Annotated in this window: 48 protein-coding genes, 1 tRNA gene and 5 pseudogenes (1 of these 54 running past the window's edge); 23 read left to right on the top strand and 31 right to left on the bottom strand. The window is 69.1% G+C overall.

The annotated features are described in order from the left end of the window. Positions 1–24: the beginning of a serine/threonine-protein kinase gene (locus tag GTZ93_RS39535; protein ID WP_139917099.1), read on the bottom strand. 2178 nt of this gene lie to the left of the window's left edge; the window shows 24 of its 2202 coding nt (coding positions 1–24); the start codon lies at positions 22–24; the stop codon falls past the left edge of the window. A 298-nt stretch (positions 25–322) separates the two neighbouring features. Here GTZ93_RS39535 and GTZ93_RS39530 point away from each other — a divergent pair, with 298 nt between their 5' ends. The 3 genes from GTZ93_RS39530 to GTZ93_RS39520 all read left to right on the top strand — a co-directional run bounded on the left by GTZ93_RS39530 (position 323) and on the right by GTZ93_RS39520 (position 3511). Beyond that, on the top strand, positions 323–1603 hold the full coding sequence (locus GTZ93_RS39530) for an amidohydrolase family protein (RefSeq protein WP_139917114.1): 1281 nt from the start codon (positions 323–325) through the stop codon (positions 1601–1603). 64 nt (positions 1604–1667) lie between these two features. Next, the gene (locus tag GTZ93_RS39525) at positions 1668–2228 is read left to right on the top strand and encodes a peroxiredoxin (protein ID WP_120577588.1); all 561 of its coding nucleotides are present in this window, start codon (positions 1668–1670) and stop codon (positions 2226–2228) included. 215 nt (positions 2229–2443) lie between these two features. Beyond that, positions 2444–3511, top strand: a complete 1068-nt coding sequence (locus GTZ93_RS39520; protein ID WP_139917097.1) for a CgeB family protein — start codon at positions 2444–2446, stop codon at positions 3509–3511. Between the two features lie 171 nt (positions 3512–3682). Here GTZ93_RS39520 and GTZ93_RS39515 read toward each other — a convergent pair whose 3' ends face one another. Continuing rightward, complete coding sequence (locus GTZ93_RS39515) at positions 3683–7243, bottom strand: hypothetical protein (RefSeq protein WP_139917096.1); 3561 nt, start codon at positions 7241–7243, stop codon at positions 3683–3685. A 278-nt stretch (positions 7244–7521) separates the two neighbouring features. Here GTZ93_RS39515 and GTZ93_RS39510 point away from each other — a divergent pair, with 278 nt between their 5' ends. Continuing rightward, a complete protein-coding gene (locus tag GTZ93_RS39510; protein ID WP_139917094.1) occupies positions 7522–7749 on the top strand; it encodes a hypothetical protein in 228 nt (75 codons plus the stop codon). Positions 7750–7863: 114 nt separating this feature from the next. Here GTZ93_RS39510 and GTZ93_RS39505 read toward each other — a convergent pair whose 3' ends face one another. Beyond that, entirely contained in the window at positions 7864–9975 is a 2112-nt protein-coding gene (locus tag GTZ93_RS39505) for a chloride channel protein (protein ID WP_257979087.1), read from the bottom strand. Between the two features lie 177 nt (positions 9976–10152). Between GTZ93_RS39505 and GTZ93_RS39500 the strand changes: the two genes are divergently transcribed. Further along, positions 10153–10593, top strand: a complete 441-nt coding sequence (locus GTZ93_RS39500; RefSeq protein ID WP_139917092.1) for a peroxiredoxin — start codon at positions 10153–10155, stop codon at positions 10591–10593. A 15-nt stretch (positions 10594–10608) separates the two neighbouring features. On the opposite strand, the gene GTZ93_RS39495 is transcribed toward GTZ93_RS39500, so the two are convergent. The 3 genes from GTZ93_RS39495 to GTZ93_RS39485 form a co-directional block, all read right to left on the bottom strand. Then, complete coding sequence (locus GTZ93_RS39495; protein ID WP_121781383.1) at positions 10609–11391, bottom strand: NrsF family protein; 783 nt, start codon at positions 11389–11391, stop codon at positions 10609–10611. Further along, the gene (locus tag GTZ93_RS39490) at positions 11388–11960 is read right to left on the bottom strand and encodes an RNA polymerase sigma factor (protein ID WP_167548695.1); all 573 of its coding nucleotides are present in this window, start codon (positions 11958–11960) and stop codon (positions 11388–11390) included. Before GTZ93_RS39490 ends, GTZ93_RS39495 begins: the two co-directional genes overlap by 4 nt. 114 nt (positions 11961–12074) lie before the next feature. After that, entirely contained in the window at positions 12075–13502 is a 1428-nt protein-coding gene (locus tag GTZ93_RS39485) for a site-2 protease family protein (protein ID WP_139917090.1), read from the bottom strand. A 96-nt stretch (positions 13503–13598) separates the two neighbouring features. Here GTZ93_RS39485 and dusB point away from each other — a divergent pair, with 96 nt between their 5' ends. Next, a complete protein-coding gene (dusB, locus tag GTZ93_RS39480; protein ID WP_139917088.1) occupies positions 13599–14612 on the top strand; it encodes a tRNA dihydrouridine synthase DusB in 1014 nt (337 codons plus the stop codon). Here the strand turns inward: dusB and GTZ93_RS39475 are convergent. Beyond that, entirely contained in the window at positions 14591–15907 is a 1317-nt protein-coding gene (locus GTZ93_RS39475) for a glycoside hydrolase family 1 protein (RefSeq protein ID WP_139917110.1), read from the bottom strand. The genes dusB and GTZ93_RS39475 overlap by 22 nt on opposite strands. Before the next feature lie 347 nt (positions 15908–16254). Between GTZ93_RS39475 and GTZ93_RS39470 the strand changes: the two genes are divergently transcribed. From GTZ93_RS39470 to pyk, 4 genes are all read left to right on the top strand, one after another. Continuing rightward, on the top strand, positions 16255–16461 hold the full coding sequence (locus tag GTZ93_RS39470) for an excinuclease ABC subunit A (RefSeq protein WP_120577597.1): 207 nt from the start codon (positions 16255–16257) through the stop codon (positions 16459–16461). A gap of 126 nt (positions 16462–16587) precedes the next feature. Next, on the top strand, positions 16588–18048 hold the full coding sequence (locus tag GTZ93_RS39465; RefSeq protein WP_139917086.1) for an NFACT RNA binding domain-containing protein: 1461 nt from the start codon (positions 16588–16590) through the stop codon (positions 18046–18048). 152 nt (positions 18049–18200) lie between these two features. Next, positions 18201–19016 (top strand): hypothetical protein, encoded by an 816-nt coding sequence (locus GTZ93_RS39460; protein ID WP_120577607.1) that lies wholly within the window; start codon positions 18201–18203, stop codon positions 19014–19016. Between the two features lie 99 nt (positions 19017–19115). Next, the gene (pyk, locus tag GTZ93_RS39455; protein WP_120596074.1) at positions 19116–20546 is read left to right on the top strand and encodes a pyruvate kinase; all 1431 of its coding nucleotides are present in this window, start codon (positions 19116–19118) and stop codon (positions 20544–20546) included. A gap of 9 nt (positions 20547–20555) precedes the next feature. Here pyk and GTZ93_RS39450 read toward each other — a convergent pair whose 3' ends face one another. Further along, positions 20556–22064, bottom strand: a complete 1509-nt coding sequence (locus GTZ93_RS39450; RefSeq protein ID WP_121754114.1) for a GAF and HD-GYP domain-containing protein — start codon at positions 22062–22064, stop codon at positions 20556–20558. Between the two features lie 173 nt (positions 22065–22237). On the opposite strand from GTZ93_RS39450, the gene rpe reads away from it, so the two are divergent. Continuing rightward, positions 22238–22897 carry a ribulose-phosphate 3-epimerase gene (gene rpe, locus GTZ93_RS39445; RefSeq protein WP_139917084.1) on the top strand — a complete coding sequence of 220 codons (660 nt, stop codon included), beginning with the start codon at positions 22238–22240 and terminating at the stop codon, positions 22895–22897. 1 nt (position 22898) lies between these two features. Here the strand turns inward: rpe and GTZ93_RS39440 are convergent, their stop codons facing one another. Further along, positions 22899–23297 (bottom strand): response regulator, encoded by a 399-nt coding sequence (locus GTZ93_RS39440; protein ID WP_120577602.1) that lies wholly within the window; start codon positions 23295–23297, stop codon positions 22899–22901. Positions 23298–23550: 253 nt separating this feature from the next. Here GTZ93_RS39440 and GTZ93_RS39435 point away from each other — a divergent pair. Next, positions 23551–23627, top strand: a tRNA-Pro gene (locus GTZ93_RS39435). A gap of 189 nt (positions 23628–23816) precedes the next feature. Further along, complete coding sequence (locus GTZ93_RS39430) at positions 23817–24056, top strand: DUF2188 domain-containing protein (protein WP_139919194.1); 240 nt, start codon at positions 23817–23819, stop codon at positions 24054–24056. Between the two features lie 234 nt (positions 24057–24290). Here GTZ93_RS39430 and GTZ93_RS39425 read toward each other — a convergent pair whose 3' ends face one another. The 10 genes and pseudogenes from GTZ93_RS39425 to GTZ93_RS42395 form a co-directional block, all read right to left on the bottom strand. Next, entirely contained in the window at positions 24291–25460 is a 1170-nt protein-coding gene (locus tag GTZ93_RS39425) for an IS30 family transposase (RefSeq protein ID WP_257979240.1), read from the bottom strand. Positions 25461–25542: 82 nt separating this feature from the next. Continuing rightward, positions 25543–26139: pseudogene (locus GTZ93_RS39420) on the bottom strand (IS3 family transposase); the annotation flags it as partial. Positions 26140–26510: 371 nt separating this feature from the next. Continuing rightward, positions 26511–26795, bottom strand: a pseudogene (locus GTZ93_RS43125) (IS4 family transposase); the annotation flags it as partial. 646 nt (positions 26796–27441) lie between these two features. After that, on the bottom strand, positions 27442–28176 hold the full coding sequence (locus GTZ93_RS39405) for a glycoside hydrolase family 16 protein (protein WP_120579397.1): 735 nt from the start codon (positions 28174–28176) through the stop codon (positions 27442–27444). Positions 28177–28207: 31 nt separating this feature from the next. Next, positions 28208–28435 carry a DUF3060 domain-containing protein gene (locus GTZ93_RS39400; protein WP_121755269.1) on the bottom strand — a complete coding sequence of 76 codons (228 nt, stop codon included), beginning with the start codon at positions 28433–28435 and terminating at the stop codon, positions 28208–28210. A 9-nt stretch (positions 28436–28444) separates the two neighbouring features. After that, on the bottom strand, positions 28445–29329 hold the full coding sequence (locus GTZ93_RS39395; RefSeq protein WP_126935443.1) for a hypothetical protein: 885 nt from the start codon (positions 29327–29329) through the stop codon (positions 28445–28447). A 74-nt stretch (positions 29330–29403) separates the two neighbouring features. Continuing rightward, a complete protein-coding gene (locus tag GTZ93_RS39390) occupies positions 29404–32109 on the bottom strand; it encodes a WD40 repeat domain-containing serine/threonine protein kinase (RefSeq protein WP_139919192.1) in 2706 nt (901 codons plus the stop codon). 345 nt (positions 32110–32454) lie between these two features. After that, positions 32455–32718 (bottom strand): hypothetical protein, encoded by a 264-nt coding sequence (locus tag GTZ93_RS39385; protein ID WP_139919191.1) that lies wholly within the window; start codon positions 32716–32718, stop codon positions 32455–32457. A 478-nt stretch (positions 32719–33196) separates the two neighbouring features. Next, a pseudogene (locus GTZ93_RS43120) lies at positions 33197–34066 on the bottom strand (transposase). Between the two features lie 199 nt (positions 34067–34265). Next, positions 34266–34529, bottom strand: a pseudogene (locus GTZ93_RS42395) (integrase core domain-containing protein); the annotation flags it as partial. A 416-nt stretch (positions 34530–34945) separates the two neighbouring features. Here GTZ93_RS42395 and GTZ93_RS39370 point away from each other — a divergent pair. Beyond that, on the top strand, positions 34946–35950 hold the full coding sequence (locus tag GTZ93_RS39370; RefSeq protein ID WP_257979239.1) for a hypothetical protein: 1005 nt from the start codon (positions 34946–34948) through the stop codon (positions 35948–35950). A 103-nt stretch (positions 35951–36053) separates the two neighbouring features. Here the strand turns inward: GTZ93_RS39370 and GTZ93_RS39365 are convergent, their stop codons facing one another. The 7 genes from GTZ93_RS39365 to GTZ93_RS39335 form a co-directional block, all read right to left on the bottom strand. Beyond that, positions 36054–36188, bottom strand: a complete 135-nt coding sequence (locus GTZ93_RS39365; RefSeq protein ID WP_257979238.1) for a serine hydrolase — start codon at positions 36186–36188, stop codon at positions 36054–36056. An 85-nt stretch (positions 36189–36273) separates the two neighbouring features. Then, the gene (locus GTZ93_RS39360) at positions 36274–37581 is read right to left on the bottom strand and encodes a leucine-rich repeat domain-containing protein (protein WP_139919189.1); all 1308 of its coding nucleotides are present in this window, start codon (positions 37579–37581) and stop codon (positions 36274–36276) included. 26 nt (positions 37582–37607) lie between these two features. Beyond that, positions 37608–37820, bottom strand: coding sequence for a hypothetical protein (locus GTZ93_RS43115; RefSeq protein ID WP_257979236.1), 213 nt, complete (start codon positions 37818–37820; stop codon positions 37608–37610). A 22-nt stretch (positions 37821–37842) separates the two neighbouring features. Further along, a complete protein-coding gene (locus GTZ93_RS39350) occupies positions 37843–39024 on the bottom strand; it encodes a hypothetical protein (RefSeq protein ID WP_139919188.1) in 1182 nt (393 codons plus the stop codon). A gap of 88 nt (positions 39025–39112) precedes the next feature. Continuing rightward, positions 39113–39838, bottom strand: a complete 726-nt coding sequence (locus GTZ93_RS39345; RefSeq protein WP_139919187.1) for a hypothetical protein — start codon at positions 39836–39838, stop codon at positions 39113–39115. A 500-nt stretch (positions 39839–40338) separates the two neighbouring features. Continuing rightward, positions 40339–40752 carry a tetratricopeptide repeat protein gene (locus GTZ93_RS39340; protein WP_257979235.1) on the bottom strand — a complete coding sequence of 138 codons (414 nt, stop codon included), beginning with the start codon at positions 40750–40752 and terminating at the stop codon, positions 40339–40341. Positions 40753–40860: 108 nt separating this feature from the next. After that, positions 40861–42267 carry a M12 family metallopeptidase gene (locus GTZ93_RS39335; protein WP_139919186.1) on the bottom strand — a complete coding sequence of 469 codons (1407 nt, stop codon included), beginning with the start codon at positions 42265–42267 and terminating at the stop codon, positions 40861–40863. Between the two features lie 350 nt (positions 42268–42617). Here GTZ93_RS39335 and GTZ93_RS39330 point away from each other — a divergent pair, with 350 nt between their 5' ends. After that, positions 42618–43343: a TetR/AcrR family transcriptional regulator gene (locus GTZ93_RS39330; RefSeq protein ID WP_161663323.1), complete on the top strand. Its 726-nt coding sequence runs from the start codon at positions 42618–42620 to the stop codon at positions 43341–43343. Between the two features lie 12 nt (positions 43344–43355). Here the strand turns inward: GTZ93_RS39330 and GTZ93_RS39325 are convergent, their stop codons facing one another. Then, positions 43356–44759 carry an amidohydrolase family protein gene (locus GTZ93_RS39325; RefSeq protein WP_139919184.1) on the bottom strand — a complete coding sequence of 468 codons (1404 nt, stop codon included), beginning with the start codon at positions 44757–44759 and terminating at the stop codon, positions 43356–43358. Between the two features lie 101 nt (positions 44760–44860). Further along, positions 44861–45172: an ankyrin repeat domain-containing protein gene (locus tag GTZ93_RS42525; RefSeq protein WP_139919183.1), complete on the bottom strand. Its 312-nt coding sequence runs from the start codon at positions 45170–45172 to the stop codon at positions 44861–44863. Between the two features lie 159 nt (positions 45173–45331). Here GTZ93_RS42525 and GTZ93_RS39315 point away from each other — a divergent pair, with 159 nt between their 5' ends. The 7 genes and pseudogenes from GTZ93_RS39315 to GTZ93_RS39285 all read left to right on the top strand — a co-directional run. Then, a complete protein-coding gene (locus GTZ93_RS39315; protein WP_139919182.1) occupies positions 45332–45823 on the top strand; it encodes a DUF3592 domain-containing protein in 492 nt (163 codons plus the stop codon). A 451-nt stretch (positions 45824–46274) separates the two neighbouring features. Continuing rightward, positions 46275–46763, top strand: coding sequence for a DUF3592 domain-containing protein (locus tag GTZ93_RS39310; RefSeq protein WP_139919181.1), 489 nt, complete (start codon positions 46275–46277; stop codon positions 46761–46763). 29 nt (positions 46764–46792) lie between these two features. Further along, entirely contained in the window at positions 46793–47326 is a 534-nt protein-coding gene (locus tag GTZ93_RS39305) for a DUF3592 domain-containing protein (protein WP_161663322.1), read from the top strand. 30 nt (positions 47327–47356) lie between these two features. Continuing rightward, positions 47357–47518 carry a hypothetical protein gene (locus tag GTZ93_RS39300; RefSeq protein ID WP_161663321.1) on the top strand — a complete coding sequence of 54 codons (162 nt, stop codon included), beginning with the start codon at positions 47357–47359 and terminating at the stop codon, positions 47516–47518. A 237-nt stretch (positions 47519–47755) separates the two neighbouring features. Further along, positions 47756–48499: a hypothetical protein gene (locus tag GTZ93_RS39295; RefSeq protein ID WP_139922789.1), complete on the top strand. Its 744-nt coding sequence runs from the start codon at positions 47756–47758 to the stop codon at positions 48497–48499. A gap of 65 nt (positions 48500–48564) precedes the next feature. After that, positions 48565–49737, top strand: a complete 1173-nt coding sequence (locus tag GTZ93_RS39290) for a hypothetical protein (RefSeq protein ID WP_257979490.1) — start codon at positions 48565–48567, stop codon at positions 49735–49737. Between the two features lie 54 nt (positions 49738–49791). Then, a pseudogene (locus GTZ93_RS39285) lies at positions 49792–49896 on the top strand (hypothetical protein); the annotation flags it as partial. Positions 49897–50099: 203 nt separating this feature from the next. Here the strand turns inward: GTZ93_RS39285 and GTZ93_RS39280 are convergent. The 3 genes from GTZ93_RS39280 to GTZ93_RS39270 all read right to left on the bottom strand — a co-directional run bounded on the left by GTZ93_RS39280 (position 50100) and on the right by GTZ93_RS39270 (position 55239). Continuing rightward, positions 50100–51548, bottom strand: a complete 1449-nt coding sequence (locus GTZ93_RS39280; protein ID WP_139922792.1) for an FAD-dependent oxidoreductase — start codon at positions 51546–51548, stop codon at positions 50100–50102. 215 nt (positions 51549–51763) lie between these two features. Then, positions 51764–53572, bottom strand: coding sequence for an FG-GAP repeat domain-containing protein (locus GTZ93_RS39275; protein WP_139922795.1), 1809 nt, complete (start codon positions 53570–53572; stop codon positions 51764–51766). Positions 53573–53667: 95 nt separating this feature from the next. After that, on the bottom strand, positions 53668–55239 hold the full coding sequence (locus GTZ93_RS39270) for a serine hydrolase (RefSeq protein ID WP_139922798.1): 1572 nt from the start codon (positions 55237–55239) through the stop codon (positions 53668–53670). 425 nt (positions 55240–55664) lie between these two features. Here GTZ93_RS39270 and GTZ93_RS42520 point away from each other — a divergent pair. After that, positions 55665–56606 (top strand): transposase (locus GTZ93_RS42520; protein WP_222595369.1); only part of this gene is annotated, 942 nt, incomplete at its 3' end.

Genomic DNA, 56606 nt, shown 5'->3' with positions numbered 1-56606 from the left:
GCCTGTCGCGATGCGCGCGCTCAAGCGGTAGCGGCCTGCCCATGAAACGCCGGGTTCCGACACCAAGATATCGGCAGTCTACGGGCCCGAGCCCCCGGCGCCCAACGCCATGACGCGCTGCCTGCCTGCCTGGCCTCGGCCAGCCCGGACATGCCCACCGTATTGGACCGGCCGGGACGACGGGTGTGGGTGCAGGGATGTGTGGAGTCGATGACGGAGGACCGGCCGGGAGTGCTAACGTCCCCCGCCTCAAGCGTGACCCCTAAGGGGAGGGGGCCGCCTTCACGAACCTCGCGTACCGTCGCGGATGCAGGGAGGGATGTTGGGCACCGTCCTCAAGGGTGGTTTTGTCGTCGAGCTGGAACCTGCGTCCGTAGAGCGGGTGGACCTGCGCATCGAGGGTGAGCGCATCGTGGCGCGAGGCGAGGACCTCGCGCCCGGCCCCGACGACGAGGTGGTCGCGCTGTCCGGCAAGCTCGTCTTCCCGGGGCTCGTCAACGCCCACCACCGGCTGGCGAGCGTGCTGGCGCGCGGCCTGGTCCGTCCGACGCCCACGTCCTACCAGGCCCTGCTGGAGCAGGTGCGCTGGCCCTTCGAGAACGCGCTGGACCTGGACGCGGTCCAGGTGGCCGCCACGGCGGGCGGCCTGGAGTCCATCCAGTGCGGCACCACCACCCTGTTTGATTTGCACGCCTCGCCCAAGGCGGTGACGGGCTCGCTGCTGCGCTCGGCGCGCGGCCTCCATGAGGTGGGCGTGCGTGGCGTGCTGTCCTACGCGGTGACGGACCGCATGGGCGCGGTGGGCCGCGAAGAGGGGCTGGAAGAGACGGTCAGCTTCGCGCGCAAGGCCCGGGGCCGCTTCCGCGGGCAGGTGGGCGCGGGCCCCTGCTTCACGCTGGGCGACGACGCGCTCCAGGGCCTGGGTGAGGCGCTCAACACCACCGGCACCGGGCTGCACTTCCCGCTCGCGGAGGATCCGCTGGACGAGCGGCTGTCCACCGAGCGTCACGGCAACCCGCCGGTGACGCGGCTGCTCACCAGCAACCTGCTGTCGCCCCGCGCCATGGCGGCGCACGTGGGCCACCTGGCGTGGGCGGACCTGGCGCAGGTGCTGGCCACGGGGACGTGGTTCCTGCACACGCCGCGCTCCAACCAGGGCCAGGAGGTGGGCTACGCACCCGCGCTGAAGTTCGGGGCGCGCGCGTCGCTGGGGACGGACGGCACGTCTCCGGACCTGTTCGCGGAGGCGCAGGCGGCGTACCTGCGCTCGCGTGAGGCGGGGCAGCCCATCGACGTGCTGCGCTACCTGGCCAACGGCCACCGGCTGGCGTCGCAGGTGTTCGAGGCGGCCATCGGCCCCATGCGCGAGGGCGCGCTCGCGGACCTGCTGGTGCTGGACTACCTGTCGCCCACGCCGCTGACCGCGGAGACGCTGGCGTGGCACGTGGTGCACGGACTGGGCAGCCGCCACGTGGAGGCGGTGATGGTGGACGGCGTGTGGCGCGTGTGGGCGCGCAGGCCGCTGTCGGTGAACCCCACGGTGGTGGCCGAGCAGTCGCGCGAGGCCGCCGCCGCCGTGTGGGCCCGCATGTCCTCGTCGTAGAGCCTGGGGGCGCCCGGGGACGCGAGGGCTTGTCGCGGTGTCCGGGGCCCGTTAAGTCCCGGGCATGCTCAACTCCCTGCTCGTCGTCGGATGGCTCAGCGCAGCGATTCCCCAGGTGGGTGAAACCGCCCCGGACTTCACGGTGAAGGACACCGCGGGGGCGACGCACACGCTGTCGGAGATGGTGAAGAAGGGGCCCGTCATCGTGGCCTTCTTCCCCAGGGCGTTCACCGGCGGCTGCACGAAGGAGCTGACCGCGTACCGCGACCGCTACAAGGACATCGAGCAGGCGCAGGGCCAGGTGCTGGCCTTCTCCACGGACGACGCGGAGACGCTGACGCGCTTCAAGACGGAGCTGAAGGCGCCCTTCCTGTTCATCCCGGATCCGGACGGCAAGGTGGTGGGCGCGTACGACGTGAAGATGCCGCTGGTGACGGTGTCCAAGCGCTACACGTTCGTCGTGGGCGATGACCGCAAGGTGCTCAAGGTGAGCGAGGGCCAGGACGCCATCGACGTTTCGGGCGCCATCGCCGCGTGTCCCCTGCGCAAGGGCGGCGCCGCGAAGCCCGCGGCGGCCCCGGCGGGAACCACTCCGCCCACCCAGGCCGCGCCCGCGACGAAGTAGCCAGAGGCGCTCTGGCTTTCGGGGCAGGGGCACGGTCCACTCGCGGACGTCCTCCTGGTCCGCGTGGGCCGGACGCTGGCCGTGCCGTTGAGGAGTTCACGCGGCACGAGGCCTGCTGGCTTGTCCGCCCCAGGCGCGGAGCGATAGCCCTGGGGCATGCCGCGCGCGGGGCGTCCTCCGTCCGCCGGGCTGGGGGCGTGAGGAGGCCCGAGTGGATGGACATCGTCTTCCTGGGCCCCGTGTGCCGGGCCACCGCCGAGGCACAGGCGGCCACGGCCCCGAGACAGCTCGCGCAGGCGCTCCGGCGTCGCGGACACGCGGTCCTCTACCTGGAGCGCACGGCGCCCGGTGCAAGCGGGGAGGAGGACTCCGCCGTCGCGCCGTACGTGGACCTGGCGGACCTCCACGCGCGCTTCCATTCGCAGGTGCGCCGCGCGGACCTGGTGCTGGTGGACGCGGACGCGCCGCAGGTCGCGGACGTGAGCCGCTGGACCGCGAACACGGCGCGGGGGCTCACCGCCTTCTGGGACCGGGACACGCCCCGGACGCTGGCGCGGCACGCCCTGCGAGAGGACCCCGCATGCATGACGCCGGACCTGTTCACGGGCTACCGGCTCTATCTCTGCTCCAGCGGAGGCCCGGTGCCCCGTCAGCTGGAGCGCGAGTGGGGAGTGGCCCGCGCGCGCGTGTTCCTGCCGGGCGTGGACGCGGAGCACTTCGCGCCCGGGAGCGGACGGACGCTCTGGGACCTGGGGTACGCGGGATCGTCGTCGCCAGAGCGGCGGGGGCTCTTGAAGCAATGGCTGCTGGGCGCCGCGCGCGGTTGGTCCGACGGGCGCTTCGTCCTCGCGGGCACGCTGTCGGCGGTGGATGACGCCTGGCCCGCCAACGTGGCGAGGCACGCGGCCCCATCCCTCCAGGAGCACGCGGGTTTCATCGGTGCGCAGCGCTTCACGCTGGTCCTCTCCCAGGCCGAGCACACGCCAGGGGCGAACCTGTTCGAGGCCGCGGCCTGTGGAGCAGCGCTCATCTGTGACCCCTGGCCAGGGCTGGAGGACGTCTTCTCGCTGGGCGAGGAGGTGATGGTCGCCCGCACGGAGCAGGACGTGCTGCGCTACCTGCTCGCGATGCCGGAAGCGGACCGGCGCCAGCTGGGCATGCGAGCCCGGGCCAGGGTCCTGGCCGAACACACCGTGGCCCACCGGGCGCTGCAACTGGAGCAATACGCGAGCGAGGCGGAGCGAGGAGCCGCGTGGATGGCCCCGGTCCGCTCGCTGAACTGAGCCTCATGGGCCCCGGAAGACGGACGTGCCGCCCTGCCGGCGGCGCACCGCACAAACCTGTCCGACAGTCGGACAAGTTTTGGAGCACCGCGACCCGAGGGCCCCCGCACCGGCCAGGCCGCGGAGACTCGTCCGACAGTCGGACAGGTTTTGGAACACCGCGCCGGGGGCCTACGCCTCTTCCGAGTCCTTCACCATCTCCCGGGGCGGGAACACGAACTGCGCGGCCCCGGCCACGAGCGGTGCTGCATCGCGCTGGAACGCGGTGAGTTTCTCCAGCCGCTCCTCCGTCCATCCGCGCCCATCCCCTGCGTCGCGCACCAGGCAGTGCAGGGCCAGGCGCCGAGCCTCCGGGCTGGAGCTCCGAGCCAGACGCCGGCCGACGTCGTCCATCGTCTCCACCGGCAGGTTCGACACCGCCACCTGGGCCGCCATCAGCGCGTCCGCGTGGAGCCAGCCCTCCTGTCCCATCGTGTCCAGGTGGCTCGCGAAGGCCGGAGGCGCCAGGGCCACCGCCGCGCAGCGCACGCGCAGTGTCGCCAGACACGGGTCCTTCGTAAGGAGCCCCGTCACCATTCCCTGCACCGCGTGCAGGGGCACGGGCCGCATCCGATCCCGGGGCTGGAGCAGGGCATCCATCGCCACGCTCAGCGCGCGCCGGTCCCGCACCACCGCCTCCAGCATCCGCTCGAACAGCGTCACATCGCGCTCGTCGGCCCGGTACACCAGCGCGCCCATTGCCGCGCGCACCTCGTCGTCATAGGGCGAAGCCAGCCGCGCGCCACAAGCAGAGAGGAACACGCGCTCCCGGTCCTTCACGGACAGCCAGGCCGCGCGGCGCAGCAGGTCGATGCGCGCATCCGGCTCCGGCCGCGCCAGCACCTTCGCGAGCAGCCCGGACAGCCGCGCATCCAGCGCCTCCGTCAGCCGGTCCGCGGGGATGTCCCCCACGCGCGATGCCATGATGGCGTCCTCGCCGGTGACGGCGCGCTCGAACACCACCCACGTGGGCTCGCGGTCCAGGTGGTCCCACAGCGCGCGCAGGAGCGCGATGCGCACGTCGCGGTGCAGCGGCTTCGCGTCCAGCTCCAGCAGCCGCTCGTAGCCCGCGTCCGAGCGCAGCTCGCCCAACAGGCGCACCACCTCCTTGGCCACCGTGACCTTGGTCAGCGGCACCTCCGCCAGCAGCGACAGCACCCGCGTGACAGGCATGCCGTTGAACGCACGGCGCAGGCCGTAGATGGCGATGCGCGCGCGCGAATCCTCCAGCGCTCCCAGCAGCGTAGGCACGCCCTGGCCCTGGTCGCACCGCGCCATCACCCGCAGGGCCCGCTCCTGCACCGCGGGCCGCTTGTCGTTCGCCAGCGCCAGGAGCGCGTCCATGGGCGCCCAGTCCAGCGCCGCCATCCGCGTCACCGCGGCCAGCACCGAAGGCGTGTCCCGCTCCATGTCCGCGCACAGCCTCTCGAGCGCGCGCGAATACGCCCGGTTCTGCTCCACCGTCCACCGGAAGAACCCCGAGTCGAACGGCAAGATCCAATGCGTCGCCCCCGTGGCGAACTGGCCGGTGATGACCGGCGCGTTCAGGTACGGCCCCAGCAGGTCCTGCCGCCTCCGGTGCAGGAACTCGCGCACCACGGGGATGGCGATGGCGCTCTCGTCCCGCTTGAGCAGCGCGGGCAGCATCCGGTCGAAGTCCTTCACCGCGCGGTAGCGCAGCACCCACAGCGCGTTCCCGGACGGCTTGCCCAGCCGCAGCGCCACCCGCTCCAGTTCCTCCACCAGCTCCCGATGCAGCGGAAGCCCGGGCTTCTCCGCCCCCGCCAGCGCCACCACCTCGTCATCCCAGCCCCGGTCCCGCCAGCGCCGCAAGGTGGCCGCGAGGGTCGACTCGAAGCGCGGCCGGTCCTCCCGCGACAGCCACGCGGTCAGCGCCAGCGCCAGCCGGTTGTCGGGCCCCGTGTCGCGCACGGAGACGAGCCAGTCCGACAGGCCGGGCACCAGCGCCGCGCGCTTGCCCAGGCTCGCCGCGAGCTGGAGCAGGGGACCGCCGCGCTCGCGCTCCGCCCAGCTCTTCGCCAGCGCCAGCAGGTACGGCGCGGCCCGGCGCACCTCGTCGTCCGTCAACCGGTGACCCAGGCCTCCGTCCAGGATGCGCCCGCGCTCCTTGAGGAAGGTGCCCAGCCACTGCGCGGCCCACGCCGGGTCCGCGCTGAAGGCCCGCACCAGCAGCCGCTCCGCCGACTGCGCCGTCCCCATGGACAGGTCCGCGGCGTCCAGCGCGTCGCGCAGCATCCGCCCCAGGGCCTCGGTGTGCTCGGCGCGCCACATCCGGCGGGGCCACTCGACCAGCGCCTGGAGCATCACCCCGCGCACCGGGTCCTGTTCGTTCTTCCGGGCCAGCACCATCGCCAGCGCGGGGGCGACCCACGCGGGCTCGTCCGGGCGCAGGCCGGGCAGCGCCAGCAGCGCGCTCAGCGCCACTCCGCGCATCGCCGCGTCCGGGTGACCCAGCGTGCCCCGGAGCGCGCCCAGCGCTTCATCCCAGGGCAGGAAGCGCGCATAGGAGAACCGCGCCTCGGCGCGAGTGCCCAGCGCCACCACCTCGTCCAGGTGCCGACGCGCCTCCCGCTCACGCAGCGCCACCGGCAGGTGCCGCACGTACTCCGGCGCGATGACGCCATCCCGGGTGCGAGCGCCCACGGTCCAGCGCGCGTAGACGCCCTCGCGCAGGGCCGGGTCCACGATGCGCGCGATGAGCGGCGTGCCCCACGCGGGGGCCCGCTCCACGGACGCGGCCCAGGCCTCGGTGAGCGTCGCGTGCAGCGGCTCCGGCAGCTCCTTCAGCACGTCCTCCGCGCGGCCCAGCAGCGTCGGGTCGCGCTGGACAATCCAGGTCAGGGACTCGGCGTCCAGCGACGCCAGGGACTTCGCGAACAGCAGGTGCGGGAGGAACGCCGGAGAACGTCGGCGCAGGAGCGCCACCATGCGCACGGGGCGATGCTTCACCAGCGTCCGCACGGCGTGCTCGTCCGGCGGGATGCCCCGCTCCAGCAGCAGCGCCAGCAGCGTCTCCGCCACGTCGGGCGTCCGCTCCGCCAGCCACGCCATGCCCCACCCCAGGTGCTGCCGGGTGACGGGGTCGGGCTCGCCCGATACTGCATTCAGCCGCTCCAGCAGCACCTGTCCCAGCACGGACGGCGCATGCCGAGCCAGCCGCGCCCAGAACCGGTAGCTGGGCCGCTCCAGGGCCCGCGCCACATGCCGGCGCAGGGCCGCCTCGGACGCCAGCGGCACCGTGTCCGCGAAGGTGACGTGCTCGCCCCGCTCCGCCAGCCCGTCCAGGAACGCGTCGATGACGGCGTGCCGCTTGCGCTTGCGCAGCTGGTGGATGACGGCCTGCTCGCGGCGCATCCCGTGCGCCATGCGCAGTGCCTCCAGCGCCTGGGCATCGTCACAGGCCAGTGACACCAGCTCGAACGCCAGCGCGCGCACGCGGAAGGACTCGTCCGACGTGGCCTTCAGCACCGCCTCGCCGTCGCGGCGCGTGAACTGGGCCGCCAGGGCCAGTCGCCGCTCGAAGGCGTCCCCCCGAGCCAGCGCGTCCAGCAGCGCCTGCGCCTCCGGGTCTGTCCGGGCCTTGCGCCCCAGGGCCACCATGTGGCGCACCCGGGCATCATGGAAGGTGGAGGACAGCTCTGCGCGCAGGGTGGACAGGGCGGGTTCGGACATGGCGCCCAAGGATGCCTGCTCCCCTGGTTTCCTGACAGACCCGCCCGGGTCGCGGCCTTCCTCCTCCTTGGTCAGACAACTCCGTCAAGAATCGAATTGGGGGTTTTGAGGGTTTAGGATTGCCATTCCAATGATACGTCACCGAGACCTTCCACATCGTCAACGGCACCGGCTCGACTCTCTATAAGTACGGGACTGCCCTGAGCGGACACGTCATCGTGCAGCAGCCAGCGACAATCGCGGGATTGGGCTTTGCTCAGACGGAGGTTCCGCCCGCGATGAACTGGAGTCAGGGCTTCTCCTATACGACGAACCCGGCGGACCCGTGGGGCGCGGCCAAGGCGTGCGTCTTCTCGGTCTTCGTCACCTACTCGGGCGGCGTCTGTTCGGCGTCTGTCGTCACCTATCCCAAGGGGAACCAGGGCGTGGTGTGCACCTACTCTCCGCCGTCGTCCGCCATCGACCCCGTGACGTGCGAGCTTGAGCTGACATTGGGGATTGATTAGCCGTCCGCGACACGTTGGAGGGCGCTCGCACGGCGGGAGTGGGATGCGCTCCCGTCGTGGGTGTCTGCCCTGGCGGCAATCCCCGGAGCCGGCCGGCCCGCCGGTCTCCGATGCTCAGTGCGCCGCCTCGGAGGGGGTGACGGGGTAGTTCCCCGTCGAGTGCTCGCGCGCGTGCTGCGCGAAGAGGAATCGCCGGACGGCGGCGCGGGTGAGGAGTCCGCACGGGGCCAGTCCCAGCACGGGCGCCACCGGCAACGCGTCCACGTCCTCCTGGTCCATCACCTGGAGCGCATGCGCCAGGTCCGAGTCCGGCGCCAGCGCGGGCAGCTTGCGCGCCAGGTCACTGGCCACGAGCAGCGGGTACATGGACTCGTCGCGCCACACCTCGCGCAGCTGCTCCACCTGCACCGTGCCGTAGAGGTTGCCCTCCGTGTCCAGCACCGGCAGCGTGCCGGCCTCGGACGTGAGCAGCTGGTCCGTCAGCGCGCGCAGCGGCGTGCCCGCGGTCACCGCCGGCACCTCCGTCATCAGGGCCCGCACGTGCGTGGCCGCCAGCAGGTCCTCGTCGCTCTGCACCTTGGGGGCCGTGCGCTCCGTGAGGAAGTGGCACACCGCGGACGCGATGGTGCACGTCACCATCAGCGGCAGGATGATTTCGTGGCTGCCGCTCAGCTCGTACAGCATCATCATGCCGGTGAGCGGGCCGCGCGTGAGCGCCGCCACCGCGCCGCCCATGCCCACGATGGCGTACGCGCCGCTGGGCCCGGTGGCATGCGGGAAGAAGTAGTGCACCAGCGTGCCGAACGCGCCGCCCGCCATGGCGCCGATGAGGGCCGCGGGGAAGAACGTGCCGCCGGAGCCGCCTGAACCAATGGTGAGCGCCGTGGCCACGAGCTTCAGCACGCACGCCGTCACCAGGAAGAAGAAGGGCAGCTGTCCGGCCGCCGCCAGGTTGATGTAGTCGTTCCCGCTGCCCCACACCGTGGGGCTCAGGAACACGAGCACGCCCGTGCACAGGCCGCCCAACGCGGCGCGCACCGGCAGCGGCTTCTTCCCCAGCCACGGGGACAGCTTCCCGCCCATGCGGCCGTGGAAGAAGTGCTCCACGCCGTGCAGCATCTTCACGAACGCGAACGAGAGCAGTCCGCACCCGATGCCCAGCGCCGCGTAGGCGAAGACCTCCGAGCCGCTGACCAGCTCGTAGTTCACCCGGTTGAGCAGGGGCGCTTCGTCCAGCACGCCGCGGCTCACCAGCGTGCCCGCCACGCTCGCCAGGATGATGGGGGAGAACACGCGCAGCTCGAACTCGCGCAGGATGATCTCCATCGCGAACACCGCACCCGCGATGGGGGCGTTGAAGGACGCGGAGATGCCCGCGCCCGCGCCGCACGCCAGCAGGATGGACAGCTCCTTGCGGCTGAAGCCCAGCACGCGCCCCACGCTGGACGCGAAGGCCGCGCCTCCGTAGACGATGGGGCCCTCGCGGCCCGCGGAACCGCCGCTGCCAATGGTGATGGCGGACGCGATGAGCTTGAGCAGCCCGCGGTCCGCCGGCACCACGTTGGCGCCGCTCTTCACCGCGCGCACCACCTCCGGAAGGCCGTGGCCGTGCGTCTCCGGCCGGTCACGCAAAAGCCGCCCCACCGCCAGGCCGCCCACCGTGGGCGCGAGCAGCATCAGCCACCAGGGCAGGTGCGGAATCGCCGAGGCCAGGTTGTGCGCGTGGCCGAACACGGCGTTCACGGCCGCCAGGCCCACCAGCGGGTAGTAGAGCGACAGCGCGCCCAGCGTCAGCAGCGCGAGCAGGCGCAGGCGGCGCTTCACCTCATCGCGAGGGCCGCCGGGCTCAATCACCCGCGCCAGCAAGAGCGCGCCCAGCGCCAGCGGCACGCCCACCAGCGCGTATTCCAGGTGCCAGCGCGCGGAGGAGAGTGACTCCATCAACGTGCGCAGCCGCTGCGGCTTCAGCGTCGCCGTCAGCTCCGCGGCGCTGAACGTGATGCCGCTCATCACGCCAATGAGGTTGGAGAAGATGCCCGCGGCCAGTCCGCTGTAGAGCCCTACCACCGCGCCCGCGATGGGCAACACCGAGGGGGTCGGCAGGCGGATGCGGTTGGACGCGCCCAGCAGGAAATAGATGAGGCGTGAGAGGTTCTGTCGCGCCCAGAGCGTGAGCGCGGCCATCCGCTGCATTTCGGCAGGCGGAGGTTCGTCGGAGGTGTTCATTTGGTGCACCTACTAAACGGAGGAGGCCGGTGGGTTTCAAGCCTCTTGATGACGCCCGTGCTCCGACGCCGTCCGCCTGCACTCCACTCCACACATCGCCCGAGCGGTGCCCGGCTCCCTGCCCCCGGGGCGTGTTACGACGCCCCCGGTTTCCACCCCATGAAGGAGGCATCGCACATGCTCAAGCAGGGAGACGTGGCCCCGGAGTTCACCGTGCAGGACTCGACGGGGAAGACGCACCGGCTGTCGGACTACCGGGGCAAGAACGTGGTGCTCTGGTTCTACCCGAAGGCGGACACCCCGGGATGCACCGCGGAGGGCTGCTCCTTCCGCGATCACAAGATCCAGTACGAGGCGAAGGGCACCGCCATCCTGGGCATCAGCTTCGACACGCCGGAGGAGAACCAGGCCTTCGCCCAGAAGTTCGGCTTCAACTTCCCGCTCCTGTGCGACGTGGATCGCAAGGTGGGGCTGGCCTACGGCGCCGCGGATGACGCCTCGGCCCCCAACGCGCGCCGGGTGGGCGTCGTCATCGGGCCGGACGGCCGTATCAAGGAGTGGCACGCCAAGGTGGACGCGCGAGCCTTCCCCCAGGAAGCGCTGTCGCGGCTCCAGTAGGACTCCAAGCTCCTCTCAAGGCGCGAACGAGCGGGACGGCAGGCGCGAGCGGATGAACACCGCCACGCCCGCCAGCACGAACCACGGCAGCACGTGGCCCAGCATCAGGTGGCCCGCGCTGCCGTCCGGGCAGTGCACGTGAAGTATCAGCAGACTCACACCCGCGGAGGACAGGCCCGCCGCCAGCGCCCGCACGGGCTGGAAGGCGGAGCGGCACAGCAGGACGAGCGCCAGGGCCAGCGGCACCACGGACAGCACCACCTCCGCGCCCATGCACCCCAGGGTGCCCGCGAGGAACGGCCGCACCTGGACGCCCGAGCGTCCGCTCAGCTGCGCCAGCGCCACGACGAGCGCGCCCACGGCCACGAGCGTGAAGGGCCAGGCGCGCTGCCTCGGAGCCAGGGCCACCATCGCGCCGCCGCCCACGCCCACGACGATGAGCAGCGCCACGAGCGCCACCGCCAGCGGCGACGCGGAGTTGAGCATCATCCCATGCCGGCCCACCCAGAGCAGCCCCACCGCGCCCACGCCCAGATAGGCGGCGAGCAGCACCGCCACCTCCTTCCACCACGGCGTGGGCTTGGGGTGCGCCGCCAGCTCCGTCAGCGACTGACGCCGCGTCTGTTCGAGCCTCGCATCATTAATAAGCACAGGGGGCGGAGCGGAGGCGGGGGGCGCCAGCACCTGGAAGCCCTCCAGCAGGGCCCGGCAGTCCGCGCACCCGGCCGCGTGCGAAGCCAGGTCCGGAGGCAACGGGCCGTCCAGTTGGTCGAGGACGCGTTCGCACTCGGGCGTCATCGTGAAGTCTCCTGCTGAAGAGGGGCGAGCAGCTCGCGCAGGCGCGCGTAGCCCCGGTGGGCGCGGACCTTCACCGCGCTCTCTGTGAGGCCCAGGGCCTCGGCGATTTCAGCGAAGCCCATGCCCTCGAAGCGGTGCATGAGGATGGGCAGCCGCTGGCCTTCGGGAAGCTGCGCCAGGGCGCGTTGCACCGCGCGCTCCAGACCCGCGTCGCGAGGCTCCGGCGTGTCCGCCACTGCGGTGAGGGGCAATTCCCCCTCTGGAGTGAGGTCCTCCGGGCGGCGGTGGCGGCGCGCATGGTCGCGCGCGGCGTTGGTGGCGATGGCGTACAGCCAGGGCCGGACGCGGGCCCCGGCCTGATAGCGGCCCCGCGCGCGCACCAGGGACAGGAAGGTGAGCTGGGCCAGGTCCTCGGCAGTGGCGGGGCTGCCGGTGAGGCGCGCCAGGTAGCCCTGGACGGGGCGCGCGTAGCGCTGGAAGAGCGCGTCGAACGCCTGCGCGTCCCCCTGGCAGAACCGCTCCATCAACACCTCGTCCGAGTCGCCGGAAGCTCCCGGAGATGCCGGCATGTCTCCGGTACGCACGGGCTCGGCACCAGGTTTCACGGGAGGGGACGGAGGGCTCACGGGACGGGCGCGGACTTTAGGGGCCGGAAGGCGCCGAGCGGGAGAAAGTCGCCCCCGTCAGGACGACGCGGCCGGCCGCAGCCGCGCCAGCCACTCCTCGAAGGCGGGGTGGCCGTGCAGGTGCGCCAGGTCCTCGTCGGAGGAGGCGTAGGCCGCGTCCTTGAAGCCCAGGCCTTCCGCCCGCTGGAGCAACCGCACCGCGTCCGTCACGTTGCCCGCGCGCGCGAAGGCGCAGGCCGCGTCGTACGCGATGCCCGGGTCCGGCACGTGCTTCAGCGCCGCCTCGCCCACCGCCGCGGCCTCCGAATAGGCGCCCCGGATGAACAGCGCCCGCTCCGCGCACCGGAACGCGGCCGCCGGGTCCACGCCGGGCAGTCGCAGTGCCTCGTTCACCTGGCCCAGGCGGATGAGCGCGCCCGCGTACTCGTGCATCACGGTGCGGTCCTGCGACTCACCCCACGCCTGCTTCCAGTAGCCCACCGCCCGAGCGTCATCCCCCACCAGGGAGAACGCCGCCGCCACCGCGTGCATCTCCACCGGCTGGCCCTGCACCTGGGAGAAGTGGTCCAGCGCGGGCCGCCCGTGGCCCTGCTTCAGCGCCACCCAGCCCAGCAGGTAATGGGTCCGGCTGGTGAGCCCCGGGGACAGGCCCTCCGTCTCCAGCACCCGGTTGCCCTGCCGCCACGCGTCGTCCAGCCGGTCCTCGCGCAGCGCCTGCTGCGCCTCGCGCAGGGCCTGGGCGTTGGGGCCCACCTCCTCCTTCGCCTCGTTGCGCACGCGCATCACGTCCGTCAGCACGCGGAACGCCTGGAAGCCGAACATGGCGAAGAGGACGCCCATGAACAGGGCCCCGCTCTTGATGCTCAGCAGCACCAGGCCCACGCACAGGCCCAGCGCCAGCACGTGCGACACGATGAAGCCCCGCCGCCCGAACATCCGCGTCGCCAGCGCCGTGCTGATGTGCCCTCCATCCAAGGGAGGCACCGGCAGCAGGTTCAGCACCGCCCACACCATGTTGGCGAAGAAGAAGTTGCTCAGGAAGAAGTCCGCCACCTCCGAGCGGCCCCGCACCTGCATCAGCACCGCCCAGCACAGGACGCCCAGCGCCAGCCCCGCCAGCGGACCCGCGAAGCTGCTCACCACGTCCTTGTGCCAGGGCAGGGGCGCGTCCGTGTTGGGCCGCGTCACGCCGCCCATGAACACCAGGTCCACGCTCGGCTGGTAACCAAAGAAGCGGAAGGCCACCGCGTGCCCCAGCTCATGGACGAGCACGGACACGAAGACGATGAACATCCACGCCAGCACGTAGGTCACCACCGCGCCCATGTGCCCGGGCGACGCGGCGTCGGCCAGCTGGTCCCCCAGCCACCCGGCACCCGAGTGCCGGCCCGGCAGGGGCAGGGACTGGTAGGCGAACACCGCGGAGAAGAGCAGGTGACTCGTGTGGACGTGGACGGGGACGCTCCCGAGCCGAAAACGGAACATGGAGGGGGACCTTAATCGTTGGGCCCCACTCGCGCAGGGCCGTTCTCATGGCCCGCGCTCTTCTGCTCCCCTCCGGGTTATAGGGTGTCTTCCGCCATGCTGAAGCTGGGTCCCTACACGCTCCCCAACCCCTACATCCTCGCGCCCATGGCCGGCGTGAGCGAGCGCCCCTTCCGCGTCATCGCCTTCCGGCTGGGCGCGGCCCTCTGCCCCACGGAGCTGGTCAGCGCGCAGGGCCTGATGCGCCAGAACCAGCGCACGCTCAAGTACCTGCGCTACGACCCGGACGTGGAGAAGCCCTACTCGCTCCAGATTTTCGGAGGCGAGCCGGAGGCCATGGCCCAGGCCGCGCAGGTGGGCAAGGCCGCGGGCGCGCAGGTCATCGACATCAACATGGGCTGCCCGGTGAAGAAGGTGGTGCGCAACGGCGCCGGCAGCGGCCTCTTGTGCGACGTGCCTCGCGCCGCCGACATCGTCCGCTCCATCCGTGAAGCCACCGGCCTGCCCGTCACCTGTAAAATCCGCTCGGGCTGGGACGCGCGCACGCTCAACTATCTGAAGGTGGCGGAGGCGCTGCAGGAGGCGGGGTGCGCGGGGCTCGCCCTGCACCCTCGCACGCGCGAGCAGGGCTACTCGGGGCAGGCGAACTGGGACCACATCGCGGACCTGAAGCGCCACTTCCCGGAGCTGCCCATCATGGGCAACGGGGACGTGAAGACGGTGGCGGATGCCCACCGCATGCTGGACAGCACCGGCTGCGACTTCGTGATGATTGGCCGGGGCGCCCTGGGCAACCCGTGGCTCTTCCGCGAACTTTCGGGCGGCCCGCCCGCCACGCCGGAGGAGCGCTGTGAGCTGGTGCTGGAGCACGTCCGGGCCCACGCGGAGTTCGTCGGGGAGCCCTTGAGCGCGGTGCGCTCCTTCCGCCGGCACCTGGCCTGGTACGCCCACGGCCTCAAGGGCGCGGCGCACTTCCGCTCGGAGGTGAACGGGCTGGACTCGCCGGAGGCGGTGGAGGACAGCGTGCGCCGCTTCTTCGCGGGCGCGGACACGGACCCCACGGCACCTCTAGAGGAGCCAGAGGTGGACTACCGCGCGGCGCTGGGCTGAGCCGTGCCAGAGCCCGGTGACACCAGCACGCGCCCGGTGGCCACGGCGCGGAAGTAGTCGCAGGCCGGGGTGGGGCGGCGCTCCAGCGTGTCGAAGTCGACGTGGTAGAGGCCGAAGCGCGGGCCCCAACCCTCCAGCCACTCGAAGTTGTCCAGCAGGCTCCAATAAAGGTAGCCCTGCACGTCCACGCCGGCCTCGCGCGCGGCCAGCACCTGGCGCAGGTGCGCGTGGAGGTACTCCGGCCGCACCGTCCCCTTGCGGTCGTCGATGCCGTTCTCCGTGACCCACACCGGCTTGCCGTAGCGCTTCACCTCCTGAAGGAGCTGGAGGAAGCCCTCGGGCCGCTGCTCCCACCCGATGTCGGTGAGCCCGCGCCCGTCCGGGTCGCGGTACTTGAAGTCGATGAAGGGCGGGCGCGGCATGAAGCGCAGGTGCGCGCGCGTGTAGTAGTTGACGCCCACGAACTCCACGGAGTCGCGCGCCCCCTCGATGCGCACGTCCGTGGACGCCACGCCCGGCATGAACACGCGCAGGTGGCCGGACGACAGCGCCTCGTGGAACGCGTGGTTGTAGGCCGGGGCCGCCAGCCTCACCAGCGAGCGGTCCAGGGGATGCCACCAGCGGTCCGGCGCGAACGCGAGCATGTTCTGGGAGATGCCCAGCTCCACCCGGCCCAGGTGCTGGCCCAGCTCTTCCCGAGCGATGACGTGCGCGCGCACCATGTTCCCGAGCGCGGCCATCGTCTTCGCCCCGTCCGCGATGCCCGGCGGCATCAGGCCCTGAAGGTAGCCGCCCAACAAGAGGACCATCGGTTCGTTGAAGGAGATGACGAGCGCGTCCAGCCCCTCCAGCAGGGGCGCGCACCGGCGCACGTACTGGCGGAAGGCCTCCAGGCTCTCCGGAAGGTGCCAGGGCGTGGACGCGTGGAACCACGTGGGGTGGGTGAAGTGATGGAGCGTCACCACCGGCCGCAGGCCCATCGCGCGCAGCTTCAAGAGCCGCTCGCGGTAGCCCTCCAGCACCGCGCCATCGAACCGGCCGCGCTCGGGCTCGATTCGCGCCCACTCCAGCGACAGCCGGAACGCCGTGGCTCCCACCGCCTTCGCCAGGGCGTAGTCCTCCGCGTAGCGGCGCCAGTGGTCCACCGCGATGCCGCATCTCGCATGGGGCTCCTTCAACTTCCCCAGCCGCTCCCACTCGGCCCAGTCGTTCTCGATGCCGCCCTCCACCTGGTACGCGGAAGTGGCGACGCCGAAGGTGAAGGACGAGGGGAAGGTCAGCGCGGCGGAGCTCATTCGGGCGCGCACCGTAGGCCGCCGCCTCCACGACGGGAAGCGATGCGATGCGCGCGCGCCGGATGCACGGCAGCGGACATCCAGCCCCGGAGCGCGGACCCTCGAAGTGCGTCCGGAGCCGGAAATTCGGCCTCGCGCGCGACGCGTCGGACCCCCGAAATGACCGCCACGAACGGTTCGAAGCGCCCGGAGGCCAAAAATCGGCCTCGCCGCGCACTGCAATACATCACCATGCGTTGACACACTGGCATGTCGCCCGTACCATTCATTTCAAGCACTCACGTTCAGTTCGAAGTGGGTGCAGGGCTCGCGTCCTCGCGGGCCTCAACACTGAACGGAGGATTCCGATGGCCGCGAAGAAGAAGACCGCGAAGAAGGCCGCGACGAAGAAGACCGCGACGAAGAAGACCGCCCGCAAGGCCCCTGCCGCCAAGCGCGGTACGGCCAAGAAGGCCGTCGCGAAGAAGCCGGCCGCCAAGAAGGCCGCCAAGAAGAAGACCGCTTCCCGCCGGAAGGCCGCGACCCCCGCGGCCCCGTCGACCCCGGAAGCCTGAAGTAGCGGTGTCATTTCGGGCGTCCGTTGACGTCCGGTGAACGGCTCGGCGAAACCCGCCGGGCCGTTTTTCTTTTGCGGGCCAGGGGTTTACGTCTCCTCGTGTGTCCGCCCGGGAGGGGCCCCCATGTCGCTGCGTCCGGTGGAGTTCGGTGAGGTCGTGGCGGAGGCCGCGGCCCGGCTGGTGGGCGCGGTGGCCCAGAAGGCGTGGTGCCCGCTTCCCCGCCTGGCCTACGTGGAGCTGCGCGTCCCGGGCAGATCGGTCGTGCTGTGCCTCTGCGCCGAAGGCGAGCTGTCCCGCCTGTCCGTCGCGGAGGACCGCTTCCCCACGCCAGGCGAGCCCGCTCCCTTCCAGCGTTGGCTGCGCCAGGAGCTCACCGGCTTCAAGCTCCAGGCCGCGCGCTACCTGGAGGAGAGCCGCGCCATCATCCTGGAGTTCGATCGCGAAGGCGTGCGCCGCCGGCTGGTGATGGAGGTGGGCGCGCCCGGGGGACTGCTGCTCCTCAGCGATAACAACCGGGTGCTGATGCTCTCCGGCGAAGGCTTCGGCCCCAGGCGCAACCTCTATCCCGGAGCGCAGTGGTCGCCACCGGAGCCCGTGTCCGCGGAGGCGCTGGCGAAGGGCCGCGCGCAGCCTTCACGTCTGGAGCCGAAGGAAGACGACACGCTGCCCAGGCTGCAGGCCGCCGAGCGGGTGCTCGGACAGAAGGACCGCACCAGCCGCGCGGACACCATCCGCCGCCGGCTCGCGCAGCCGTACCGGGCGAGGCTGAAGCGCTCCTCCCGCACATTGGAGAAGGTGCGCGCGGAGGCCCAGCGCGGCCCGGAGGCGGAGAAGCACCGCGAAGTGGGCGAGCTGCTCGCGCAGAACCTGCACCGGCTCAAGCGAGGCGCGTCCCAGGTGACGCTCACCTCCTATACGGAGGCGGGCGTGGAGGAGGTCCAGGTGAAGCTGGACCCGAAGCGCACCCCGAAGGAGGAGGCGGACTGGCACTTCCACCAGTACCGGCGCCTGCTGCGCGGCGTGGAGCAGGCCCGCCACCGCGAGGCGGAGCTCGCGCGAGAGGTCGCCCACGCGCAGACGGCGCTCACGCAGATTGAAGCCATGGATGACGCCGCGCTGCTCGCGCAGGTGGAAGTGCTCCAGGTGACCCAGGGGGAAGAGGGGCCAAAGGGAGGCCTCCCCTTCAAGGAGTACGTGGGCCATGGCGGCGCGCGCATCTGGGTGGGGCGCGGTGCGGAGGACAACGACCAGCTCACCTTCAAGGTGGCCCGTCCGTGGCACCTCTGGCTGCACGCGCGGGGATTGCCGGGCAGTCACGTGGTGGTGCCGGTGGAGAAGAACGCGGAGGTGGCGCAGGAGGTGCTCCTGGACGCGGCGCACCTCGCGCTGCACCACTCGGGGGCCAAGGGCGAACCTCGCGGCGAGGTGAGCTACATGCCGGTGAAGTTCGTGCGCAAGCTGAAGGGCGCTGCCCCCGGGCAGGTGACATATGCCCGGGAGAAGACCTTCGTGGTGCGCATGGAGCCGGAGCGGCTGGAGCGGCTGCTCAAGTCGCGCCATGGCGACCCGGGCAGCCTGGCCTGAAGGACAATGCCTCTGGGACGAATTCAACCCGGGGTGTCACGCGCGGCGTGTGGGCCCGGTCGACAGGCGGACGGGCATCCATCCCCTGGCCTTGAGGTTCGGGAAGTGCCGGGTACGATGCCCCCCGCGTGACGCCCGAAGCCTTCCGCCAGATGTCCCTGTTCCCCCGTGGCTCGTCCGCGGAACGCGCCGCCGCTTCCGCGCAGCGCGTGCCGGAAGGCCCCGCGCCGCTGCCGCCGCGCAACCGCGTCGTGGAGGAAGCGCCGCGCGTCCTCACCGCGTCGCGTGAGGAGCTCTGGTCGCGCGCGGAGTCGCTCGCGTGGCGGTTGAGCGCGAACCTGGGCATGCCGGTGCGCCTGGCCGTGACGGACAACCGCTCCACCATGGTGTCCTTCCGCCGCGGCTCGCAGGTGCTCCAGCTGCGGCTGCACCACATGTTCCTGGACGCGCCCGAGGTCATCGTGCGCGCGGTGGCGGACTACGCGGGCCGGGGGCACCGTGCCGCGGGAGCCCTCCTGGACGAGTACATCCGGGGCCAGCAGCCGCTCATCCGCCAGCTGCGCCGGGAATCCGACGCGGAGCTGAATCCGCTCGGCCGCTGCTTCGACCTGCGCGCGCTCTACAACGGCGTCAACGAGGCCTACTTCCAGAACGCCATCCAGGCCCGCATCGGCTGGGGCCGCATGCCGCCGCGCCGCCGCCGCAAGTCCATCCGCCTGGGCGTCTACGACCACCAGACGCGCGAAATCCGCATCCACCCCGCGCTGGACAAGCCGGACGTGCCTGCCTTCTTCGTGGAGTTCATCGTCTTCCACGAGATGCTCCACCAGCTGTTCCCCAGCAGCAATCGCACCGGGCGCCGCGTGCACCACCCGCGCGCCTTCCGCGAGCGCGAGCGCACGTACCCGCACTACGCCGCCGCGCTGCGTTGGGAGCGAGAGAACCTGGGCACGCTGCTGCGCGGTTGAGCGCACGCCGAGCGGCCTGGACATTTACTGGTTTACCTGCTCGGTCGCGCTCCGTGACTCCTTGACCGAAACGCGCTGGGGCCGGATGTTCGGCCTCATATGCGACGAGCAAAGATTGTCTGCACCCTCGGTCCCGCCAGTCAGACCCCGGAGATGTTGGAAGCGCTGCTGGAGTCCGGCATGGACGTGGCCCGGCTCAACTTCTCCCACGGCAGCCACGAGCAGCATCAGGCGAACATCGACATGCTGCGCGCGGCCTCGCTGAAGGTGCGCAAGGCGGTGGGCATCCTGGGCGACCTGCAGGGCCCCAAGATTCGCACGGGCCGCTTCGTCACCGGCAGCACGGAGCTGAAGCACGGCGCCACCTTCCACATCACCACCGACGAGACGGTGAAGGGCACGGACGAAATCGTGTCCACCACGTACCCGCACCTGGCGGCGGACGTGAACCCGGGCGACCGCATCCTCCTGGATGACGGCCTCCTGGAGCTGCGCGTCGTGGAGACGGACAAGAAGCAGCTCATCAAGACGGAAGTGATTCACGGCGGCATCCTGAAGAACAACAAGGGCATCAACCTGCCCGGCGTGGCGGTGCGCGCGGACGCGCTCACGCCCAAGGACCGCGAGGACCTCATCTTCGGCCTCAAGGCGGGCGTGGACTACATCGCGCTGTCCTTCGTGCGTCAGCCGTCCGACCTGGACTCCGCGCGCCAGGCCATGGCGGAGGTGGGCCGCACGGTGCCCATCATCTCCAAGCTGGAGAAGCCGGAGGCCATCGCGCGCCTGGACGCCATCCTCGACAAGACGGACGGCGTGATGGTGGCCCGAGGCGACCTGGGCGTGGAGATTCCCCCGGAAGAAGTGCCCGCCGTCCAGAAGGACATCATCCGGCGCTCCAACCTGCGCGGCCTGCCCGTCATCGTGGCCACGCAGATGCTCAACTCGATGATCGACAACCCGCGCCCCACGCGCGCGGAGGCCAGCGACGTGGCCAACGCCGTGTACGACGGCGCGGACGCGCTGATGCTCTCGGGTGAGACGGCGAGCGGCAAGTTCCCCCTGGACTCCGTGCAGATGATGGAGCGCATCATCCTGGCGGCGGAGTCCTCCTCCCGCGCGCAGCTCCTGCCGCGCCAGATTGAGGCCCCGCTGGGCCTGCCGCTGCACTTCCCGGACGTCATCGCGCGCGTGGCGTGCGAGGCGGCCAAGGCCAGCGGCGCCACGCTCATCGCGGCCTTCACGCTGTCCGGCGTGACGGCGCGGTTGCTCGCGCACTACCGGCCCACGGTGCCGATTGTCGCGTTCAGCCCGAACCAGGAGGTGCGCCGCCGCCTGTCGCTGCTCTGGGGCGTGGTGCCGCGCGTGCTGGAGCCCATCCAGGAGACGGAGACCATGCTCCGCCGCGTGGAGGAGGAGCTGGTGTCGCGGGGCCTCGCGCGCAGGGGCGACCGCATCGTGGTGGTGTTCGGCGCGCCGGTGGGCCAGCCGGGCAAGATCAACAGCCTCCGGCTGCACACCATCAGCGCCTGATGCAGGGCCCTACGCCGGGCTCTTCTTGAGAGCCCGGCGGGGAATCTCCGCCTCGACGAAGATGGTGAAGAGGTCCTTGTCGAGCTGTCCGGACCCCGCCTCCTTCTTGAGGATGTCCAACGCGAGCGTGTGAGGCACGGCCTTCTTGTAGGGCCGGTCGCTCGCGGTGAGCGCGTCGTAGATGTCGCAGATGGACATCATCCGGGACTGCACCGGAATCTCCGGGACGGCGCGAGGGTAGCCCGTGCCATCCAGCTTCTCGTGGTGCGCGTACGCAATCTCCGGCACGCGGCGCAGCGCGCGAGTCCACGGAATCTGCGACAGGAAGCGGTACGTGTGGTCGACGTGGCTCTCGATTTCGCGGCGCTCCTCCGGGGAGAGGGTGCCGCGGGTGATGGAGAGGGATTGGATTTCATGGGGCAGCAGCAGCGGCTTCCCATGGTCATGCGCGTCGGTGAACGTGAGCTTGCCCAGCTCCAGCAGCCGCTCGAAGTTGCCCTGCGCGAGCACCGTCGGCTTGTTGCAGGTGAGCAGGAAGCCCATCACCTCATCCAACTGGGCCAGCTCCTGGCCGAGCCGCGCGTCCTCCTCCTGATGGATGGAGGGCAGGGCGGACAGGCCGCGAACCTCCACGGAGGCCAGCCGGCGCCGGGAGCTCTGCAGCTGCAAGTCCTTGCGAGCCAGTTGGAAGCGGGCGCTGAGCGCCTCCAGCTCGTGCGGATACAGCTTCTCCGCCTTGACGAGCACGTTCTCGCGCACGCCCACCTTGCCGAAGTCGTGCAGCAGCGACGCGTACCGCAGCTCCTGCAGCTCCACGGCGGTGAAGCGCGTCTGGGCATAGGGGCCGGTGGCGCGGTGCTCCAGCGCCTGGGCCAGGGACACGGTGAGGTCCGCGACGCGGCCGGAGTGGCCCGCGGTGGAGGGGTCGCGCGCTTCGATGGCGACGACGGACGCGGAGACGAAGCCCTCGAAGAGGCGGTTGATTTCCTCGTGGAGGAGGGCGTTCTCGATCGCGCCGGCGGCCTGGGCGCCCAGGGCGAGCAGCAGCTCCTCGTCCTCCTCGTCGAACACCTGCCCGCCGCGCTTGTTGAGGGCCTGGATGACGCCCGTCACCTCTCCATTGGCGTCGCGCATGGGGACGCAGAGGATGGTGTGGGTGCGGTAGCCGCTGGAGATGTCGAAGCTGCTGTTGAAGCGGGCGTCGGCGTAGGCGTCGGGGATGTTGATGACGGCGCCGGTATGGGCGACCTGGCCGGCGATGCCGCTGCCCATGGGGAGACGGATTTCGTTCTTGGAGCCCTGGGCCACCTTGCTCCAGAGCTCCTCGCGCTCGCGGTCCAGGATGAAGAGCGAGCAGCGGTCCGACTCCACGACCTTGGTGGCCTCATAGAGGATGAGGGGCAGCAGCAGGTCGAGGTCGCGCTCGGCGCTCATCGCCTTGGCGACATCCAGGATGGACGTCAGCTTCGCGAGCCGGCGGGACAGGTTGGGGGAGGCGGGCACGGACTGGGGAAGCACCGAGGCGGGCTCCGTGGGATGCGGCGGATGGCCGCGGGCGCGCCAAGTTGTAGCACGCAGGATGTGTTGGCCGCCCGGCCCCCCCACCTGCCAGGTCCACCTGTGTCCGCAAGCACCCTGTCCTGCCGGGCGAAGGTACCAGGGCCCACCGGAAGCGGTTATGAAGCGCCGCCATGACCCGCCCTGTCCGCATCTCTCCGTCGCTGCTCTCCTGTGACTTCAGCCGCCTGGGTGAAGAGGTCCGCGCCATCGAGGCCGCCGGTGCGGATTGGATTCACGTGGATGTCATGGATGGCAGGTTTGTGCCCAACCTCACGTTGGGGCCGGTCATCGTGGAGGCAATCAAGCGGGTGGCGACGAAGCCGCTGGACGTGCACCTGATGATTGTGGAGCCGGAGAAGTACGTGGACGCGTTCGTGAAGGCGGGCGCGGACGTGCTGACGGTGCACCAGGAGGCGAGCCCGCATCTGCACCGCACGCTGCAATCCATCCGTCAGGCGGGAGCGAAGCCGGCGGTGGTGTTGAACCCGGGCACGTCGCTGTCGACGATTGAAGAGGTGCTCGGGGACGTGGACATGGTGCTCTTGATGAGCGTGAACCCGGGGTTCGGCGGGCAGTCGTTCATCGAGTCCACGGTGGACAAGGTCCGCCGGCTGCGCGCGATGTTGGACGCGCGGGGGCTGAAGGACGTGGACATCGAGGTGGACGGCGGCATCAACGCGCAGACGGCGAAGCGCGTGGTGGACGCGGGGGCGACGGTGCTGGTGGCGGGCAGCTACGTGTTTGGCGCGAAGGACTACGCGCAGGCCATCCGTTCGCTGCGCCCGGCGTGAGTCAGGCGGCTTCGGGCGAAGCGGGAGGGCGCACGGCGGCGGCGGCCATGCGGGCGATGCGGGTCATGAAGGTGGGGTCGCACGGCTTCACTTCGTAGTCGTCGGCGCCCAGCTCGAAGCACACGTGGCGTGTGAATTGATCCTCCACGCCACTGAGCATGATGACCTTGCAGTCGCGAGTGACGGGGTCCTTCTTCAGCTGCGCGAGCAGGTCCCGTCCGTCCTGGTGCTGATTGATGTCCAGGATGATGACCGCGGGCCGGTGTTTGCGGGCCAGCTCCAGCACATGTTCGGAGGTGGTGTCGGACACGCAGACGAGGCCGGAGCGCTTGGCCTCCCGGGCGAGTGCGGACACGACAAGGGGCTCATCATCCGAGATGAGGACAGTGGGAGCAGTCATGGTCCTCTGTGGGGGAACAGGGGCGGATCAACGTGCAACATCTTGGAAGTACAGGAAGGCCCGGATCTTGTGAAGAGGGTGAACATTGTCCCGTCCTGAAGGGTAGGTAGGACAACAGTCGGGGGAGCGAGGGGGTTGGTGAGGGGGAGGGAAGGGGGAGGCAAAAGAGTCCGTTGACTGAAGGAAGCGGCTCGGATAGATCCGCCCTCGCTTCGCCGGGCCCGAGGGCAGTTCCTGGCGCAGCACCGGATATCGGGGAGTGGCTCAGCCTGGTAGAGCACTTGGTTCGGGACCAAGGGGTCGCAGGTTCAAATCCTGTCTCCCCGACCATTCAAAGGGCGCGGAATCCTTGGAGAAATTCAAGGGTCCGCGCCCTTCGTCTTTTGGCGCCTGGAAGGCTGGCCAGGCGCCGCTCGCGACTCCCGTGACGAACTCCCCTGGTGTGCAGGCGAGTGTCAGACCCTGGAGGTACCTTGCCTGCTGTCCCCAATTCTGGGGCACCAGGTAGGAGGTACGCAGATGGCGAAGAACACGAACCGCGGTGGCGGCGTGCACACGACTCCCAACCCGAACGGCAGTGGATGGGTGAATCAGCAAGGCGGGGAGATCCGCAGCACGCACCGGCTGAAGGATCGAGCCGAGGAGGCTGGAAGGTCTCAAGCGAAAGATCAAGGCGTCGAGCACACCATCCACAAGCGTGATGGCACCATTGGCGAAAAGAACAGCTACGGCAATGACCCTGCTTCGTCCAAGGGATAGCAGTTTCTAGCAAACGTAGCGGGACGAGCATGAACTGGTGACGGACTGGGGGCTTTAGAAGCCTCCAGTCCGTTCTAGTTTGGGGCTCTCCGCTTCGTTCCTAGCGTCGTGTCGCATTGTATTGTTGCGTCCGCCTACCCCCATAGAGACCCACAATTAGCGCCTCTCTAGATGGGGCCTGACTGACCACATGCCTACAACCCACTACCCAAAACTGAGAGTCACCCGGCGCTCTCAATCGGTCGTCGCAACAGCTGACGCGAATACTTCGGCAGGCGTTCGCCATGCAAGCGTTTGCCGCGGGCGTCCGTTAAGTTCGTACGCGATGGCGTCGAGTTGCTTGCTGGAGAGCGTGCTCAGGTCCATGCCCTTGGGCAAGTACTGGCGCAGCAGCCCGTTGGTGTTTTCATTGCTGCCGCGCTGCCAGGGACTGTGCGGGTCGCAGAAGTAGACTTGTACCTGGGTGTCGAGGGTGAAGCGTGCGTGCTCGGCCATCTCCATGCCCTGGTCCCACGTGATCGAGCGGCGCAGGTGCTCGGGCAGCCGTTGAATCTGCTCTGTCAAAGCTTCGCGGACGCGCTCTGCCGTCCGGCCGTGCGGCAACTCGAGCAACATCACGTAGCGGCTGTATCGCTCCACGAGGGTTGCGACAGCGGACTTGCCTGCCTTGCCGATGACGAGGTCGCCCTCCCAGTGGCCTGCGACGGCGCGGTCCTCGGCTTCTGGCGGCCTTTGGCTGAGCATCACCATGTCGCGCAGCTGTCCGCCCACGTCGTTGCGTTTGCTGGGCCGGCGCTGGGTCCGGCCCGTACGCAGGCAGGCGGTGAGCTCTTTGCGGAGCGCGCCTCGCGCCTGCACGAAGAGCGAGCGGTAAATGGTTTCGTGAGACACGCGCATGTGAGGCTGCTCGGGAAAATTCGCGCGCAGTCTGGCGGCAATCTGCTGGGGACTCCAGCGCCGGGCCAGGCCTTGCTCCACCTCGGCCCTCAGGGGGCTGTTCGCGGCAAGCTTGCCAGGTTTGGAACGACGCGCCCTGCGCGCAGCGCCTTCCTCAGCACGCCATGCCCGGTACTTCCTCCTGCCACCCGTTGCGGCCACGTCGCGTGACACGGTGGACGCGGAGCGTCCCAACCGACGCGCGATGGCTCGCATCGACTCGCCCGCCTGGCCGCCGCGTGAGACCTCCTCGCGTTCCTGCTGCGATAGGCGCAAGGGCGAGCGCGGGCGCACGCGCGGCGCCACTCCCCCCGTCTTCACCAGGAGACGCTGAATGGATTTCTTCGAGCAGCCGATGGCCAGCGCCGCTTGCTCGAAGCTCTCGCCAGCGATGACACGCCGCCGAATCTCCAGTCTGTCCTCACCCGTCAGCCTTGCTGCTTTCCCTCCGCCTCGCGCCCAGTGCATCCTGTCAAGCAGGGTGCCATGGCAAGCACCCAAGTGGTGCGTTCACCGCTTGAGAGCGCCCCCGCTTCCGTGGACAGGTTGACTACGCTGCCTGCCTCGGTGCCTCAGTCGTTCGCTCGTACTCGGCCGGGCTGACATAGCCGAGTGAGGAGTGACGACGCCTGCGGTTGTAGAACACCTCGATGTATTCGAATAGCGCGAGCCTCGCCTCCGCGCGCGTCTTGAAGTTGCGCGTGTAGACGAGTTCCAACTTCATGCTGCTGAAGAAGCTCTCGACGACGGCATTGTCCCAGCAGTTGCCCTTGCGACTCATCGAGCAGGTGATGCCGCGCTCGGCGAGCCGCCGCCGGTAGTCCTCGCTGGCGTATTGACTCCCTCTGTCAGAGTGATGGAGCGCAGGGGCCGTCCGTCCAGTGAGCGCCATGTCGAGGGCGGCGAGCGCCAGTTGCCGGTCGATTCTCTCGCCCATGCTCCAGCCCACGACGCGGCGGCTGAAGAGGTCGAGGACGACGGCCAGGTAGAGCCAGCCCTCGGCGGTCCACACGTAGGTGATGTCGCTAGCCCAGATGCGGTCGGGCCCTGGCGGCAGGAAGTCGCGGGCCACCACGTTGGGGGCCACTGGATGGGCATGCTTGCTGTCGGTGGTCCGCACGAAGGGGCGTCTTCTGCGTGCCGCCAGTGCGCATCGCGCTCGCCTGGAATCAACCCGCCCCGGGGGCAACCCCGTGCACCCGCGTGAACAGTTTCACCGCAAGTGGAGGAAAGCCCTCGCTGTTTCGGAGTGTCGTACGCGCTGCTTGCTTGTCCTGAGTGTTCTGAATCGGTCGCCCGAGCAGACAGGCCCACATCGGCGTGCACCGGCACTCCGCCATCCGCTTCGTCACGCCCGAGGACAGACACTTCGGCCGCGAAGCGGCGCTACTCGCACAGCGCCACCAGGTGTCCCAGCGCGCCCGCGCACGTCACCCCGAGCGCTGGAGCTGCGACACCCGCGACTGGACACCCGCAGGTCCTGTGCGCCTCGACCCCTGAGTCATCCCCTCATCTGAATCAGATGAGCCCGAAGGCTTCGCGGAACACGGTTTGCTCGCGTACCAACTGACCAAACCGCTCCACCAGCGGGCGCAGTCGCTCATCGCTCATCGCTCATCGCTCATCGCTCATGCGCGGCATGGCCATGAAGTAGTAGGCACCTTGAGTGAAGAGCGAATGAGTCCGCTTCTTCGCGGTGTTCACCTTCAAGTGCTTGTCGTAGCCGAGCGCCTCGCCCGCGGCCCCCAGCAGCGTCAGTAGCACCTGCGCCAGGGCGGAAATGAGCAGCAGTCGGTCTCTGCGGTCCGAAGTATAGGACGGATAGGAGCCCTGTTGAGGGCGGCGGGCTGGTGAAGAGGGGTCAAGAAGGGCCGCTGGAGGGTGACGCGCGGGCTGTGCGCCGGGCCGGAGCAGAGGCCGTACCGCCCCTCGGGGCACATGCCGGCCCAAGCGGCCCAGCCAGGCGGCAGGCCGCAAGGGCGTGGGCTTCCAGGTCACTGTGGGTGCTTGAGCTCAACACCACGCGCTCTGGGGTGGACCCTGTGCCAGGGCCAGCTTCGCAGGCCGCGAGGGCAATGCCAGGTGTTCCAGAATGGCGCGCCCCCCACCGGGGGCCGTCAGGTATGCCAGCGCCCTCCTACGGCCTCCACACCGAGAGCAGGCGAAGACATCCAGCGCGAACGTCCGGCGCAGCAGTCCCGCCCAATCCAATCGCGGCGTGCGCTCCATCGTCGACTCCACCGTCGCAGCCTGGGCCGGGCTCGCCTCCTCCAGCCCCGGCTCCGCCCCCGCTTGAGGGAGCCGCTGGCGTCAACCTGTTCACCGTGAAGGGTGGGCCGCACTTCCTGCTCTTCACGGCGCCAGAGTACTTCAAGGCCGCGGTGAGCACGTTCGTCCAGAAGCGGCGTGCTCCTCGCGCGGCCTGTTCGCTTTGACCCGCACCTGACGTCTACGGAGCGGGGATGAACTTGAACTCCGCGATGACGATCTCGACCTCCTGACCGTTCTTGGGCGCGAGTCCCTGGAAGAGCCAGAAGTTCATGTGGACGGGCAGGGGGTTCTGGGGAATGCGCTGGACGTAGTCCGGTGGATTGAAGAGCCAGCTGGCCATCTGGTTGACGTTGCCATCCTGGTGGCCATGCAACGCCTGGAAGTAGACCTGCCTCGACGACCACTGGAAGCGGTGGGTGGAGTAGGTCCCCCCGAGGCTGATGGGGTAGGCCTGATGGGAGTAGGGGACGCCCGTCACCGCGGGGTACACGGCCCAGTTGCCCATCTGCGGCTGACTGCCGCCCCACTTCGCGAACTCGATATCGATTTCATTCGTGGCGTCCGGGCCCACGTCGGGACGCGTGTAGTTGAACAGGCCCAGGACCACGTTGTCGTCGAAGAGGTCCGGCCGGCCAATCACCTTGAACTGGTAGGTGCCAAACCCCAGCCGCTGCTGCGGCATGTAGACCTCCGCCGTCGTCCAGCGTCCGTCGCGCCACGCAATCTTCAGGTGGAGGTAGCCGTTCGCATCGACCCAGGCGTTGCGGTCATCCCAGGCATTGGGGCCCGGGCCGCCCTGACCGCTGCGCACCTCCCATTGATAGCCCGAGAAGGAGACGCTCTTCGCCTCCGCGAGCGGAGTGAAGGCGATGCTGGAGACGAGAGCGATACCGAGGACCTGTGAGCCGCGCATGGATGACCCCATTTCGGGAAGGGTGCCAACGTCAAGCACTCCTTCCAATATATCCAGTTTTTCCTGGAATTGAAATGGGATCGCCTCCGGTGAGGTTGCTGGGCTTCTGAATGCGATCTGGCGACTCCTTCTCCTGGGTGACCTTGTTGTCCATGCCGGTGCGGCTGATCTTCGGCTTCGACTTGCCGTGGCCGCGCTTCCAGGTGACGGAGTTGGAGCTCCCCGTCACGGAGATGGCACGGGTGGCCTCCACCTTCACCTTCGCGCGTCAGGGCGCGCAGCCTGGATCGGCTGGACTCCAGGTGTACTGGGAGTCCAGCGTCAGCTTCTGTTCCACCACGGGGCCCTTCATTCCGCGCGCGGTGAGGAGGAAGGTCTGCTCCGGCGCCGTGCCCGAAACCTCCGCGCGGTAGATGAAGCGACAGCCTGCCGTCCACGTGTCATCGGGCACGGGCGCGCGGGAGCCGTCGAGGCAGGGCTCCGGCGCGAAGCCCACCTGGGCGGCGCTCTCCGAGTAGCGGTCCTTCTCCCCGAAGTACGCCTTCTCGGACGTGAAGAGCGCCTTCAGGTTGCTGGCCCCCTCGCACAGCGGGGCCGGCAGGGGCGTTCCCTCCGGCCTGCGCACGCCATGGCACTCCTCGAGGACGAGTTCGGAAGGCCACACCCGCACGGGCTTCCCGTCCACGTACCCATGCGTCATGGAGTACGTGAGCCCTTCGGCGAGTCCGCCCACGCCCACCGCGCGCACGCTGAAGGTGCTGTTGTCGGGCAACGAGCCGGCCACCGAGACCGCGTAGCGGAAGTGGCAACCCGCGAGCCAGGTGGCGTCCGGCGTGGGCACGCGGCTGCCATCCGTGCATGGCGCAGGGGTGGGGAGCCGTGTGACGTCCGTGGTCCAGGCGTCCTTCTCCCCGAAGTACTCCTGCTGGCCCGCCAGCAGCCCGCTGAAGCCGAGGAGCGCCTCGCACCGCAGCCGCTCGCGCAGCTCCTGCTCGGTGGTGCTCCGCGAGGGCGGGACCGGCGCTGGCGCGCTGGCCTTGACCGGAGCCGGCGCGGACCGCGTGGGCGCGGGAGGCTGCTCCTGACGCTCACAACCGCCCAGCACGATAAGCGCCGAGACGAGACGGGTGATCCGGAATGAGAGGCTTCGCACGCGGGACTCCTCGGGTTCGCATTCCCAGGCATCCATCATGGCGTTTTCCGCGCTCCCATTGCCATATCGGGTTCTCAGTCCTTCCCGAGCCCCTCCACCAGGTAGAGCTGGGAGAGCGTCTCGAAGTAGCTGTACGCGTAGGCGCTCCCGTCCGCAGAGAGCGCCAGGGTCATGATCGTGATGAGCCCCGGCGGGGTTCCGCGCGCGGGCACCGTCAGGTGCGGCACGCTTACGCCTGTCTTCATGTCGACCCGGGAGATCTGGACGGGAAGCGAGACACTGCGCAGGTAGAGGGCCGCGCCGCTCGCGTCCCAGCCCACCACCCACTGTCCCGGGAATGTGCCCGGGACCACGCTCTGCGCGTCCCCCGTCGCGGAGAACAGGCGGAGGCTTCCCGATTCATCCACCGCCGCGAGCCATTCCCCATCGGGGGAAATGGCCGTGTGGAAGCCGGTGCCTTCCGCCGTAACGGGCCGGGGGGCGCCGGCGCCCGGCTCGAACACCCACAAGCGGGCGGGGCGCCCCTCCTGGCTCGCGCGCAGCAGCAACCGCTTCCCATCCGGAAACCAGCGTGCCGAAAGCACCGTGGCCACCGGAGCCAATGACACAGGGCGCGGCTCCCCCACGCCGGTGGGCAGCAGGAAGAACTCCATCCGCTCCCCATAACGCACGACCAGCGCCTGCTTGCCATCCGGGGACAGCGCCAGGGGATGCCCGTCTCCCAGCCGGACCGGAGGTGCGCCATCGGTGGTGCGCACGTACGCGCCATAGGTGGGGCCTTCGATCTGGTTCCCCTCGGAGATGAGCAGCATCCGGCCATCCTGGGACAGGTCCGACATGATCGAGGTATCCGCCATCGTGAGCTCCCGCTCCTCCCCCGCTCGCCCGAACACGAGTCCTGAACGGATCTTCTGGTGATCCACCAGGACGGTGCCAGCGTTCGAGATGTCCTGGAGCAGCATCCGACCGGCGATCCGATCCACGAGCCGCGTCGTGCCTCGCAGGTTGACCGCGAACAGCGCGGTGTCCGCACCGATGCGGGCGGCGGTGAACCACACCTCGCTCCCATCCGGAGCCCACGCCAGTCCCCGGGTGCACCCCCAGTCTCCGGAGAGTTCCCGGGGCGGCCCGTCCTTCTCCAGCACCCACACCCCGCCCCGGTCGTCCTTCGGATTCTCATGGAAGAGGAACGCGATTCGCTCGCCATCGGGGGACACCCGCGCGTGGCTGATCCACCCCTGCGACTCGAAGCGCACGGTGCCGGGCGGCTGCTCCAGCCGGAAGGTCTCGCCCACCCGGCGCACCACCGCGAGCGGTCCCTCGCCGCGCCCCCAGTCCGCCTCCAGCACGCCGTCGAGCACGGCCCGCGGTGCGCCGCCCGCGAGCGGCATCAACCCGAGCGTGCCACTGCCATGCTCCGGGTCGAAGAACCGGGGGGCGAGCAACACCGCCAGCTCTCCCCGGGACGACGCGGCGAGCACATCCGCGTTCAGTCCACGAGGCTGCGACAGCGGACGCTCGGTGCGCGCGCTGTAGAGCTCCACGGGGCCTCCCTCCCACGCCGCGCCATAGAGAAACGTGTGTCCATCCGCGGAGAACCGCGCGCTGAGCACGGGGCCTCGCTGGAAGGTGGCCGGTCGGTACGTGGAGCTCGACACCGGGACCTTCCACGGACGCCCGAACGCCAGGAGCCCACCCGCCACGCACAGCAGCGCGACCGCCAGGAGCGTGAACAAGGCCGGACGCGGGAGGGCGCGGGGATGCACGGCCCGGGGCACCTGACTTCCGGAGCGGGACGCGATGGACTCCAGGGCGAAGGCCAGGTCCCGCGCGGACTGGAACCGGTCGCCGGGAGCCTTCGCCAGACAGCGGGCGACGATCGTTCCCAGCTCACCCGGCAGCATGGGGGGCTCGTCGCGGAGCGCGGCGCTCATTCGCTCCACCGCGCTGTCACCCCCGAAGGGGGCCTGACCGCTCAGGGCTTCGTGGAGCACCGTGCCCAGTGAGAACACATCCGCGCGAGGATCCGCGCTCTGCCCGCGGATCTGCTCGGGGGCCATGTAGCCGGCGGTGCCCATCACCGCGCCGCTCCGGGTCACCGCCGCGCCTTCTCCGCGCTCGGTGAGCCGCGCCAGCCCGAAGTCGAGGATGCGGGCACCGCCATCCGCGCACAGGAAGATGTTCGCCGGCTTGAGGTCGCGGTGGATGACGCCGCGGGCATGCGCGGCCGCGAGCCCCTGTGCCAGCTGGATGCCCAGCCGCAGGACCTCCGCCAGGGGCAGCGGCCCGCGCATCAGCCGCGTCCGCAGGGTGACGCCCTCCAGCCACTCCGTGACGAGGTAGGGCGTGCCTTCATGGGCTCCCACGTCGAACAAGGTCAGTAGATGCGGATGGGACAGCGCACCTGCGGCGCGGGCCTCCTGGCGGAAGCGGGCCAGACGCTCGGGCTCCTGGGCGAACCGTGCCGGGAGCACCTTCAGCGCCACGTCCCGTCCAAGTCGCCCATCGCGCGCCCGATACACGTCGCCCATCGCGCCACTGCTGGCATGCCCGACGATGGTGTAGGGCCCCACCTGCTCCCCTGGAACGAACAGGCGGGGCGGAGGGGCCGCTTCTTCCCCCAGTGCTCCCTCCGCGTGCCACGTCGCCGCGATGGCGGCGAGCAGCGTCCCACAGGCGTCACAGCGTGAGGTGTGGGCCTCGGCCAGGGCCCGCTGCTCGGGAGGCAGGCGGTCCTCAACGAAGGCGAGAATCGTTTCCTCGGAAGGGCAACCAGACATGGTGGGAAGCAACTCTAGCCATGGTTGCCTTCAAGGAAGAAGTGGCGGGACCGTCACCTGGTACGCGCGGACGAGCAGGGTGCGAGTCCCCGGCGCACCGAAACCCAAAGCCAGGCTGCACCTCGGCACCCACGCGAAAGCCTCGGTAATCGCGGCGGCGGCTGACCAATCGTTCAGCCACCCCCTGCCATCTCCCACGAGGGGTTCCTCGGTCTCCTCGCTACATGAAGATGTAATTGTAGTCGCAGTTTTCGTTCATGGTTGCGGTGTGAGGGTGATTCACTTCAAGTGGCTGCATGGCGCCGGGGAAGGAAGCCCACGTCCCAGGGGCGCCCCCGGACGGCCTTACGCGGCCTTGTTCGGCTGCGATTGCTCCGCGAGATAGCGCTTGAGTCCCTCCACCTTGTTCTTGAAGTTCGGGGACTCGCGCAGCCCGTCGAAGTATTGGTCCCATTCCTCCCTGCGGGGGGTGACCGGGCCGCCGGGGAGGGAGAGGATTCCGACGAAGTGCTGGAACTCCTCCCCCGGACTGTTCTTCAGGCCCTTGAAGGCATCCATGACTCCCAACAGCGCTGGACCCTTGATGCCGTAGGCCTCTCCCAACTTCATGAGCTGCTTCAGTTGCTGGGGGGGGCTCCGTCAGCAGTTCCGGGCTCTGCTGCGCGAGCTTCTGGATGTCCAGCGGTGACAGCTTCATCTCTTCGGAGAGCACCTTGAGGCTCTCCTCGTCCGCGTCCACCAGCGTGGAGAGCACGGGCTCGGTGATTCCCGCAGCCTGGAGGCTCTTCTTCAGGTTCGCCTCCTTCTTTTCGGCCTCCTGTGCCTTGGTGACGACGGAGATGACGGCTCCGCCAGCGACGAGGAGGCCGCCGGCAATCTGTCAAGTATAGGACGGATAGGGGCCCTGTTGAGGGCGGCGGGCTGGTGAAGAGGGGTCAAGAAGGGCCGCTGGAGGGTGACGCGCGGGCTGTGCGCCGGGCCGGAGCAGAGGCCGTACCGCCCCTCGGGGCACATGCCGGCCCAAGCGGCCCAGCCAGGCGGCAGGCCGCAAGGGCGTGGGCTTCCAGGTCACTGTGGGTGCTTGAGCTCAACACCACGCGCTCTGGGGTGGACCCTGTGCCAGGGCCAGCTTCGCAGGCCGCGAGGGCAATGCCAGGTGTTCCAGAATGGCGCGCCCCCCACCGGGGGCCGTCAGGTATGCCAGCGCCCTCCTACGGCCTCCACACCGAGAGCAGGCGAAGACATCCAGCGCGAACGTCCGGCGCAGCAGTCCCGCCCAATCCAATCGCGGCGTGCGCTCCATCGTCGACTCCACCGTCGCAGCCTGGGCCGGGCTCGCCTCCTCCAGCCCCGGCTCCGCCCCCGCTTGAGGGAGCAGAAATGGCCGCACTTTCGCGCCTGGAGCGAAGATGCCGTGGAACCTTGTGAGGTTTGTCCGAGGCGGAGGCACCAGCGACGCCAGACGACGGAGGAGCTCCAGCCCGGTGAAGAAGAGGCGCGTAGTGCCGTCGGGCAGCGGATGCTTCATCCGGTACGCGAGGCGGCCATCCTCCATACGCGACAGTCACTCCAGCGCCAGCGCGCCACGCGCCCCATAGCGGCACAGCCGCTCCAGCCCCTGCCTGTCGTTGGCATGGAGGTGCGTATTGGCATGCAGGGAGAAGCCTTCCAGGAAGGCGCACCGGGGCTGCTTTCGGGGAGGGGGCCGCACGTCCACCCCCGTCCAGCGCAGCCGCTGCTGCAGGGAATGCGCCTGGTACGCCTGCCGCGCGTCCTCAGGCCCTTGCGCGGGCAGGGCCCCTCTTTTCTCCAGCAGGCGCAGCACCCGGTGACGTACCACCCTCAGCAACCGCTCCACCTCTGCTTGCGTGGGTGGCGGCAACGCCTCGAAGCGCACGCCGTCCTCCCCTGGCACGAAGATGCCGTCCGGCACCAGCGAGTGGAAGTGCGGCGTCACCTGCAAGGCCGAGCCGAAGAACTGGATGAAAGAGACGGCCCCGACCTGCCCATGACGGATGGCTGCTGATCTGGTCGTCGGGATTGGTCCTACATCCGCAGTTTGAACCGCGCCTCACAGGCTTGGTAGTGGCACTGCATGGCCACAGCCTGGTGGCGGCGTCGCAAGCGACTCCACGCCAAGACATGAGTTCCTGGACGGAGTGGCGGACGAAGGCCGTCAGTTGCTCGGTGTTGTACCAGGCGACGAAACGCGCCACCCCCCCCTTCGCGTCCTGGCTGGAGGCGAAGGCGCGGTGGGGGAAGGAGTGGCGGTACTTCAGGATACGAAAGAGGGCCTCGGAAAAGGCGTTGTCGTCCGAGACGCGGGGCCGGCTGACGGGCGGGGTGATGCCCAGCCATTGCAGCGTGGCCAGCAGGGTGGCGCCCTTCATGGGGCCGCCGTTGTCCGAGTGCAGCACCAGCCCTTCGGGGCAACCGGCCTCCTGCCAGCAACTGCGGACGATGACCGGGGACCTGCCGGCCGGCTCCGCGCTTCCCGATGATGTCCCGAACAGAAAAGACTCAATCGCTCTCCTTCTTCGTCAAGCTCCTCGGCGCGTGGAGCAGCGACTGCACACCTGCGTCCGCATGGAGGGAGGCATACGTCGCACAGGACCACTTTTCGGCGGCGAACAACTCGCTGACGGTCGGGTTCTGGTCTGACATGCCCCCCGCTGCGCTCCGCGCGGCTCCCTCCAGAATCCAGGAGCAGTCCATGGTCCACACCTCGGGTATCCCTCGTCGCATCTCCCTCTGGGCAGGCGTTGCCCTGGCGCTGGTTGGCACTCTCACGGGCTGTGCTCCGCCAGGGCCGGAGGACTTGCCCGGAGAGCCCCAGGTGACCCTGGACTCACAATCCCAGGCGCTGGCCTATCCCAACGGGAACAGCCGGACGGTGGTGTCACGGCGCGTCGTCTACAAGGACGCCTCCGGTGGCTACCAGGCGGCGCCGGGCTTCGAGCAGTTCCGCGCGGCCGGTGCCTCCGACAGCACACTGCACGCCATCCGCATCGCCCAGGTGGAGGCCCCGAGCGTGCGCGAGGCCATCGTCTTCATGACCGCCGGGCAGAAGATCTCGAGCAGCGGGCACTCCAGCGGCGTGACGGGCCAGTCCTCCAACTGGGACGCGTCCTGTGACGGCGTCTCCTGCGCCAACGTGGTCCTGGATGGCCGCTCCCTGGCCATGAAGCTCAATGCCCTGGGCTGGTTTCCGGCGGGGAGGACGCACCTGTCCGTGGTCAACGACAACAACTTCGACCACCTGTTCGACAGCGACACGAAGCAGCGCATCGTCAACGGGTTCGTCCACTGGCTCCAGGCCCAGGTCCGACCCGAGACGCGGTCCATCTACCTGGCGGGGAGCTCCCGCGGCGGGTGTCTGGTGATGCGAATTGCCCAGGCGCTCCGCGCCAACACGGCGCTGGATGGCATCACCGTCTACGTGTCGTCGCTGGATGGCGTGTGCAGGAACAGCCAGGGCGAGCTGGGCACGTTCGACACCAAGGTGAACAACCCCGTGCGCCCCTGGGGCACGTTCTACGGCGCGTGGGCCACCAACCTGTCCTCCCAGTTCCCCCGCCGCGAGCGGCTGCACCTGTATCAGGTGGTGGGGGGCCAGGAGGTCGCGCCAGCCACCGGCATCCGCGCCTTCTCCGGGTACGCGGGCGCCACGCCTCCCTCGACGGGCACCGACCTGGACTGGGGCTGGTACAAGCAGACCTGGGTGAAGTGGCAGCACAAGGAGATTGGCAATCCGTACACCGACCCGAGCACGTCGGATCAGCCGCTCGCCATTTCAGAGACGATTGACGCGCAGCTCACCTGGTTGGACGGGCTGCTGTAGCGGGCCCGCGCTCGACTACGAGTCGCCCGCTGGTTACGAGAAGGAGCACCGCGCTGCCGCTTGAGGGCGAAAGCGCGGAACGCTCTGCGGAACCGGGGCAACTTCACTTCCCCACGGGGCCGGACTGGAAGAGGGTCTCCGTCTCCACGGGGACCTGGTGCTCCAGGTTCGCGAAGCCATACCCTTTCGCCAGCACGACCCGCCCGTGACTCACGACGCCCACGGCGAGACCGGGCACGCTCTGCCGTCGCTACCACGTCATAAGTCACCTCGGGGCACGAAGCCGTCGTCGCTCCCGGAGGGCCAAGGCGTCCCTCAACGGTTCAGTACCCCACGTGCAGCCGTCCGGGAGGCAGCGCCGCCTCCAGCCGCTTCACCTCCGGCTCCGGGACGCGGTCCAGCCCCAGCTTGAACTGCTTGAGCCGGGCGAGTGGCGCGAGTCCCCCCGGCAACGCGGACAGCTCCCCCTGGAAGAAGCCGGCGTGCGTCAGCGTCGGCATCCGCCCAAGCCCGTCCACCAGGACCTGGACCCGGCCCGGTGTCATCTTGAAGAAGCGCCAGAACCAGAGCTTCTTCAGCCGAGGCAGCCGCGTCAGCACCTCGGGGAAACCCTCCAGCGCCATCGCGTCCAGGTACAGCTCCTCCAGTGCCTCCAGCTCGCCGAACGCGTCTGGGAGCCGGGTGAGGTTGTTGCAGTAGCGGAGGCTCAACTTCTTCAGCGCGGGGAGGCGGCAGAGCTCCACCGGAAGCGTCGTCAGCGGCAGGCTCTCCAGGCTGAGGTTCTTCAGTGCCTCCAGCTCGCCGATGCGCGGGGAAATCTCCGCGATGTCGTTGGTGTCCAGGTTGAGGCTCTCCAGCCCGGTGAGGGAGAAAACCTCCTCGGGGATGGCCTTCAGCTTCTTCTGCGCGAGCCCCAGTCGCGTCGCCTTCTTGCCCCGCGCCGCCTGCTCCTTCACGGCGGCGATGGCCTTCTCCACCGGGCCAAGCCGGGTGTCCGCCAGCAGGGGACTCCCCGCTCGCAGCATCGTGAGGAGCCCCTTCCGGTCCACCGTCGAGTCGGTGACGTCGCCCTCGTCCTCGTCCTCCACGGTGAAGGCCCCCGGCAGGAGCGCCTCGTGCGGCTCCAGCTTCCTGCGGGGCTTCTCCGTCGCGGTGAGTTTGTCGCCCACGAGCGCGTCCACGTCCAGCGGACCAAACACCCAGAGGTGGTGGTGCTGCTCGACGAGGGTGCGCGCCTTCAGCCCACCGCCGACACAGAAGACGTCATCCCCATACGAGTCGCCGAAGAGCAGCCCCCGGATCCGGACGTTGCCCGCGATGAACATGGCGGAGAACGTCGCCACGTTCTCCACTTCCAAATCTCCCAGCACCACCAGGAGGGTGTGGTCCGCCGCGTGGCCGTCCTCGAGCAGGCCCTTCAGCCGGACGCTGCCAGAGACAACCAGCGGCCGGGGGCCGATGACGAGCGAGTCGGCCTCCAGGTCTCCCTCGTGGAAGCGGACGCCCTTCTCGGAAACTCCCCGCCACCAGGAGGCCAGCTCGTGTCGCCATCCGGGCGTCCCCGCCGCCTCCACGTGGGCCCACACTTCTTGCGCGGAGGCATCCCTCCCCCAGTCCTGCTTCTCCACCATGTCCCGGTGCTCCCTTCCGGGAGCCATCACACCATGGAAGCGCCGCGAGGATCCCTCAGGAGCCCAGGAGGAACCGCGGCGCGACGCACGATGAGGCAGGCGAAGACATCCAGCGCGAACGTCCGGCGCAGCAGTCCCGCCGAATCCAATCGCGGCGTGCGCTCCCTCGTCGACTCCACCGTCGCCAGCTGGGCCGGGCTCTCCTCCAGCCCCGGCTCCGCCCCCGCTTGAGGGAGCAAGTGACGTTCGAGCGCAGGCGCCTCAGAACTCCGCGACGAACGCCAGCTCGCAGACCCGCTCGCGGCACGAGAACACGTGCAGCGCCCCGTCGAGGAACTGCCCGCCCTCGTAGTCGAGCAGGTGTGGCATCTCGCCGTGCGCGCAGCTCGGCGTCGCGTCGGCCTGATCCCAGCGCGCCACGCCGCCGAGGCGAGCTCCGCCCCACCTCGCGCCGCCGCGCTGCTGCGCGAGCCAGTCGTCGTACTCCTCTCCGACCTCCTCGAGCTGATCCGGATCGAAGCCCTTGGGGAACGGCCCGTCGAGATCGAGCGCATCGAAGCCGAAGAGCGCGCTCGACGCGGTCTCCGGCGTGATCTCCGAGCGATAGCGGTACCAGCTCGCCGGCGGCAGCCCGGTTGCCGGGGACGCCGGAGTCACCCGCTGGCTCTCGCGCCGCCAGCCACTCGACGCCGATTGCCACGCCTCGGGGCCGGTCACGCGGTGCCTCGGCTCCACCAGGCGTACGTACGCGACGCGCGGATCGCTGTTCTTCGCGACGCCGCAGTGAAAGCAGAAGAGCGCGGCGAGGCCGCGGCCGCCGGGGAGGAAGTCCGCGAGCACGGCCGGCGTGAGCTGGACGCACATCTCCAGCGGGCGAGCGCAGACGCCGCAGCTCGGCCAGCGCGGCTCGTCGAGCCAGGCGACGGAGCCGTGCGCGAAGCAATCGCCGGGACCGGGATCGAAGCTCTCGGGCTTCAGGTAATGCGGCACCTTCAGATCGACGCAGGTTGGCGCGGTCTCGCGGAGCTCGCGGAGCCAGGGCGCGAACAGCGGGTGCTCGGGGAGCTCGGGGCGAGGCGCCTTGCGCGCGCAGGGCACGCAGGTCTCGGCGGCGTCGCTCCAGCGCGGGTGCTCGCGCACGAAGGTCGGCCATGGGGTCTCCTCCTGCGCGCTGCTCGGCTCGGCCTTGGGCTCCTCGGTGGCCGCGGGCGCGACGACGAGCGGCGTCACCATCACCGCCTTGGGCACGCCCTTGTAGCCCGGCACGGTGCCGTGCACCTCGACCCGGGTGCCGACCGAGGGGTTCACGGCGAAGCTCTTGAGCGCGGTGCCGCCGAAGCGCACCCGACCGCCTTCGTCGAGCTCGATCCACCCGAGGGCGTCGATGGGGTTGAGTTCGACAATCGTCCCTTTTTGCCCGCTCATCGCGCGGAACGCTAACACGCCCGCCTCAGCGGCTCTGCACCGTGAAATCGCGCCCTTCCCAGCGCCAGCGCACTCTGGACTCCGACCCAATCCGCCGACGCATGAATCAGGGGAAGGTCGGGAGTGACGAGGGAAAGGCGTGGGCGCGTGGCATGCCGTGCTCGAAGAGTTCCTGAAGGAGTCGGCAACGCTCGGGTTCGACGGATGTGTCGCAGGTGGAGGCTTCCCGCTGGAGCTCTTCGATCGGGACGAGCGAGGAGTCCACCGGGCGCAGCGCCTGGGAGGAGTAGGCCCACGCGTTACCCACGCGATGCGCGGGCTTCTCGTCCGCGTGACAGAACGCGCAGACGGTGAGGTCGGGCTGGAACATGACCTTCGTGTACGGAGCCTCGGGGGGCACCTCGGCTTCGATGGGGAAGGCCAGTTCTCCCTTGATGGAGCGGCCGGAGGCGTCGAGCTGGCTGAACTCGACGACCTCCGCTCCCGGGCCGTCGGGGACGACCGAGAGGATGAGGGAGCCCGAGAACAGGAAGATGCGGGGGCTGCGCCGGCCATGCGCGGGTTGCGCGCTGAAGTCGCTCTCCGAGGCACTCAGCCGCAGGGGCCGGTCCAGACTCTCCACGAGGCAGGCCACGGAAGTGGGGCGGGGCAGGGAGTTGATGAGCGCCACCGCCTCCTCGATGGTTCCGGGGGCGCCCGTGGCACCGCCGGAGGGAACGCAGTCGCGGGGAAGCTCATCCGGGGGCTTTGAACCATTCGATGCGCCGCAACCTGCCGCCAGCACCGCCATCACCACCTGCGCGAACGCCCTTTGTCGCCACCTGCGCCTCACGTGTGACCTCCAGGGAACATCATGTGCCCGTGGCCACCTCTGCGCGAGCGTTCCCAGCCCGGTTTCATTTTTGGGGGACCCCGAGGCCTCCACACGCCTTGAGCGTTGTTTCCGCTCACACCAAAGCCCAGAAGCGGGCCCTGCCTGGGAAACGAAGCCGCGAAACACGAGTTCTTCCAATTCGTTCCCGCCGCTCACGCCTGAAAGCCAGACAAATCCAGGTGGCGATGGCTGCCAATAACGCCTGGAGGGCTGGGCTGACGGAGTCTCCCGATGAGGAAGCGTGAACGGTCGCCGGTACGTGCAGCAGCATCTTCTGCACCGACGTGACACGCGGCCGCTTCCCCCCGGGACTCATGTCCCGCGGGTCGTTGCGCGTCTCGAACCGTCTGCCTCCAGCATCGAGTCCGCGGAGACGGATGGGGTGCTTGGGATCAACCCGTCACGGCAGCCGCCATTGCGCGGCCGCCGAAGAGAACAGCAGCCCCGAGCGTGGAGGACTACTTGCCCTTCAGCGCAGCCACGAGCCGGTCCGCCTTCTCGCGGATGTGCTTGTCGGTGCTGGCCTGGGCCTTCTGTGCGTGTGTGCTGGCCTGGGCCTTGTCGGTGTCCGCCAGCGCCAGAGCCTGATTGAGGTGCAGGCCCGCGTCGTCCGGGTGCGCCTTGAGCGCTGGAGCCAGCACCGCGCGGGCGTTGGCCGCGCCCTCGGGCTTCGACATCAGCAGCACGGCCAGGTCGTTGGCCGCGCCCACGTCGAACGGATCGCTGGCGTGGGCGGCCTCCAGCAGCTTCTGGGCCTCCGCGTCGTCGCCCATCCGCCGGCGCACCTTGGCCAGGGCGATGCGCACCATTGCGTTGTCCGGCACCTTGGCCAGGGCCTCGCGCAGGATGCGGTCCGCGTCCTTTCCGGCCACGAAGGACGCCAGCCCGTGCAGATAGATGGCGTCGGCGTTGTCCGTCAGCTGGAGTGGCCTCCGTGCCGGAGCCCATGAGGGTCCACGGGCTCTGGCGATGGCGGGGCGCTACCAGCCGTTGACGTACCAGGAGTGCCGCAAGGTGTTGTCCGTGCCGCGATAGAAGACATCCATCCGGCCGGGACCCCAGCTCGCGACATCGGGCGCGGAGGTCATCTCACCGCCGAGCCAGTTCCAGCCGGTCCAACTGGAGCCCGTCCACGTGTTGACCCAGAGGCTGTTGTCCAAGCCCCGGCCGAATACCTCCAGCTGGTTCACGCCGCGAGAGACCGCCGCCGGAGCGGAGGTGAAGGTGCCGCCCAGCGAGCCCCAGCCGCTCCAGGCCGTGCCATTCCAGTACTTGTGGAGGAAGGTGTTGTCGGAGCCCCTGGCGAACAGGTCGATGCGGTTGGGTCCCCAGCTCACCGCGGCCGGATCCGACGTCACGACGCCCGGAATCACCGTCCATGACGTCCAGCCCGAGCCCGTCCAGGCCTGGTGGTAAAGCTGGTTGTCCAGGCCCTGGCCGAACACGTCCAGCCGGTTCGCGCCCCAGGACGCCACGGCCGGGCCGGAGTTGAAGCCGCCGCCCTGCGAATACCAGGGGCTCCAGGAGGAGCCATCCCACGCCTTGTGGAGCATGGAGTTGTCCGTGCCGCGCGCGAACACGTCGATGCGGTTGGAGCCCCAGCTCACCGCCGCCGGGTCGGAGGTGATGACGCCCGGGTGGAGGCCCCAGCCGCTCCAGCCCGCGCCCGCCCAGTACTGGTGGTGCATCTGGTTGTCCAGGCCCCGGACGAACACGTCCAGCCGGTTCGCGCCCCAGGACGAAGCCGCCGGGCCGGAGGACAAGCCGCCGCCCAGCGACTCCCAGGGGATGCCGTAGGTGATCTTCGCGCCCTGGACGTCCGTGGCGCTCAGGTTGCCATTCCCGTTCCAGGCCGGGTTGCAGTAGTTCATCACGGAGGCCAGGTCCCACGGCCCGATGAGCCAGTCACCCGAGGAGCCCTGCGCGGGCTCGGTGCAGGTGGAGGGCCGGTCCGGACGGTTCTGCTCGTGGGCGTAGCCCAGCGCGTGGCCGAACTCATGCACCGCGATGGCGTCGATGCAGTACTTGAGGCTGCTGGCGCACGACGGGCTCCAGTTGGCGAACGTGAAGTTCAGCACCATGCCCTGGGCCCTGCCGTTGAGGCCGTTGCCCAGCGCCTTTACGTGCGGGCCCTCGTCGCTGATGTTGATGCGGACGCCGCTGGACGAGGACGGACATGTCCCCCAGCCGTAGAAGCGCACGCTCGAGTTCGCCTCCCACGTGCGCGTCACCGCGTCGCGCACCCACTGCCGCTGGGTGGCGTTGCCCGCGGCCGGGTTCTCCCAACACACGGGGATGGTCAGCGGCCACCAGAGGGTGGAGGACGCCACGTAGAGTTCGGCCTCGCTGTGCCGCAGCTCTCCCGGCGGTGTCTGCTCGGAGGGCATGGACGCCTCCGGCGCGCTTCCACAGCCAACCCATGCTCCCAGCCCGAGCGCCAAGAGCAGCGCCCCCCCTGGGCGATGCGTGTTTTCAGTGAACATGATTTCCCCTCTTGCGTCCGCCCACTCCTCGGACGGGGCCTGTATGGCCCACGCATCCCCGGGCGCGACAAGACACATCCTGGCATGAAGACTGACGCACTCGAAGTGAAATGATGTCAATTCAGTGTCTATGGGAAATTATCTGGATGCAGGGTTTGAGGAGGGCGTTTTATTTGTGAATCACGGTCGCTTCTGGCGGACGGGATATGCTCCGTCGCATGACCTTCCGCGCGGGCAATCCTCGAGGAGAACGTGTGCGTCGGCCGCGGCTGTCGCGAGACACCGTGGTGCGGACCGCCGTCGCGCTCGTCCGGGAACAGGGGTTGCGACAGCTCTCCATGCGGACGCTGGCCGAACGGCTCCAGGTCACGCCCATGGCGATATACAAGCATGTCGCGAACCGGGATGCACTTGTGCTCCTGTGCGCCGAGACCATCCTCCAGACGGTGGTGTTGCCTGCGGAGCGACGTCTGGTGTTGCCCGGCAAGCAACGTCTGGTGTTGCCCGCGGAACCACAGGAACCGGTGGCGTGGCTCCGGCTGCTCGCGGGCCGTCTGCGCGCCGTGGGGCTGGCGCACCCGGGGTTGATGGAGTTCCTGCTGGAGCAAGGCCCTGTCGTCCACACGGCGCTCGTCATCCTCGACCGGACCGTGAGTGGACTTCACGCCGCCGGCATCCCGTGGAAGGAGGCGGGGGCACTGCACAACACGTTCTTCTCCTGGCTGGCCGGAGCCATCCGCCGGCAGGAGCCGTGGGACGTGGGGCCACCGGGGACGCCGCCGCCGTTCGAGCGGTTCTTCGCGGCGGCCCAGGCGCTTCCCGCCAGGGACTACCCGGGGCTTGCCCACAGCGTGCCGCACATGCGGGCCACCGACGTGGAGCGGGAGTTCGAGCAGAGCCTCGGCTTCATGCTGGAGGGCATCCAGCGGCGCATCGACGCACGGCGGGTTCCCGCGCGGAAGCGCCCCCGCCAGCGCTGAGTGGGCGTCGCGTCACGCGTCCTTCGTGCCGCCAGCGCCTCCCATGTCCCAGTGCGCGGAGAGGTCCTCCCGTCCGCCCAGGAGTGTGGCCGGTCCTCCCACCCGGGCGAGCACCGCGTCGCGGGCCTCGATGACCCGGCGCCGGACCGTGGCCAGGTCCACGTCCACCAGGGCGCCCTGGAACTTCGCCCACCGTCCGCGCACCATCACCGACTCGACGTTGCCCGCATGAGCCTGGAGCACCACCGCGTCGCGGGGACGGTTGAGCGGCGTCAGGTTCAGCGCATCGGCGGCGAGGACGATGAGGTCCGCGTCCTTGCCCGGCCGCAGTGAGCCCGTCACGCGTCCCAGCCCCAGGGCCTCCGCGGCGTCGAGCGTCACAATCGGCAGCATGCGAGCGGCCTTGAGCGCGAGGACCCGGGACAGCCCGTCCTTCTCATGGGCCCGGGCCCGCTCCACCTGGAGGGCCAGCCGCATCGCGGTGAACAGGTCCCCGCCGTTGCTGGAGACGACGTCGCAGCCGAGCGTCGTCCGGACCCCCGCGCGGAGCGCGCGTCCGGTGACAGGGAAGCCCATGCCCATCTGAAGCTCCGTCTCCGGCGTCACCGCGACGGCACCGCCGCTGTCGGCGATGCGCCGCAGGTCCTCGTCGGAGCTCCACGTGCAGTGGACGAAGAGCACGTCCGGACCGAGCAGCCCTTCGTCCGCCATCCGTCGCACTTCGCTCGGGCCCGATACGGGCCACGCGGAGCAGTGGGCGGTGATGGGGACGCCCATCTCGCGCGCGGAGAGAAGTTCCGCCCGGCTCTGCTCCCAGGGCACCTGCATCTCCGTCAGCGCGACGCCCATGCGGACAAGCCCGCTGTCGGAGGCCAGCCGGGTGGAGCGCAGGCGCCGGGCGTCCTGGATCCGGCTCGCGGGGGTTGGCAGCGCGGTGCTCTCCTGGGGACCCGCCGCGTAGCCGTAGGCGAAGAGGGCCCGGATGCCGGAGTCCTCCAGCGCGGTGAGCGCGGCGTCCGCGTGCGCGGGGGACTCCACGCAGTGCGAATAGTCCACGAGCGTGGTGATGCCCGCGTCCAGTGCCTCCAGCGCCCCGGCCCGGTTGGCGGCATGCAGGTCTTCCGGCTGGAACGCGGGCGACAGCTTCACGCGCACTGCCGCCAGGTAGTCCATCACCGTCCAGTCCGCCCCCAGGGCGCGCAGCGGCGTCTGCCACGTGTGCCGGTGCGCATCGATGAGGCCGGGCAGGAGCAGCTTCCCGCGCAGGTCGACGACGCGACAGTCCCCGGCGTGCAACTGGGGACCCATCGCGGCGATGCGCCCGTCCTCAACCAGGACGTCACCTCGCGGCAGGTCCGCGTGTTCGGGGTCGCAGGTGATGACTTCCGCCCCACGTAGCAGCCATCGGTCGCCCATGCGGTGTTCCTCCTGTCAGGCCCAGCGGGTATACACTGTATACCTTCTGGGCCCGGGATGGCTTCCCGAGGGGATGGCTGTGGAGGGAGGCCTCCAAGTCCTCAGCTTGTTCCCGCTGCCTCGCTCGCGGGCGCAGGGGACACGCTGGCCCACTGGAACGGACCGGCCACGCTCAACACGGCGCGCTTGTCGGGGAGGCTCAAGCTTCGTGAGCCCCTGGTTCTTGAGCCGCGTGCGCGCCAGGCCCTTCTCGTCGGGGGGCCTTGGAGAACAGGAGCGCGCACACCTCCACGTGACCGGAGGCGGCGGCGGTGACGAAGGGGGGTGCCCAGGTTGTCCGGCAGCGCGGGGTCGGCGCCGGCCTCCAGCAGCACGCGCACCAGGTCCGCGCGGCCCACGCGTGCGGCGGCCATCAGCGGCGTGCGGCCATCAGCGTCGAGTTAGGGAGGGCCCGGTCCAGGGCCCTACGGCCGGGGCGGGACGGGATTGCCATTTCGCGCAATGCCTGCTCATCCTCCACGCATGTACCCTCGTTGAACCGCCTCCTGACGGAGCCCCTGAAAGGCGATGCCATGGACCTCGGCAACAACCTGATGATGCTGGTGCTGTTCTTCTTCATCATCCCGCTGGGCCTGATGGTGCATCTGCTGCTCTCCCATGAGCTCACCCTGAAGCTCCGGGCGGAGGGGCTGCACGCCCATGGCTCGGTGGTCCACGCGTACCAGGAGCGGACGCCGGACGATTCGCTCCGCACCGTCGTGGAGTACGTCTTCCATCTCCCGGGTGGCGAGGAGATCCACGGCCGCTACGAGGAGTCCGGCTCCCTGGCAAGGCTGCCCGATGAGGGAGACCCGGTGGGGGTCCTCTACCTGGCCCACAATCCGAACCGGCACCAGTGCGTCGGCCAGGAGGTGGGGCTCGTGAAGACGCTGCTCTGGCTGGTGTTCATGGTCTGCTGGATGGGGTTGGGCGGGTTCGCCTTGATGAAGGAGTTCCAGAATCGAGAGGCCGCCTCGAAGCCGCCCCCCTCCAGGACCCTCAAACCCCAGGGCGAGTATTACTAGATTTCGCGCCGGCCTCCCCCCGCTTAGAGGGCGCGGCACGGGAGGAGGCACGGCATGGCCCACATCGCGGCCCGGGTCCTGGGCGGAGCGTTCGTGGAGATGGGCATCTTCATGAGCGTGGCGGTCTGGGGGAGTTGCCAGCGCGACCAGCGCATCGTGCGCGAGGGGCTGACTGCGGAAGGCACGGTGGTGAAGAAGATGTTCCTCGCGGGCACGGATGACAGCGATTACGTGCTCATCCATGCCTTCACGCCCGTGGGCGGCACCACGCGGCGGGAACATCGGCGGAACATTTCATCGAAGCCGTGGAAGCGGCTGCGCGTGGGGGACCGCATCCAGGTACCCATGCCCCCGGAGAACCGCCCAGACGCAGCCCTCCTGAAAGGCAACGTCATGTTCATCCTGGGCTTCTTGATGATGGAGGGGCGCCTTCATCGGCCCCTTCGTGGGAATGCTGACGCTCATCGAGCGCTTCGACGAGCTCACCAAGAGACTCCGCGTGTCCGGGAGGAATGCTCGGGCCACGGTGGTCCGCATGTACACGAGATGTTCGGGGGAGAACTCGAACGAAACCGTCGTGCGGTACGCCTTCACATTGCCGGATGGCGAGGAGATCCGCGACGAGTACGTCGTGTCCGAATCCGCGGGCGGCAACATCCGGCCGGGAGACTCCCTGGGCATCCGCTACCTGCCTCAAGACCCGCGGCAACACCGGCGCGCCGGGCCGGAGGAGTCGGCGATGGCCGGGTTGATGATCGCAACGCTGTGCTCGCTCCTCTGGATTGGCGCGGGCGGCTACTTCGTCAAGCTCATGCTCCAGCAGCCGGAGCCACGCAGGACCCTTACGCGTTCGGGCGAAATCTACGACTATGAGGCCCCTGCCTGTTCGAGGCCGACGCCCCCCAGGGGCAACCGCTCCTTGCGCGAGTACCGCGACTGACGGCACCTTGCATCCTGAAAGGCAACGCCATGCTTGACTCGTTCAACTTGATAATGATGGTAGGGCTTGCCTTCATCGTGCCCCTGGCGCTGCTGGTGCAGTTGCTGATCCAGCATGAACTCACCCTGAAGCTGCGGGACGAGGGACTGCACGCCTATGGAACGGTGACCCGCGCGTACAGGGACTCGTCGGGAGATTCGGGCACCAGCGACGTCGTGGAATACGTCTTCCATCTGCCGGACGGTGAGGAAATCCGAGGCCGTTATGAAGATTCCAGGTCGAGCCACCGCCTTCCCGAGAAGGGGGACCCGGTGGAGGTGCTCTACCTGGCCAACAACCCGGAACGGCACCAATGCGTGGGTCAGGAGGTAGGGCTCGCGAAGACTCTGGGCTGGTTGGCGTTCCTCGTCATCTGGATGGGGCTGTGGGGCATCAACTTGATGCAAGAGTTTCAGAAGCAGGAGGCCTCCTCGCCCACGCGCCAGCACCACAAACCCGCCTCCCCTTCGAAGTCTCCGCCCCCCAGGAACCCCCTGGCGCGCCCGACGGAGGACTACAACTAGCGGTCCACCTCTTGCCTCCGGAGCCCCGTCATGGAGTGGGAGCATGGGAAGGCCATGGTGGTCGTGCCGACGCTGGAAGCGGACGAGCTTATCGTGCTTGAGCTGCGTGAACGTGCGCGCGAAGTCCCAGTTGCTGGACCTGAAGTTCGCCGCCTTCAGCACGCGCTGGAAGATCACGGCTGCAATTCTTGACGCGGCATCGCCGCGTCCGGTTCCTGCATGGCACAGTCGGAGGATTCGCTGGGGTGTCGTGCCTCCATGTGCCCGGAGGCCACGAGCCCAAGAAAAGGTGCGCCCGTGAAGCAGACTTCGAGCCCTCGTTTCGAACTCTATCGTGAGGCCGTTCGTGACTCTGGTGCGCCAGGAAGAGGTCGGCCCGTCGTCGAGCGGTGCGAACTCGTGCCTCCGGCGGGAGTGGATCCCCTCTCCGTGAGGCTGTCCTTTCTGCCGTACTTCCACGAAGAGAAGCCCACGACGACGCTGGGCGCATACTTCGATGCGCAGTCCAATGGCTTCGACTTCCTGCGGAAGGCGTTCTTCCCGCGGAGTCTCGACGGCTACAACAGTCATGACGAGTCCGAGCGGCGCTCGTTCATCACGCTTCTCGACGCCGCGTCTCCTCGCGCGCACGTCGTTGTCGCCTGGAAGGATGAGCGGCATTGGTACGTCGATGAGCTCTTCTACCGTCTCGAAGGTGTGGACGGTTGGTCGCGTGGCGCATGGGCCGAAGTGGTTGAAGGCTCGCTCGCGGACTTCATCCGCTTCTCTCCGTTGATCCAGTCACAGGCGGAGGCGGGACGGTCGTTGTCCGCGGACGCCCATCCGGCGGACGACGTCGTGCTCGAGCTGTCGAAGTCCCCGGGGATGCCCAACACGCGGCACTTCAATCTGGAGGTCTTCGCGGATGGCCGCTTCGAGGTGCGTCGTCCCCGCGAGCACGACTCGCGAGGCTCGGACGTCCATCGGCTCACGACGCTGCTCATCGCGGCCAGCCGGCTCCCGGCGGAGAGCGGTCCGTCGTTACCTCGGCCCTTCATGCATGACGCGCAGACCCGGTCGGTCACCTACGTCGTCGCGGGGCGGCGCATCCGCGTGACGCTGGACGCGGACACGCCGCCCGACATCCAGAACTTCGCCAACCGGATGGCCGCCGCCTACGACGTGGAGCTCTGAGCGAGCGGCTCCGTTCCAGCAGGACCGCCTCGGTGCTCCCACGGATTTGAGCGACACTGGCGGACATGGCGGCCCGCCTTGCATCCCTCGTGTGTCTCCTCGCTGCATTGCCCGCTGCCGCCAACGTGGCCGCCTCTACGCGTACGCCCGCGACCTTCACCCTGTCACCGGGGACCGCGAGCACGCGCACGGAGGTGCTCAGCGAGAAGCTGGACTTCGATTGCGCGGAGGCGGAGCAGGAGGCGGTCTGCCGCTTCGAGGCGCGCTACCAGCTGCGCAACGGGACCCCCGAGGCGGAGGTCATCGATGCCGCGTTCCTGGGGCTCCGTACGCGCGAGGTCCGCGTGCGCTTCGACGAGGAGCCTCTCCCGGTGACAGAGGGGCAGGCGGCCTCGATGGGCCCCACGCCGGAGGATGCGTTCGGACGGCCCGCGCATTCCCTGGTGGAACGCTTCGGCTTCACCCTCACGCTTCCGCCCGGGCGGGAAGGGGAGTTGGTGGTGCGTGGCGTGATGCAGCTCGAGCGGCGCTTCCTGCCCTCGGGGTACGTGTGGCCCGCGGTCCAGTCGCGCCACGCACTGCTGTCCCCCAGTCCGGCGCGGGTCACGCACTGGGACATCGACTATCTGCTGGGGCCCATCCGGACCTGGGCGGGCAACCCCACGCTCCACGTCACGGTGCGTGTCCCTTCCGCGTGGGAGGTGGGCAGCAGCCCAAACGCATCCGCGCGCACGCTCCCGGTGGCCACGGGCTGGCGGCTTCGGCACGAGGGCGACCAGGTGGTGGCGGAGCGGATCCTCACGGCGGAGAGCGCGCCCGAGTGGCTCAACGTCACGCTGACGAAGCCCCAACCGTGGTGGATTCCGGGCGGTGTGCAACTGGGCCTGGGCGCACGGCTCGGGGATGGTTCCCGCTTCATGGCACGGCTCGGCTACCAGCTCGCCGCGCCCGAGTCCTTCCTGCATTCACTCTCGGTGGAGACGGACTTTCGAGACCAACTCGTCCTCACGCCGCTCACGCAGTATGCGACGCCCCAGGTTGTCATCATCCCGAGCTTCGGGCTTGGGCTGGGTGTACCGGTGCAGGTGCTCCCCGAAGCCAGGCCGGGCCTGCGGCTCCTCGCGGACCTGCACTTCGGTCCGCTGGGGGCCGCGCTCAGCTGGGACCACTATCCAGCGCTGCGGGAGGGCACGGACTCCTTCTCGCGGCTCATCCTCTTGTTCCAGGTAGGGCTGTAGACAAGCGAAGGGCTCGGAACCTTTCGATTCCGGGCCCTTCTCAGCGCCTTCTCGTGCAAGGGGCGAGGGGTGTGCCCCTCCTGCAACGCGAAGCGGGCGCAGGTGACGGCGGTGCACCTGGTGGAGCGGGTGCTGCCGCACGTGCCCTACCGTAAGTAGACGTTGTCCTTTCCGCACCGGGTGCGATGGGGACTGCTGAAGGAAATAGCGCTCCTGTCCATCCAATGCGTGCCCCGCCCAGTCCAAACGGCCGAGGCCAGCAACGAGTTCCTGGATGCCACGGCCCGAGCACTCAAGCGCGCCCGCGCCGCCGCCAGGGCCCCCGCGACCTCCTGACGCATCGAGGGCCCGGGCCGCGGCGGCTACTCCGTGGACTTCTGGACCGGGACAGGGCTTGGGTGCGGGGGCGTGAGAGGGGGAGGCCGTGTCTCGGTATTCGCCAGCCGCTCGAGAGGGCGGAGGAGCGACATGACGCCATGGCCCAACACGGGCAATGCCACGGAGGGCTGGAGAACCGCCTCCAGCCCCGCGTGCAGGTGCAGTATCCGGTAGAACTGGCGATGGACGTGTGCGTCGGTCGACGTGCGCTCCATCAGCCGCAGGATGTACCAGTGCAGCAAGCCCAGCCCGAAGGGCCGCTTCCCGACGGCCTGCGGATACAGCAGGTCCATGCCCGTGCCCAACAGCCACGGGAGCCGGATGACTTCAGGCAGCCGCTCGCGGAAGCGCTGCGCCAGGCCCGATAGCTCGCCTCGTTCGGACTGCTCGCGAAGGCAGGTGTCCAGCAGTTCCGCGCCAAGCCCCGCCACCGACATGCCTTGCCCGTAGAGGGGGTTGAAGGCACACGCGGCGTCTCCCAGGATGACCAGCCCCTCGGGAAAGCGGGGCAGCTTCTCGTAGTGCCGCCACCGGCAGTCCTTCACCTTGTGCTGGGAGATGGGCCCTATCGGCGTGGCCTCTTTCAGGGAGTTGTACAGGTCCGGACGCGTCAGTGAGCGCGCGTACTCGAGGAACCCCGCGTACTCGGTGGGCGCGTGCTCCCCGAAGTAGCCATTGAGGGTGACGAGCCACCGGCCTCCCTCCACGTGTGAGATGAAACCCGCGCGCCAGGCCTTGGGAGGACTTGGATAGAGGAAGAGCGCCTTCCATTCCTTCTGGAAGTGGGGCGGCGGCTCGTGCAGGCACGTCGTGTAGGAAAGGTCCACGATGACCTGCTCTTCCTCCGGGCGCGCGTAGCCGATGGCTTCCAACCACTGAGGCATCCGCGAGCCCCGGCCACTGGCATCCACGACGAGGTCCGCCTCCCACGACTCCTCGCCCTGGGGTGTCTTGACCCGGACGCCCGTGATGCGCCCCGTGCCCTTCTCGTCGGAGATGAGCCCTTCGATGGAGCAGCCGTCGCGCACCGCTACGTTGGGCCGCGCCTTCACCCGGCGCAGGACGTTCCACTCGAGCAGGGGCCGGGTGCACAACAGCCCGGGGATGCCGCTGGTGCGGCGCAGCTTCCACACCCCGAAGTGGTGCCAGGCGAGGTCTCCACTCGAGTCGATGAACTCGGCGCCCTGGACCTGGAGCTGCTCGAACAGGTCCGGGAAGTACTTGTCGAGGATGCGTCGGCCCGTGTCCAACAGCACGTGGATGTGCGACCCTTGCGGAACACCCTTGCGCGCGGCGGGCCCTTCCACCCGGACATCCCGCTCCACCAGCGTCACCTTGTCGAAGTGGTCCGCGAGCACCCGCGCGCTCAAGAGCCCCGCCATGCTGCTGCCGATGACCACGGCGCTTCCGAATCTGCGTCCAGGGGTTTCCAAGTCCCAAGCCTCCAAGGTTTCATGTCGTGGCGCTGCGGGTCAGAGGGGTCCGCCTTCCCCAGAGCCGCTCGCCCCCGCCGAGGAGATTGCATCTCACCGGTCTGACATGCCCTCTCGGCCCCGGGGCTCGAAAGCTTCACCGCTCACCCCGGCCTCGCTTGAGAAGTGCCGGGCCCCTGGGGAAACTCGCTCCTACGCTTTGGCAGTGCCGGGGCTCACGGCCCGTTCGGCGAATTCGGCGCGATGAGAAGCTGATAGTCGCCGCCGGAGGGGCCTCTGTAGGTTTCCTGATTCCCGAAGGAGAACGTCCCGCTGTTGTTGAGCAGGAAGATGTTTCCCGTCGTGGAGTCACGCAGGCCGATGTCCTGCCTGCTGTCTCCGTCCCAATCGCCGGTGATGGGCTGGTAGTTCGAACCCGATGCCCAGGAGAACGTGAGTGCGTTCGAATAGGCGTAGGGGGCGACCCAGTGCGCGAGGTACCACACGCCATTGGCGGTATCGCGCAGCCCGATGTCGGTACGGCCGTTCTGATCGAAGTCGCCAATGAAAGGCTGGTAGTTCCCCCCGGCCGCCCACGTGAAGCTGTTGTTGTGCGCGTACGTGTAGGGCCCGACCTGGCGGGCGAAGTGCCAGGCGCCGGTCGTGGTGTCGCGCAGGCCGATGTCGGTGCGCCCGTCGTTATCGAAATCGGCGACGAGGGGCTGGAATTGAGCGCCCGCGGCCCAGGTGAAGCTCACCGTGTGCGAGTACACATACGGAGAGATTCGCCGCGCGAAGTGCCACACGCCGTTGAGCACATCTCGCACGGCGATGTCGCTGTACCCATCGTTGTCGAAGTCGCCGGTGATGGGCTGATACTGGCTTCCGGCCGCCCACGGGAACGTCGTGGTGAAGTTCGAGCCCCCGAGGTCGTTGCCGCCCGCGTAGTACTTGAACAACCAGTTGCCCGAGCTGATGCTCCGGAGCACGAAGTTCGGGGCATTGCGCTTGTACTGCGCCACCTTCGCCTTGAGCTGGTCGTAATAGAACGTGCCATGCCCGCCAGACATCGGCTCGAAGTCCGATGAGAACTCCGGATTCCACTCGTCGGTCAGGAGCGGGCGCAGGCGCGGATACGGGCTGGACAGGTTGCCGGGGTTCACGTTCTGCGAGCCCCACTCGTTCCAGCCGGTCACGAAGACGTAGGTGGGGTTGGTGCCCGTCACGCTCGACCACTGCTCGTTCAGGGTGGCCCCACCACGGCGTCCCAGCGCATTGCCGAGGCAGCTGTTGATGTAGTCCGCCTGGGTCGCCGGCACCACGGAGATCTCCTCGGGCCACCCGTTGCTCGAGTAGTACGGCTGCGGCGTGCGCTCCTTGAACGACCAGGTGGCGGTGCTGTTTTGCAGTCCCGCGATGGGCTTGCACGTGAACTGGGGCGCTCCGGTGCAGTCATTGGACATCAGGAGCGGCTTGCCGCCGACGTGGAAGAAGAGGCTGGCGGGGAACGCCGTGTAGAACGTGTTGTAGAGGGTCGAGTGCGAACTCCCCGAGTTGAAGAAGGCCACCTTCGGTGTGGCCTGGCCCGCGGCCATCCGGTCTCGAAAGCGTGTCAGCAGTGTGAGGGTGGCGTTGTTGAAACGCGAGTCCACGAGGTTGCTGTTCGAGTAGTCGATGGTGATGAAGTCGATTCCGGCGGCGGCGAGGAGGCTCGCGTGATTGTCGATGAGCGCGTTGTTCGCGGTGCCGTCCGCCTTGCGGAAGCGGTACTGGTTGATGTCCCCGTTGAACAGCGCGGGCGCACCCCACCAGTGGAAGGACGTGTACGGGCACTCCGCCACCGACTGATCCGCCACCGGGCAGCTCGCGTCGTAGGGGGCTGGTAGCCGGCACCACGTATTCGCCGGCCCGAAGATGGACAGCCAATAGTCCGCCCACGTCTCATACAAGATGGTGACGAACTTGTTCTGGGTGGGCGCCGCGTAGGCCGGGCTGGCGAGAATGAGACTGGACACAGTCAGGGCGAAGGCATGTGGAAATCTCATCTTTCCAGGTTCGCTGTAGTTGCGCGGGATGTCAAAGGGCTGCAGATGCTGCAATCGCTGCCTCAGCCCTCAAGCAGCGGGTGCTGGCCCTGCGCTCACTTTCCGGTGGGCACGCCAAGCTTCTCGAGGACCTTCACCGCATTGGCATTGCCCGCGTCCAGTGCGAGTGACTTCCTGTAGCTCGCGATGGCCTCTTCCTTCAGTCCCAGCTGGAGCTGTGCCTCGCCCAGGCTGTCGAAGGCATTCGCATCCGTCGGGAAGAGCTTCACGTTCGCTTCGAACACCCGCACCGCTTCCGAGCCCTTGCCGTCGCTCAGCAACCGGTAGCCGAGCTGGTTCAGCTGCCCCGACTCCAGGCCCTTCATGCCCTCGCGATGCTTCGCGGTGTACCAGGCGAGCGCCGTGTCGACGCCCTTGAACCGCGTGAGCACATCCACCTGGGCGGACGGCGACACGGGCTCGGGCTTGAAAGCGGTCCAGGCATACTCGGCCGCGACGCTGGCGATGAGGCGGTCGAAGAGCAGGAAGCCGTTGTCGGAGTTGGCCATGACAACCACGCCGCTGCCCGTGTCACCGAAGGACATGAACGCGGCCTGGAAGCCTTCGTCCGCGCCTCCGTGCCAGAAGCGGTCGGTGCCGGGTTCCACCTGGAAGCCCAGCCCGAACCGCTCCGACTGCAGCGTCAGCATTTGCTTCGTCATTGCTTGCGACAGCACGCGCTTGGACTTCCCCGCTTTCGCGTTGGACACCTCGAGGGCGGCCCGCGCGAGGTCGGACGGCGTGGTCCACAGTCCGGCCGCGGCCATCTCCGGGTACACGTGCCAGCGGCCCGCGACGCTCTTCCCGCTGGAGTACGTCCCGGTCGCGGTCCTGGCGGAGAGGACCGGAGGCAGGGGCTGCTCGTAGGAGCTGCTGCTCATGCCGAGCGGCTTCAGCACGGTCTCCCGCATCACCTGGGGGAACGGCTTCTGGAGCTGATCCACCATCATCAGCTGGACGATGGACGTACCCCCGCCGCTGTAGCGCGTCTTCGTCCCGGGGATGAGGTCGACGCGAACCGGGCCGGTGTTCGCGGGCGCCACGCCCTCCAGCACCTGCACCAGCGTGGGCATGGGAGCGTCGACGGAGTATCCGGGGAAGCCATGCACGGTCGTCCCCGCGCTGTGGCTGAGCAGCCGGCGCAGGGTGACCTTCTGCTCCTTCGTGAAGTCGTTCTCGGGGACCTTCCAAGAGCGCAGCCTGTCGTTGATGTTCTCGTCGAGCGACCATTTGCCGGCCTCGACGAAGTGCAGCGCCGCCAGGGCGGTCACCGGCTTGCTGATGGAGCCCGCCTGGAACAGCGTCTCCAGGGTGACGGGCTCCGAGCCACCCGCCTCCTTCACGCCATAGGTCCTGGCCCAGACGATGGAGTGCTTGTCGAAGACGGCGATGCTCAGCCCGGGGATCCGGTACAGCGCCATCCACTGCGGGAGCGTCAGGCTCTGGGGTTTCTCACCTTCGATGACGACCGGGGCCAGGCCTGCCTCCACTCGCGCCGCGCGGGTCGCCTGAGCAGGGCTGGCCAACCATTGCGTGGCGGGCTTCTTCGTCCCCTCCGCCGCGAGGGCCGCACCTCCCGGGATGAACAGGATGGCCGCGAGCACGAGGCGGGACAGGGAAGGGCGCATGGGTTCACCGAAGGAAGGAGGTGGGACGCGAGGTGTACGCCTGCCCCTCCGTTCGATTGCCGGTCCGGGACGTCCCGAGGGGCGCTGGAAAAGCGAAGGGCCCGGAACCTTTCGATTCCGGGCCCTTCTCAGTGGCGAGGAGTACGGGACTTGAACCCGTGGGCAAGGCGATTGCAAACCCCAGGCAGGACGCGCTGTTACCCGCTATCGCCGTTAGCTCACGTCGGTTCTTGTGCCGCCCCATCCTGTCTTGTCCCGTTCTCAGCCCCGCTGGAGGGGCACACTGGGGGCACATGCGGCCCACCAGGGTCAACCCGCTCACGGACGCGAGCGGCCCGAGTCCCCAGTCTCGCAGGGCTCACGAGAAGCCCGTGGGAGGCTGACGGTAGCGTGTGGCCTGGCGAGGTGGAGCTGGGGAGGGGCAGGTGGAGGAGCGGGGGTGGGCGTACCGGCGGAGGCAGCCGGAGGGGACGGTGCTGTACGAGGCGGTGAGGGAGAACCTTGCCACGCTGCTGGCGGAGGCGAGCGACGTGGGGCGCGGCCTGCCCCGGTACGTGGAGCGGGACTTCGCCAGGTACCTGGAGTGCGGCGTGCTGGTGCACGGATTCGCGAGGGTGCGCTGCGAGAGTTGTAAGGACGAACTGCTCGTCGCCTTCTCGTGCAAGGGGCGAGGGGTGTGCCCCTCCTGCAACGCGAAGCGGGCGCAGGTGACGGCGGTGCACCTGGTGGAGCGGGTGCTGCCGCACGTGCCCTACCGTCAGTGGACGTTGTCCTTTCCGCACCGGGTGCGATGGGTACTGCAGAAGGAGAAGGGGCTGCTGAAGGTGGTGCGTCACCGGGTGCTGCGCCTGCTGGAGAAAAGAGGGGCCCTGCCCGCGCAAGGGCCTGAGGACGCGCTGCAGGCGTACCAGGCGCACTCCCTGCAGCAACGGCTGCGCTGGACGGAGGTGGACGTCCGGCCCCCTCCCAACAAGCAGCCGCGATGCGCCTTGCTGGAGGGTTTCTCCCTGCACGCCAACACGCACCTGCATGCCAACGACAGGCAGGGACTGGAACGGCGATGCCGCTACGGGGCGCGCGGTGCGCTGGCGCTGGAGCGGCTGTCACGAGCGGAGGACGGCCGCATCGCCTATCGGATGAAGCGACCGCTGCCGGACGGCACCACGCACCTCCTCCTCACCGGGTTGGAGTTGCTGCGTCGCCTGGCGTCCCTGGTGCCTCCGCCTCGGGCAAACCTCACGAGGTTCCACGGCGTCTTCGCTCCAGGCGCCAAACTGCGGCCATTTCTGGTCCCTCAAGCAGGTGCGGAGGAGGCGAGCGCGGGGCTTGAGGCAGCGGCCAAGAAGGAGCGGATGAAGGAGAGGACA

This window comes from Corallococcus exiguus, from assembly GCF_009909105.1.
GTDB classification, from domain to species: Bacteria; Myxococcota; Myxococcia; order Myxococcales; family Myxococcaceae; genus Corallococcus; species Corallococcus exiguus.
The sequence above is the reverse complement of the archived record's forward strand: the minus strand, read 5'-3'. Positions and strand labels throughout refer to the sequence as shown.

What these genes read in the sequence shown, in the direction of transcription:
- GTZ93_RS39525 (WP_120577588.1), top strand. Translation starts at nt 1,668, where the DNA reads ATGCTCAACTCCCTGCTCGTCGTCGGATGGCTCAGCGCAGCGATTCCC.
- GTZ93_RS39520 (WP_139917097.1), top strand. Translation starts at nt 2,444, where the DNA reads ATGGACATCGTCTTCCTGGGCCCCGTGTGCCGGGCCACCGCCGAGGCA.
- GTZ93_RS39515 (WP_139917096.1), bottom strand. Translation starts at nt 7,243, where the DNA reads ATGTCCGAACCCGCCCTGTCCACCCTGCGCGCAGAGCTGTCCTCCACC.
- GTZ93_RS39510 (WP_139917094.1), top strand. Translation starts at nt 7,522, where the DNA reads ATGAACTGGAGTCAGGGCTTCTCCTATACGACGAACCCGGCGGACCCG.
- GTZ93_RS39505 (WP_257979087.1), bottom strand. Translation starts at nt 9,975, where the DNA reads ATGAACACCTCCGACGAACCTCCGCCTGCCGAAATGCAGCGGATGGCC.
- GTZ93_RS39500 (WP_139917092.1), top strand. Translation starts at nt 10,153, where the DNA reads ATGCTCAAGCAGGGAGACGTGGCCCCGGAGTTCACCGTGCAGGACTCG.
- GTZ93_RS39495 (WP_121781383.1), bottom strand. Translation starts at nt 11,391, where the DNA reads ATGACGCCCGAGTGCGAACGCGTCCTCGACCAACTGGACGGCCCGTTG.
- GTZ93_RS39490 (WP_167548695.1), bottom strand. Translation starts at nt 11,960, where the DNA reads ATGCCGGCATCTCCGGGAGCTTCCGGCGACTCGGACGAGGTGTTGATG.
- GTZ93_RS39485 (WP_139917090.1), bottom strand. Translation starts at nt 13,502, where the DNA reads ATGTTCCGTTTTCGGCTCGGGAGCGTCCCCGTCCACGTCCACACGAGT.
- dusB (WP_139917088.1), top strand. Translation starts at nt 13,599, where the DNA reads ATGCTGAAGCTGGGTCCCTACACGCTCCCCAACCCCTACATCCTCGCG.
- GTZ93_RS39475 (WP_139917110.1), bottom strand. Translation starts at nt 15,907, where the DNA reads ATGAGCTCCGCCGCGCTGACCTTCCCCTCGTCCTTCACCTTCGGCGTC.
- GTZ93_RS39470 (WP_120577597.1), top strand. Translation starts at nt 16,255, where the DNA reads ATGGCCGCGAAGAAGAAGACCGCGAAGAAGGCCGCGACGAAGAAGACC.
- GTZ93_RS39465 (WP_139917086.1), top strand. Translation starts at nt 16,588, where the DNA reads ATGTCGCTGCGTCCGGTGGAGTTCGGTGAGGTCGTGGCGGAGGCCGCG.
- GTZ93_RS39460 (WP_120577607.1), top strand. Translation starts at nt 18,201, where the DNA reads ATGTCCCTGTTCCCCCGTGGCTCGTCCGCGGAACGCGCCGCCGCTTCC.
- pyk (WP_120596074.1), top strand. Translation starts at nt 19,116, where the DNA reads ATGCGACGAGCAAAGATTGTCTGCACCCTCGGTCCCGCCAGTCAGACC.
- rpe (WP_139917084.1), top strand. Translation starts at nt 22,238, where the DNA reads ATGACCCGCCCTGTCCGCATCTCTCCGTCGCTGCTCTCCTGTGACTTC.
- GTZ93_RS39440 (WP_120577602.1), bottom strand. Translation starts at nt 23,297, where the DNA reads ATGACTGCTCCCACTGTCCTCATCTCGGATGATGAGCCCCTTGTCGTG.
- GTZ93_RS39430 (WP_139919194.1), top strand. Translation starts at nt 23,817, where the DNA reads ATGGCGAAGAACACGAACCGCGGTGGCGGCGTGCACACGACTCCCAAC.
- GTZ93_RS39425 (WP_257979240.1), bottom strand. Translation starts at nt 25,460, where the DNA reads ATGCACTGGGCGCGAGGCGGAGGGAAAGCAGCAAGGCTGACGGGTGAG.
- GTZ93_RS39405 (WP_120579397.1), bottom strand. Translation starts at nt 28,176, where the DNA reads ATGCGCGGCTCACAGGTCCTCGGTATCGCTCTCGTCTCCAGCATCGCC.
- GTZ93_RS39390 (WP_139919192.1), bottom strand. Translation starts at nt 32,109, where the DNA reads ATGTCTGGTTGCCCTTCCGAGGAAACGATTCTCGCCTTCGTTGAGGAC.
- GTZ93_RS39385 (WP_139919191.1), bottom strand. Translation starts at nt 32,718, where the DNA reads ATGAAGTTGGGAGAGGCCTACGGCATCAAGGGTCCAGCGCTGTTGGGA.
- GTZ93_RS39360 (WP_139919189.1), bottom strand. Translation starts at nt 37,581, where the DNA reads ATGGTGGAGAAGCAGGACTGGGGGAGGGATGCCTCCGCGCAAGAAGTG.
- GTZ93_RS39335 (WP_139919186.1), bottom strand. Translation starts at nt 42,267, where the DNA reads ATGCCCTCCGAGCAGACACCGCCGGGAGAGCTGCGGCACAGCGAGGCC.
- GTZ93_RS39325 (WP_139919184.1), bottom strand. Translation starts at nt 44,759, where the DNA reads ATGGGCGACCGATGGCTGCTACGTGGGGCGGAAGTCATCACCTGCGAC.
- GTZ93_RS42525 (WP_139919183.1), bottom strand. Translation starts at nt 45,172, where the DNA reads ATGGCCGCCGCACGCGTGGGCCGCGCGGACCTGGTGCGCGTGCTGCTG.
- GTZ93_RS39315 (WP_139919182.1), top strand. Translation starts at nt 45,332, where the DNA reads ATGGACCTCGGCAACAACCTGATGATGCTGGTGCTGTTCTTCTTCATC.
- GTZ93_RS39310 (WP_139919181.1), top strand. Translation starts at nt 46,275, where the DNA reads ATGCTGACGCTCATCGAGCGCTTCGACGAGCTCACCAAGAGACTCCGC.
- GTZ93_RS39305 (WP_161663322.1), top strand. Translation starts at nt 46,793, where the DNA reads ATGCTTGACTCGTTCAACTTGATAATGATGGTAGGGCTTGCCTTCATC.
- GTZ93_RS39300 (WP_161663321.1), top strand. Translation starts at nt 47,357, where the DNA reads ATGGAGTGGGAGCATGGGAAGGCCATGGTGGTCGTGCCGACGCTGGAA.
- GTZ93_RS39290 (WP_257979490.1), top strand. Translation starts at nt 48,565, where the DNA reads ATGGCGGCCCGCCTTGCATCCCTCGTGTGTCTCCTCGCTGCATTGCCC.
- GTZ93_RS39275 (WP_139922795.1), bottom strand. Translation starts at nt 53,572, where the DNA reads ATGAGATTTCCACATGCCTTCGCCCTGACTGTGTCCAGTCTCATTCTC.
- GTZ93_RS39270 (WP_139922798.1), bottom strand. Translation starts at nt 55,239, where the DNA reads ATGCGCCCTTCCCTGTCCCGCCTCGTGCTCGCGGCCATCCTGTTCATC.